General features: G+C 70.1%; 52 protein-coding genes (2 of these 52 running past the window's edge). 30 read left to right on the top strand and 22 right to left on the bottom strand.

What is annotated here, in order from left to right; all coding sequences use genetic code 11:
- Together P3T37_RS17505 and P3T37_RS17510 are read right to left on the bottom strand one after the other, a co-directional pair.
- On the bottom strand, positions 1-610 hold the beginning of the coding sequence (locus tag P3T37_RS17505; protein ID WP_280724611.1) for a site-specific integrase. Its footprint begins 728 nt before the window's first position; only the first 610 of its 1,338 coding nucleotides appear in the window; its start codon is at positions 608-610; the stop codon falls past the left edge of the window.
- 1,088 nt (positions 611-1,698) lie between these two features.
- Positions 1,699-2,577, bottom strand: coding sequence for a peptidoglycan recognition protein (locus P3T37_RS17510; protein WP_280724612.1), 879 nt, complete (start codon positions 2,575-2,577; stop codon positions 1,699-1,701).
- Between the two features lie 248 nt (positions 2,578-2,825).
- On the opposite strand from P3T37_RS17510, the gene P3T37_RS17515 reads away from it, so the two are divergent.
- Entirely contained in the window at positions 2,826-3,185 is a 360-nt protein-coding gene (locus tag P3T37_RS17515) for a zinc ribbon domain-containing protein YjdM (RefSeq protein WP_280724613.1), read from the top strand.
- On the opposite strand, the gene P3T37_RS17520 is transcribed toward P3T37_RS17515, so the two are convergent.
- The gene (locus P3T37_RS17520; protein ID WP_280724787.1) at positions 3,172-3,375 is read right to left on the bottom strand and encodes a hypothetical protein; all 204 of its coding nucleotides are present in this window, start codon (positions 3,373-3,375) and stop codon (positions 3,172-3,174) included. The two genes, P3T37_RS17515 and P3T37_RS17520, sit on opposite strands and share 14 nt — an antisense overlap.
- A gap of 577 nt (positions 3,376-3,952) precedes the next feature.
- Between P3T37_RS17520 and P3T37_RS17525 the strand changes: the two genes are divergently transcribed.
- On the top strand, positions 3,953-4,945 hold the full coding sequence (locus tag P3T37_RS17525; protein WP_280724614.1) for a hypothetical protein: 993 nt from the start codon (positions 3,953-3,955) through the stop codon (positions 4,943-4,945).
- A 234-nt stretch (positions 4,946-5,179) separates the two neighbouring features.
- Here the strand turns inward: P3T37_RS17525 and P3T37_RS17530 are convergent, their stop codons facing one another.
- On the bottom strand, positions 5,180-5,566 hold the full coding sequence (locus tag P3T37_RS17530; RefSeq protein WP_280724615.1) for a hypothetical protein: 387 nt from the start codon (positions 5,564-5,566) through the stop codon (positions 5,180-5,182).
- A gap of 560 nt (positions 5,567-6,126) precedes the next feature.
- Here P3T37_RS17530 and P3T37_RS17535 point away from each other — a divergent pair.
- On the top strand, positions 6,127-7,728 hold the full coding sequence (locus P3T37_RS17535; RefSeq protein ID WP_280724616.1) for an alkaline phosphatase family protein: 1,602 nt from the start codon (positions 6,127-6,129) through the stop codon (positions 7,726-7,728).
- Positions 7,729-8,044: 316 nt separating this feature from the next.
- On the opposite strand, the gene P3T37_RS17540 is transcribed toward P3T37_RS17535, so the two are convergent.
- Entirely contained in the window at positions 8,045-9,157 is a 1,113-nt protein-coding gene (locus P3T37_RS17540; protein WP_280724617.1) for a DUF6183 family protein, read from the bottom strand.
- Between the two features lie 180 nt (positions 9,158-9,337).
- On the opposite strand from P3T37_RS17540, the gene P3T37_RS17545 reads away from it, so the two are divergent.
- The 4 genes from P3T37_RS17545 (at position 9,338) to P3T37_RS17560 (ending at position 11,373) form a co-directional block, all read left to right on the top strand.
- Positions 9,338-9,577, top strand: a complete 240-nt coding sequence (locus P3T37_RS17545) for a hypothetical protein (RefSeq protein WP_280724618.1) — start codon at positions 9,338-9,340, stop codon at positions 9,575-9,577.
- Positions 9,578-9,960: 383 nt separating this feature from the next.
- Positions 9,961-10,635, top strand: coding sequence for an HAD-IA family hydrolase (locus tag P3T37_RS17550; protein WP_280724619.1), 675 nt, complete (start codon positions 9,961-9,963; stop codon positions 10,633-10,635).
- 120 nt (positions 10,636-10,755) lie between these two features.
- The gene (locus P3T37_RS17555; RefSeq protein WP_280724781.1) at positions 10,756-10,992 is read left to right on the top strand and encodes an ABC transporter permease subunit; all 237 of its coding nucleotides are present in this window, start codon (positions 10,756-10,758) and stop codon (positions 10,990-10,992) included.
- A gap of 162 nt (positions 10,993-11,154) precedes the next feature.
- Positions 11,155-11,373: a hypothetical protein gene (locus tag P3T37_RS17560; protein WP_280724620.1), complete on the top strand. Its 219-nt coding sequence runs from the start codon at positions 11,155-11,157 to the stop codon at positions 11,371-11,373.
- An 11-nt stretch (positions 11,374-11,384) separates the two neighbouring features.
- On the opposite strand, the gene P3T37_RS17565 is transcribed toward P3T37_RS17560, so the two are convergent.
- Positions 11,385-12,287: a LysR family transcriptional regulator gene (locus tag P3T37_RS17565; RefSeq protein WP_280724621.1), complete on the bottom strand. Its 903-nt coding sequence runs from the start codon at positions 12,285-12,287 to the stop codon at positions 11,385-11,387.
- 189 nt (positions 12,288-12,476) lie between these two features.
- Here P3T37_RS17565 and P3T37_RS17570 point away from each other — a divergent pair, with 189 nt between their 5' ends.
- The 4 genes from P3T37_RS17570 to P3T37_RS17585 all read left to right on the top strand — a co-directional run bounded on the left by P3T37_RS17570 (position 12,477) and on the right by P3T37_RS17585 (position 16,070).
- Positions 12,477-12,770 carry a DUF1330 domain-containing protein gene (locus P3T37_RS17570; protein WP_280724622.1) on the top strand — a complete coding sequence of 98 codons (294 nt, stop codon included), beginning with the start codon at positions 12,477-12,479 and terminating at the stop codon, positions 12,768-12,770.
- 136 nt (positions 12,771-12,906) lie between these two features.
- Entirely contained in the window at positions 12,907-14,025 is a 1,119-nt protein-coding gene (locus P3T37_RS17575; RefSeq protein ID WP_280724623.1) for a DegT/DnrJ/EryC1/StrS family aminotransferase, read from the top strand.
- A 9-nt stretch (positions 14,026-14,034) separates the two neighbouring features.
- Positions 14,035-14,973 (top strand): NAD-dependent epimerase/dehydratase family protein, encoded by a 939-nt coding sequence (locus P3T37_RS17580; RefSeq protein WP_280724624.1) that lies wholly within the window; start codon positions 14,035-14,037, stop codon positions 14,971-14,973.
- A gap of 11 nt (positions 14,974-14,984) precedes the next feature.
- On the top strand, positions 14,985-16,070 hold the full coding sequence (locus P3T37_RS17585) for a hypothetical protein (protein ID WP_280724625.1): 1,086 nt from the start codon (positions 14,985-14,987) through the stop codon (positions 16,068-16,070).
- Between the two features lie 26 nt (positions 16,071-16,096).
- Here the strand turns inward: P3T37_RS17585 and P3T37_RS17590 are convergent, their stop codons facing one another.
- From P3T37_RS17590 to P3T37_RS17600, 3 genes are read right to left on the bottom strand one after another with little or no spacing between them, the layout of a single operon-like run.
- Positions 16,097-16,822, bottom strand: a complete 726-nt coding sequence (locus P3T37_RS17590) for a polysaccharide deacetylase family protein (protein WP_280724626.1) — start codon at positions 16,820-16,822, stop codon at positions 16,097-16,099.
- Positions 16,822-17,589 carry an SDR family NAD(P)-dependent oxidoreductase gene (locus P3T37_RS17595; RefSeq protein ID WP_280724627.1) on the bottom strand — a complete coding sequence of 256 codons (768 nt, stop codon included), beginning with the start codon at positions 17,587-17,589 and terminating at the stop codon, positions 16,822-16,824. Before P3T37_RS17595 ends, P3T37_RS17590 begins: the two co-directional genes overlap by 1 nt.
- Before the next feature lie 10 nt (positions 17,590-17,599).
- Positions 17,600-18,529 carry a hypothetical protein gene (locus P3T37_RS17600; protein ID WP_280724628.1) on the bottom strand — a complete coding sequence of 310 codons (930 nt, stop codon included), beginning with the start codon at positions 18,527-18,529 and terminating at the stop codon, positions 17,600-17,602.
- A gap of 481 nt (positions 18,530-19,010) precedes the next feature.
- Here P3T37_RS17600 and P3T37_RS17605 point away from each other — a divergent pair, with 481 nt between their 5' ends.
- The 11 genes from P3T37_RS17605 (at position 19,011) to P3T37_RS17655 (ending at position 31,592) form a co-directional block, all read left to right on the top strand.
- Positions 19,011-19,481, top strand: coding sequence for a hypothetical protein (locus P3T37_RS17605; protein WP_280724629.1), 471 nt, complete (start codon positions 19,011-19,013; stop codon positions 19,479-19,481).
- 31 nt (positions 19,482-19,512) lie between these two features.
- A complete protein-coding gene (locus P3T37_RS17610; protein WP_280724630.1) occupies positions 19,513-20,553 on the top strand; it encodes a class I SAM-dependent methyltransferase in 1,041 nt (346 codons plus the stop codon).
- 8 nt (positions 20,554-20,561) lie between these two features.
- On the top strand, positions 20,562-21,707 hold the full coding sequence (locus P3T37_RS17615) for an LLM class flavin-dependent oxidoreductase (RefSeq protein WP_280724631.1): 1,146 nt from the start codon (positions 20,562-20,564) through the stop codon (positions 21,705-21,707).
- Positions 21,708-21,855: 148 nt separating this feature from the next.
- Positions 21,856-23,346 carry an AMP-binding protein gene (locus tag P3T37_RS17620; protein ID WP_280724632.1) on the top strand — a complete coding sequence of 497 codons (1,491 nt, stop codon included), beginning with the start codon at positions 21,856-21,858 and terminating at the stop codon, positions 23,344-23,346.
- A complete protein-coding gene (locus P3T37_RS17625; RefSeq protein WP_280724633.1) occupies positions 23,330-23,836 on the top strand; it encodes a phosphopantetheine-binding protein in 507 nt (168 codons plus the stop codon). Before P3T37_RS17620 ends, P3T37_RS17625 begins: the two co-directional genes overlap by 17 nt.
- Positions 23,837-24,106: 270 nt before the next feature.
- Positions 24,107-25,402 carry a condensation domain-containing protein gene (locus P3T37_RS17630; protein WP_280724634.1) on the top strand — a complete coding sequence of 432 codons (1,296 nt, stop codon included), beginning with the start codon at positions 24,107-24,109 and terminating at the stop codon, positions 25,400-25,402.
- Positions 25,403-25,460: 58 nt separating this feature from the next.
- Positions 25,461-27,836, top strand: coding sequence for a peptidase domain-containing ABC transporter (locus tag P3T37_RS17635; protein WP_280724635.1), 2,376 nt, complete (start codon positions 25,461-25,463; stop codon positions 27,834-27,836).
- A 57-nt stretch (positions 27,837-27,893) separates the two neighbouring features.
- The gene (locus P3T37_RS17640) at positions 27,894-29,246 is read left to right on the top strand and encodes an aromatic ring-hydroxylating dioxygenase subunit alpha (RefSeq protein ID WP_280724636.1); all 1,353 of its coding nucleotides are present in this window, start codon (positions 27,894-27,896) and stop codon (positions 29,244-29,246) included.
- A 19-nt stretch (positions 29,247-29,265) separates the two neighbouring features.
- Positions 29,266-29,931, top strand: a complete 666-nt coding sequence (locus tag P3T37_RS17645; RefSeq protein WP_280724637.1) for a cupin domain-containing protein — start codon at positions 29,266-29,268, stop codon at positions 29,929-29,931.
- Complete coding sequence (locus P3T37_RS17650) at positions 29,932-30,777, top strand: nucleotidyltransferase domain-containing protein (RefSeq protein ID WP_280724638.1); 846 nt, start codon at positions 29,932-29,934, stop codon at positions 30,775-30,777. It abuts the gene before it with no gap.
- A 65-nt stretch (positions 30,778-30,842) separates the two neighbouring features.
- Positions 30,843-31,592: an SDR family oxidoreductase gene (locus P3T37_RS17655; protein ID WP_280724639.1), complete on the top strand. Its 750-nt coding sequence runs from the start codon at positions 30,843-30,845 to the stop codon at positions 31,590-31,592.
- 29 nt (positions 31,593-31,621) lie between these two features.
- On the opposite strand, the gene P3T37_RS17660 is transcribed toward P3T37_RS17655, so the two are convergent.
- Positions 31,622-32,692 carry an Lrp/AsnC family transcriptional regulator gene (locus P3T37_RS17660; protein WP_280724640.1) on the bottom strand — a complete coding sequence of 357 codons (1,071 nt, stop codon included), beginning with the start codon at positions 32,690-32,692 and terminating at the stop codon, positions 31,622-31,624.
- 126 nt (positions 32,693-32,818) lie between these two features.
- On the opposite strand from P3T37_RS17660, the gene P3T37_RS17665 reads away from it, so the two are divergent.
- Together P3T37_RS17665 and P3T37_RS17670 are read left to right on the top strand one after the other, a co-directional pair.
- Positions 32,819-34,006 (top strand): M20 family metallopeptidase, encoded by a 1,188-nt coding sequence (locus P3T37_RS17665; RefSeq protein ID WP_280724641.1) that lies wholly within the window; start codon positions 32,819-32,821, stop codon positions 34,004-34,006.
- A 68-nt stretch (positions 34,007-34,074) separates the two neighbouring features.
- Entirely contained in the window at positions 34,075-34,401 is a 327-nt protein-coding gene (locus tag P3T37_RS17670; RefSeq protein ID WP_280724642.1) for a nuclear transport factor 2 family protein, read from the top strand.
- Between the two features lie 27 nt (positions 34,402-34,428).
- On the opposite strand, the gene P3T37_RS17675 is transcribed toward P3T37_RS17670, so the two are convergent.
- Entirely contained in the window at positions 34,429-35,040 is a 612-nt protein-coding gene (locus tag P3T37_RS17675) for an HAD family acid phosphatase (RefSeq protein ID WP_280724643.1), read from the bottom strand.
- Positions 35,041-35,186: 146 nt separating this feature from the next.
- Positions 35,187-35,783: a TetR/AcrR family transcriptional regulator C-terminal domain-containing protein gene (locus P3T37_RS17680; protein WP_280724644.1), complete on the bottom strand. Its 597-nt coding sequence runs from the start codon at positions 35,781-35,783 to the stop codon at positions 35,187-35,189.
- A gap of 349 nt (positions 35,784-36,132) precedes the next feature.
- Between P3T37_RS17680 and P3T37_RS17685 the strand changes: the two genes are divergently transcribed.
- The gene (locus P3T37_RS17685) at positions 36,133-37,659 is read left to right on the top strand and encodes a hypothetical protein (RefSeq protein ID WP_280724645.1); all 1,527 of its coding nucleotides are present in this window, start codon (positions 36,133-36,135) and stop codon (positions 37,657-37,659) included.
- A gap of 71 nt (positions 37,660-37,730) precedes the next feature.
- Here the strand turns inward: P3T37_RS17685 and P3T37_RS17690 are convergent, their stop codons facing one another.
- On the bottom strand, positions 37,731-39,005 hold the full coding sequence (locus tag P3T37_RS17690; RefSeq protein WP_280724646.1) for an ROK family transcriptional regulator: 1,275 nt from the start codon (positions 39,003-39,005) through the stop codon (positions 37,731-37,733).
- A 146-nt stretch (positions 39,006-39,151) separates the two neighbouring features.
- Between P3T37_RS17690 and P3T37_RS17695 the strand changes: the two genes are divergently transcribed.
- From P3T37_RS17695 to P3T37_RS17715, 5 genes are all read left to right on the top strand, one after another.
- Positions 39,152-40,474, top strand: coding sequence for an extracellular solute-binding protein (locus tag P3T37_RS17695; RefSeq protein ID WP_280724647.1), 1,323 nt, complete (start codon positions 39,152-39,154; stop codon positions 40,472-40,474).
- A 71-nt stretch (positions 40,475-40,545) separates the two neighbouring features.
- Positions 40,546-41,493: a sugar ABC transporter permease gene (locus P3T37_RS17700; RefSeq protein WP_280724648.1), complete on the top strand. Its 948-nt coding sequence runs from the start codon at positions 40,546-40,548 to the stop codon at positions 41,491-41,493.
- Entirely contained in the window at positions 41,490-42,338 is an 849-nt protein-coding gene (locus tag P3T37_RS17705; protein ID WP_280724649.1) for a carbohydrate ABC transporter permease, read from the top strand. Before P3T37_RS17700 ends, P3T37_RS17705 begins: the two co-directional genes overlap by 4 nt.
- 11 nt (positions 42,339-42,349) lie before the next feature.
- Positions 42,350-44,329, top strand: coding sequence for a hypothetical protein (locus tag P3T37_RS17710; RefSeq protein WP_280724650.1), 1,980 nt, complete (start codon positions 42,350-42,352; stop codon positions 44,327-44,329).
- 20 nt (positions 44,330-44,349) lie between these two features.
- A complete protein-coding gene (locus tag P3T37_RS17715) occupies positions 44,350-46,578 on the top strand; it encodes an RICIN domain-containing protein (RefSeq protein WP_280724651.1) in 2,229 nt (742 codons plus the stop codon).
- Positions 46,579-46,691: 113 nt separating this feature from the next.
- On the opposite strand, the gene P3T37_RS17720 is transcribed toward P3T37_RS17715, so the two are convergent.
- The 9 genes from P3T37_RS17720 to P3T37_RS17760 all read right to left on the bottom strand — a co-directional run.
- On the bottom strand, positions 46,692-48,068 hold the full coding sequence (locus tag P3T37_RS17720) for a 3-deoxy-7-phosphoheptulonate synthase class II (protein WP_280724652.1): 1,377 nt from the start codon (positions 48,066-48,068) through the stop codon (positions 46,692-46,694).
- A gap of 40 nt (positions 48,069-48,108) precedes the next feature.
- Complete coding sequence (locus P3T37_RS17725; protein ID WP_280724653.1) at positions 48,109-50,334, bottom strand: anthranilate synthase component I; 2,226 nt, start codon at positions 50,332-50,334, stop codon at positions 48,109-48,111.
- Entirely contained in the window at positions 50,334-52,301 is a 1,968-nt protein-coding gene (locus tag P3T37_RS17730) for an FAD/NAD(P)-binding protein (RefSeq protein ID WP_280724654.1), read from the bottom strand. Before P3T37_RS17730 ends, P3T37_RS17725 begins: the two co-directional genes overlap by 1 nt.
- 39 nt (positions 52,302-52,340) lie before the next feature.
- On the bottom strand, positions 52,341-53,483 hold the full coding sequence (locus P3T37_RS17735) for an acyl-CoA dehydrogenase family protein (protein WP_280724655.1): 1,143 nt from the start codon (positions 53,481-53,483) through the stop codon (positions 52,341-52,343).
- On the bottom strand, positions 53,476-53,928 hold the full coding sequence (locus tag P3T37_RS17740) for a PaaI family thioesterase (RefSeq protein WP_280724656.1): 453 nt from the start codon (positions 53,926-53,928) through the stop codon (positions 53,476-53,478). The genes P3T37_RS17735 and P3T37_RS17740 overlap by 8 nt, the downstream gene beginning before the upstream one ends.
- 103 nt (positions 53,929-54,031) lie before the next feature.
- Positions 54,032-55,144 carry a diiron oxygenase gene (locus tag P3T37_RS17745; RefSeq protein WP_280724657.1) on the bottom strand — a complete coding sequence of 371 codons (1,113 nt, stop codon included), beginning with the start codon at positions 55,142-55,144 and terminating at the stop codon, positions 54,032-54,034.
- On the bottom strand, positions 55,141-56,655 hold the full coding sequence (locus P3T37_RS17750) for an AMP-binding protein (RefSeq protein ID WP_280724658.1): 1,515 nt from the start codon (positions 56,653-56,655) through the stop codon (positions 55,141-55,143). The genes P3T37_RS17745 and P3T37_RS17750 overlap by 4 nt, the downstream gene beginning before the upstream one ends.
- A gap of 1 nt (position 56,656) precedes the next feature.
- The gene (locus tag P3T37_RS17755) at positions 56,657-56,890 is read right to left on the bottom strand and encodes an acyl carrier protein (protein ID WP_280724659.1); all 234 of its coding nucleotides are present in this window, start codon (positions 56,888-56,890) and stop codon (positions 56,657-56,659) included.
- On the bottom strand, positions 56,887-57,364 hold the final stretch of the coding sequence (locus P3T37_RS17760; RefSeq protein WP_280724660.1) for a hypothetical protein. Its footprint extends 539 nt past the window's final position; the window shows 478 of its 1,017 coding nt (coding positions 540-1,017); its start codon lies beyond the right edge, outside the window; it ends in the stop codon at positions 56,887-56,889. The genes P3T37_RS17755 and P3T37_RS17760 overlap by 4 nt, the downstream gene beginning before the upstream one ends.

Consider the following 57,364-nt stretch of genomic DNA (forward strand, 5'->3'; position numbering starts at 1 on the left):
AGGTGGCGGCCTGCTCGGGAGTCCAGCAGGTGCGCTCTTCCGCGCGGGGCTTGGGTGGGACGGAGTGCTTGGCGGGGTTGTAGTGCAGGCGCCAGGAGCGGACGGCGGCGTTGAGGGCGTTGCGCAGGGTGGAGACGGCTCGGTAGACGGCGACGTGGCCACGCTGGGCTGCGAGTTGGGCGGTGATCCACTCGTCGATGTGCTCGGCGCGCAGGTCCAGGAGCCTGCGGTGGCCGAAGGCGGGGATCAGATCCATTTCGACGGCTGCCTGGTAGCCGGCGTAGGTGTTCGGGGCGAGGTTCGGCTTCCTGGTGGTGAGCCATTCGCGGAGGTAGCTGGCGACGGTGGTGCGGCGGTTCTCGTAGACGCCGCGCAGTTCGCCGTCCAGGACTCGGGCCATCTCGCGGGAGGCCTCGGCCTGGGTGGCGAAGCCGCCCCTGCGGCGGGTGCGCCGTCGGCCGTCCTCGGGGGCGAGGTCGACGGCGTAGGTCCACCTTCCGTGCTTCGGGTCCTCCAGTAGTCGCATGCACCAGGGGCCGAGCTGCTTCTTGTTCTCGTCCTGGCAGCCGCATCGACGGTAGACCCTGCCGCGCTTCGTGCGCTGTCGCATGGGGCGGTTCCTCCTTGGACTGGGTGGTTGCGAGTCCAAGGTTCGCCGGGTGGTCGGGTGTGTCGGCAGAGCGTGCGGGGTGGGGCGCGAGGCACGAAAGGGCGGCTGGGGAAGGACACGCTCAAGGCGACACACCGCCCGGATGATCACGACGGGTAGTCGGTGGGTAGGCGACCATGATCCGCCCGCACTGGCCGGTCCGGAGGCCCGTACTGCGCCGTCGCGGTCGCGGCCTCTCGGTGTTCGCGAGGCCCTTCCCTGAAGGATGGTCAGTTTTCTGTTACTGGCCGTAGTCGGGGAGGGGTGGCGGTCCTGGGGACCAGTTTGGGACCAGACGCGATGAGCGCGTATGAGCGCCCCTGGGCCATAACGGGCGTCTATGCATGAAATGAACACTGAAGGTTCGTCAGGTGGCTGAGGAGGCGGTGGGCTGAAGTGTCCGCGGATGTACGCCAACTCTGCTTATCCTAAGGCTTGTTGGTGCAGCAAAAAGCCGGAGCTTCAAGGCTTCGGCTGGCGACACTATTTGAACCCCCTAACTGGGGGTCAGGGGGTCGCAGGTTCAAATCCTGTCGTCCCGACTTGCATTTTCGCAGGTCGGAGGCCGTTTTCGCAGAAATGCGGAGACGGCCTTTTTGTTGTTCCGTCACCCGGTGGTCGCAGCGTAGGTCGCATCATGCCAACACGCCTGTTCTGGGCCGGATGGTGAGGCGTGGGTGGCGGACCGCGCCGGCGGGGGTGGTTGACGCCGCGGTAGGCGTTGCGGTCGGCCCGGTCCAGGAGGCGGGCGATGGCGTCGACGGCGCCGCGGGCGGCTTTGCCGCGCAGGTGGTGGTAGACGTTCGCGGTGGTCGCCAGGGTGGAGTGGCGCGCGGTCTTGGAGACGACGGTGTCCGATTCCCCTTCGTTGTCAGACTCCTCGTCTTCGTCGTGGAGTTCGGTGTACTCGTCGTGGAGGAACCAGCAGTCGTTGATGCCGGTCGGACCGCATCCAATGCCGTTCCGAGGCCAACCTCCAAGACACCACCGCCAACGAGGCGGCCACTGCGCTCACGTCCACCCATCTGTGGGACTGACGGCCGCCACGGTCACGGCGAACGGCCCGGGATGCCTGGTGCCCATTGGTCCTCCCGAGGGGTGGCTGATCTCGCGGCGGTCCAGTGTGGGTCGGCAGGCTGCGGGGTGGTGGTCGCGGTGGTGGTGTCCGAGGTGGTGGCCTGTTGCTGGAGGACGGCTGCCTGTTCGGTGATCTGCGGGAGGAGCGTGTAGAGGGCCTTGCCCGGGCACAGCGTGCGGTAGGCGTCGCGGTGCCCGGACACGGCGCTGAACGTGTGGCGGGTGCCGGCCGGGAAGCGGCTGTCATTGCTGGTGGAGGTCAGCTCGCATTGGGCGCGCGGGTCGCTGCCGGAGAGGCCGAGCTTCCAGGCGATCAGGGCTGCCATGGCGGTGACGACGGGTTCGGGGACTTTTGCGTCGTCGTAGGTGCCGATCGCGGCGATGCCGACGGTCTCCCGGTTGAAGCCGACGGTGTGCGCGCCGACGACGGGGCGGTCGATGCCACCGGCCCGGCCCTCGTAGATGGTGCCGAAGCGGTCGACGAGGAAGTTGTAGCCGATGTCGTTCCAGCCGTGGTTCTCCAGGTGGTCGTGGTGGATCGCCCGGAGGATGTCGGGGACGTCCTGCGGCCCGTAGGAGTTCGGGTTGTCGGTGTGATGGATGAACGCGGCGCGCACCTCGCCGTCGTACTGGATCGCGGGCGCCTGGGGAGGGGGCAGCCATGCCGAGCGCGGCACGATCGGCGGAGCGGCCCGAATGGGGGACGAGGGCTTCGCCGGATGTATCGGCTGGGCTGCGGGAACGGGGTGGGTCACCGGCCGCGGGCGGCCCAGGGCGGGCAGTACGACCAGCCCGCCCACCGAGGTGGCCAGTGCCATACGACGCAGGATCAGACGGCGGTCGATGTCCATGCCACGACGGTAACGACGGCCCGGCACGGCCGCCTGTCGGCCGGACGGCCTGTCAACCGAGCAGCCCGCCTGCCGAGGAGACCGGCCGGAGGCTCGCATCCGCTCACCCCGAAGCGATTCCCAATCCGAGTGACGCGCCGGCCGCCCGGTCATTTGTGCGGATCGGCCTCGACGCGCGCGCGTTCCGCCTCCCTTGATGCGGCACCAGAGCAGAATGGCCTAATCGGAACTCGGGATATTCTGGCCGCATGAGCGAGATCCTGCCCCCGTGCCCGAAGTGCTCCAGCGAGTACACCTATGAGATGAACGCTCTGATGGTCTGCCCGGAGTGCGGCAATGAATGGGTTTCGGCCGGGGCCACGGCGGATGACGCGAGTTTCTCCGGGGAGCGGGTGGTCAAGGACGCTGTCGGCAATGTGCTGAGCGACGGTGACACGGTGACCGTCGTCAAAACCCTCAAGGTCAAGGGCAGCCCCTCGGGAATCAAGGCGGGAACCAAGGTCCGCAACATTCGCCTGGTCGACGGAGTCGACGGCCACGACATCGACTGCAGGATCGACGGCTTCGGCCCCATGCAGCTCAAGTCGAGCGTGGTCAAGAAGGCCTGACCTCGATCTGGCGCTTGCGTCCGACATCGCGGCCCTGCTGCACGAAATTCCGCTTCACGGCGGTGGCGATATTCGCCACCGCGATCTGCTGGTGCCCCTGGGCGGCCTGCTCGGGCGAGCGTCGCTGGACGGCCGACGCCGACCCGGTGGCGCCCAAACGGACGAGGTCGTGCGGGCGTTCGGCGCCCATGGTGATCCCTGCTGACCGGTTGACGGGCAGTCCACGCTGGGGACCGGGGCGACGCGGTGTCAACGCGGCGTGGCAACCTCCACGGAGCCCGACCGGACCGTCCCGAACCTCCGCGAGCCGTACCGCGCGCGCGGAGCGACGGCGGTGTGCGCGGGCGAACTCCCAGCCTGCTCCCAGCAACTGCGCCGGCCGCTACGACCTCGGGCAATACGGATCCGGCCGGGATTGCGGCCCGCCACCGGCCCTGACCAGCGGTTGACCGGCGTAGGTCAATGGTTCGTCAAATCTCCCAACTGTTGCTTCCTGAGAGCTTGTTGGGGATCTGCTTATGCGCTTTGATGAGCCTCGGTCAAGCGGCCCCGACGGCGCCCGGCCCGGCACCCCCAATCGCCGGGCCCGCGTTTCCCCGGCCGCGCCGTGACATTCGCTCGTGCCCGGCACCCGCCGCACCGCGGTCAGCCGGGTGCCGGTGCACGCCCAACACCAGCCCCGGCAGACCCCGATCGACGACCTCGACCGGACCCGGACCGGGCAGCAAGGCCCCTTTTGTCCCCCACAGCACCAAAAGGAGCTCGGGATGCGCAACTCGCGCGAAGACCGTACCCCCACCCCCACCGGCCGCGGCCGGTCCTGGAAGCTGCGCAACACCGCCGCCGTGGCCGCGCTGGCCCTGGCCGGCCTGGTCGGCACCGCCACCAGCAGCACCGCGGCCCCGGCCGCCGCCGACCTCGGCGCCGCGAACCACGTCGTGCTCTCGCACGGCAAGCTCGTCCACGTGCAGACGCACGGCCGGCACGGCGTGGTCCCGATGAAGGGTGCGAAGGGCGCCAAGTGGACCGCGCACACCAGCCACACCGCACCGGCCGCCGCAGGCAACCTGGTCTACAACGGCGGCCCGGTCCAGCACCAGGTGTCGGTCTACCTCGTCTTCTGGGGCAACCAGTGGGACAGCGACTCCAACGGCGTCCAGCAGTACGAGACCAACCTGTTCAACGGCCTGGGCACCTCGCAGGACAACTGGTCCACCGTCACCTCGCAGTACACCGACAACTCCGGCTCCGGCCCGTCCTTCGGCGGCGCGGTGCTCGGCGGCACCTGGGTGGACGACTCCTCGGCGGCGCCCGGCTCGGCAGCCCAGGCCGACATCGCCGCGGAGGCGGACGCGGGCGCCGCGCACTTCGGCGTCTCCGGCCCGGACGTGCAGATCGTCGTCATGAGCCCGAGCGGCACCTCGCCCGACGGCTTCCCGAACTCCGGCTTCTGCGCCTGGCACGACTACGACGGCAACGTCTCGTACACCAACATGCCGTACGTGCTCGACGCGGGCTCCGGCTGCGGCGCGGGCTCGGTGTCGAACCAGCTCGACGGGTTCAGCATCGTCGAGGGCCACGAGTACGCCGAGACGATGACCGACCCGCAACCGTCCAGCGGCTGGGTGGCCTCGGACGGCGAGGAGGATGGCGACCTCTGCGCCTGGCAGAACCTCGCCGCCGTATCGCTGCCCACCGGCTCCTTCGCCATGCAGCCGACCTGGAGCAACGCGGCCGGCGGCTGCGCGATCTCGGGCTGACGGCCACGGGGCGGGCCGTGGTTGACGCTGCGTCAGTTCGGCCCGCCCAATCCACGCCAGCAGCCGGTCCACCTCCCAGGTCGTCATCACCCGCTCCGGTGGCACCCCCGCCTGAACCCCGCGCACGCACCCGAACTCCTGCCGGCTCAGCTGTCCGGGCGCGTGCGCTTCGGTGTCCAGCGCAAACAGGCAGCAGGCCTGCTCGGCCTGTCTTGGAGACGACGCACGGACGGGCTAGCAGCTCTCGGTGCCAGCTGCCATGGCTCGGCTCACTGCCTTTCGCAGCGCGGCCGCTGTCTGTTGCGGGTCTTCGCAGGTGGCGCTGATGCGAGCGAAGGGTGAGGGCCGGTGCAGGTCGACGCTGACGACTCCGTGTCGCTTGGGGCGGATGGCGGCGAAGTCCCGGCCGCCTGCATGTTGCCAGACTCCCAGCCACAATGCGCCGGGGATCAGCACGCCGCTCTCCCGCACGCCGCGCAGGGCTCGCCACGCATCGGGCTGGACGGCGACCTTGTCCACGGCGGCCAGGGGCACCCGGATGTCTGCCTGCCCCGTCGCGACCTTCTCCCAGCGGGCCAGCCGGACGACCAGCTCGTCGTCGTCGATGGTCATCTTCGTCATCGTTTCATCCTCCCTGTCCTGCCGGATGTCGCCCGCTGAGGGCGGCATCCGTGAGCTCCCCGCCTGTGTGCAGGAGCCGGATTCGGGTGCTCACGGAATCCACCAGGCGTGTCGATCCGGCCGGGCGGGACCCGCCGATTCCGATGTCGAGCTCGCCCTCGACGTGGACGACGGTCCAGCCGTTCTCCCGGCGCGAGGAAATGTCCAGGCTCATGGGACGCCGCCAGGTGCGCCGGGCCCCCGCCGGTCCTCCCGCGCGGGAGGCGGGCGGCGGCGCACTGTGCGGCGATGACGGCACGAAGGGCTGGGGGATGGGGGAGCCCTTCACGCTGCTGCCCGGTCCGGAGTGGCGCTGCCGAGTGGGTGCTGCCTCGCTGCCGAATTCGAGGGATGATCCAACTCGCGCTCTGGGCAAGGAAATTCACGAGAAAGTCGGAAACCGCATCTTGTCTGGACATGCTCAACAGCTGAAGTATGGCCACCTCGACCCAGCACCCCTGCGTTCCCCGAACGAGGAGACAACCGTGCGCGCGAAACGCCTGACCTCAGCCTTTGCCACTTTGGGACTCCTGACCGGTCTGACCGCCCTGACCGGGCTCGTTGCCGGCCCGGCGACCGCCCAGCCGACCGTCGTCGCGGCTGCCGCCACCGCCTCGGTACCGCAACCCGACCACGTAGTGGTGGTGATCTTCGAGAACACCGCCGAAGGCTCCATCATCGGTAACTCCAACGCGCCCTACTTCAACCAACTCGCCAATTCCGGGGCGCTCTTCACCAACGCCTTCGCGATCGAGCACCCCAGCGAGCCGAACTACCTCGACCTGTTCTCCGGCTCCAACCAGGGCGTGACGGACGACTCCTGTCCGCATACCTTCAGCACGGCGAATGAGGGCGCCCAGCTGATCGCCAAGGGCCTCACCTTCACCGGGTACTCGGAGGACCTCCCGTCCGCCGGTTCCACGGTCTGCACCGCCGGCACCAGCAGCTATGCCCGCAAGCACAACCCGTGGGTGAACTTCAGCAACGTCCCGGCCGCCGACAACCAGCCATTCTCGGCGTTCCCGACCGACTTCACCAAGCTCCCCACGGTCTCCTGGGTCGTGCCGAACCTGTGCAACGACATGCACGACTGCTCCACCGCCACCGGTGACACCTGGCTCAAGGCGCACCTCGACAGCTACGTCCAGTGGGCCAAGGCGCACAACAGCGTCCTGATCACCACCTTCGACGAGGACGACAGCGCGGGGAACAACCAGATCGCCACCATCTTCAACGGCCAGCCCGTCAAGACCGGTACCTACAACGAGCACGTCGACCACTTCGGCGTGCTGCGGACCATCGAGGACATGTACGGCCTGCCTTACGCCGGTGCCGCCGCCAACGCCACCTCGATCACCGACGCCTGGAACACCGGTACCACCGGCAGCGTCACGGTCACCAACCCGGGCAGCCAGACCGGCACCGTCGGCACCGCGGCTTCCCTCCAGATCAACGCGACGGACACCGCCACCGGAACCCTGAGCTACTCGGCGACGGGCCTCCCGGCCGGCCTGTCGATCAACTCCGCCACCGGCCTGATCTCCGGCACACCGACCACCGCGGGCAGCTCCTCGGTTACCGTGACCGCCACCGACACCACTGGCCCCACAGGAACCACCAGCTTCAGTTGGACGGTCAACCCGGTGAGCACCGGCTGCACGGCGGCCCAACTGCTCGGCAACCCCGGCTTCGAGACCGGCACCGCCTCCCCGTGGACCTCCACCAGCGGCGTGATCGACAACTCCAGCAGCGAGCCGGCCCACTCGGGCAGCTGGAAGGCCTGGCTGGACGGCTACGGCAGCACCCACACCGACACCCTCGCCCAGACGGTGACCATCCCGGCGAACTGCGTCAACGCGACCTTCACGTACTGGCTGCACATCGACACCGCCGAGACCGGCACCACCGCCTACGACACCCTGAAGCTCCAGGCGATCAACGGCAGCACCACCACCACGCTGTCCACCTACTCCAACGTGGACGCCAACACCGGCTACACCCAGCGCTCGGTCAACCTGGCCCAGTTCGCAGGCAAGACCATCACGCTGAAGTTCACCGGCACCGAGGACTCCTCCAACCAGACCAGCTTCGTCATCGACGACACCGCGCTCAACGTCTCCTGACCCTGCGGGCACGCCTGCTGCCCGGCCGCAAGACCACGTGTCCCGGCCGGGCAGCGATTGCGTTCTGGCTGCGGTGAGATGTCCTGTCCTTGGTGCCGGCAACGCCCACGCCAGCCCCACAACACTCGGCGGCCCTCGGCCCTCCGCCCTCGGCCCCCGGGCGGAGGGCCGCCGCTGTTTAACGGGTTCCACCTGTTCCGGGGGTTTCGTCCCGGTAGCGGGTCGCCTGAGAACGTAGAACGGCTACCGGTTGATCCTTCCAGTCGCCGCCTCGTCCAACTGAATCGCGCGGTTGACTCAGTCGGGTCGCCCCTTGCTAGTCGGTGTCTGTTCCCGCCAGTACGGCGATCCGGCGGCCGTCCGGGGAGAGGGCGGCGATGCCGTAGTCGTAGATCTCGTTGTGGAACCAGCTTGCGTCGCAATCGAAGTGGAACCACGTGCTCCGCCGGGCTTGGTGCTCCACCTCGTCCGGGCTCGCGTCCGCCGGGGCACCGCTGAGGCCCGCCATCGACTGCCAGGCCGCGAGTCGGCCGTAGGCACCGCACGCGGCCGAGCCGTACATGCCGCCCATCGACGCAGTAGCGAAGAGCAGGCGCCAGATCTCGTTGAGCGGGCGGACGGCGATCTCGAATCGGCCGGTGGGGTCGAGCCCGTCGACGCAGGCCATTGGGAGGGTGGGCAGCAGAGCTGGCACCCGCCACGGTTCGACGGCATCGTCCAGGAGGAAGACCCACGCCCCGGCACGCCCCCAGCCGCCCGCCGCCACGGCGGACACGATCGCCCTGTGCACGTCGGCGGTGGCGACGTCGCGTAGTGCGGCCCGCTCCACCGTGCGTGGTGTCGGCGGGTCCGCGCGACCTTCGGCGGGGAACCCGATTGCCACCCCGCCCGCCTCGCTGCGTAGCGAGCGGTTTGGGAAGTCCACACCGGCCTCGAAGTCCCGGCGGTGCACCGGCAGCCAGCCCAGGTCGTGCGGACTGGGCCGCCCGAGCGGCCGGTAGCGCCGCTGCCGGAACGCGTCGGTGTCCACGCCGCGGAGCAGCAACTCATGGAAGAGGCAGGAGCGCAGTTCGTCGAGCCGGTCCCGCCCGCTGCGGTCGAAGACGGTCGCCAGGTCGCCGGCGGAGTGGCCCTCGGCGAGGAGGGAGGCGACGAAGCGGGGCCGCAGGCCCGAGTGTTCGGCGCCAGTGCGTTGTTCGTTGAGGAGCTGGACCAGTTGCACCACGTTCTCGCGGCCTGGGGTGAGGGCGAGCACCCGCACCACATGAGCCAGGCCGCGCTCGTACTCACGCACCTGCTCTACTGCGGCCGCGTGCCGGTCGGAGAGCAGCGAGCCCAAGTCGCCTATGTACGAAGCATCGCCCTGCGCGGCGCGCTTTTCAGCGGACTCCCAGTCGAGCCGTAGGAGATCGTCCTCCGTGTCCTTCACGGTCTGCCACCTTAGTGCGGCGCAACTCCGCGTCCGGAGCAGGGGCGTAGGCCGGGGTACGGCAGGCAGCGGGAACCGGTGGTAGCCCGAGCCGGGCATGTCGATCTCCAGAGGTTTCCTTGAGGTAGCGGGGAGCTTCGGCGTGCCAGGCTGTGCGCACCGACTACATGGGGGTGCGGGATGGACGGCGGAGGGCACAGCGGCGGGGACTTCGGGAGCCACCACTTCAGCGGATTTGGTGGCCATCAACACGGGGGCGATCACCCGGGCGGGGACAACCTCGGCTGGCTCGACGCCAACGACAGTGGCCGACAGCCCAGTGGGCGCAGCTCCGCGCAGGGACTCGCCGGCCGACGGGGGTGGCTGGGTGCGGCCGGCCTGGTGGTGGTGCTCTACGCGTTCGCGCTGTGGGTCCGCTGACAGGGGCCATGAGGGCGTCGGCTGGCGGAGTTCGGAACCGCCACCGCCGGTCGCCGGGCGTCACCCCGGCGACCGGTGTGCGGCGCTGCAGCCGATCGGCCGGGGTCGCGCGCGGCTCGGGGGCCTCGGCATGGTTGAGGTGGCGGCGGCCTGCCGTACTCGGACTGGAGCCGGTTCCGGCAAGTCTGAAGGAGTTCGGTCGAAGATGAAGCGGCTGGCCGACCGGGGCTGGGCCGACGAGCCCACCCCGGGACGGTTCACGCTCGCCGCCGGGCCAGCCGGCGGCTCATGAGCGTCGTCATCGACCACAGCACCATCTGCTCATGCACGGCGGGGCAGCGAATCGTCTCGTCCTCGCGTGATCGCCAACGAAAGAGCAACCGATGCAACCGATTGTCCTGTTCGACCTAGACGGCCTTTTGATCGACTCCGAGCCGATCTGGGACGCGGCAAAGCGTGAAGTGTTCGGTCCGCTTGGCCTGCACCTCACAACGGAGATGCAGGCGGCGACGCGCGGGCTGCGGCAAAGGGACATGGTGGCCTATTGGTTCGATCGGGCCACCATTCAAGCCGACCCCGACGACGTCGAGCAGCAGATCGTGGCCGCCGTGTGCCGTAGGTTGGAGGGAGTGGCGCTGAAACCCGGCGCCGAACACGCCGTCGCGGCGTGCGCGCGTGCATCGAGGGCGATGGCCGTCGTGTCATCTTCGCCGGAGTCGGTGATTCGGCATGCGCTCGCGAGCACCGGCCTTGACCGATCTTTCGATGCCGTGTTTTCGGCCGAAGACGACGAACACGGCAAGCCCCACCCGGGCGCCTATCTCCGCGCAGCCGCCGCCCTCGGCGCGTCACCCGACGAATGCATTGTGATCGAGGACTCGCTCAACGGCGTCCTCGCTGGCGTGTCAGCCCAGATGACGGTCGTCGCCGTTCCCGATGCCGCTGATCGCTGCGATCCTTGCTTTGCGATTGCCACTCTGGTACTGGAGTCCCTCAAGGATCTCGATACCTCTGTATTCGGCGCGTATGTGTCCAGGGGGAGCCGGAACGCCACGTGAGCGTCGCGTGCTGCGGATCCTCAACCGTTCCGCCGGAACTTCGGTGAACCCAAACCGCGGGTCGCGGCCAAGGTGCGCGGCACATCCGCGGGTCTTGTCGGCGCTGCTCGATCGCGTGAGGTGCGATCCCGACCTGTTCGCCATGGCGGAGCACTTCGACAACATTGCACCATCGCGGCGAACTCGGTGGTCGGCGAACGGGAGCAGGGGACGCTGGAGCCGGTGCTGACCACGCCGATCCGCCGCGAGGAACTGCTGATCGGCAAGGCGGTGGCGAACCTCATCCCCGCGGTCGGTCGTCCTACCTCGTCTTCGGCGTCTTCCTGGCGATTGTCGGCATCGGCGCGGATCCGGTGATCGCCACGGCGGTCTCCACGCGCCGCAGTTGCTCGCCGAGGTCTTCTACATCCCGTTGCTGGCTGGCTGGGCGGTCTGGGTCGGCCTGGCCCTGGTCGTCGCGGGCGCGGTACCGGCCGCGAACTCCACCGGCGGTGCCGGAAGTTCGCGGCGGCCTTGATCGTGCTCGGGGCACTGGCGCCGGCCGGGATGACCGCCGTCTCACCGGGCCAGACCCGGGTGCTCTCCCCGTTCGGCCGCTACACAGGAACCATGCGGGACACGGGGCTGCGCAACTACCCCTACGACGCCCACCACGTCGCCGCCGTCGTCGTCATCACTGCGAAGTCCGCCGGGCGCAGGGTCTTCGGCCTCGCCACCGCAGGCGTCCGTCTCGCTTGACCTCTTGCGCGTCAGTCCGGCAGCCAGTGCAGCTCGTGCGCCAGGGTTTTGGCGACGGCACGGATGCGGCGGTGTAGTGGCGACTGCTCGCGTGGGAGGACCAGGTGGATCGTCAGGCTGGGCGCGCCTCGCAGTGGTCGCCAGGTAAGACCGGCCGGTGATGCCGTGACCGCGGCTTCTCCGGCCGGGGCGAGGGTGACCCCGTCGCGCAGGTCGCGCTGTGACATGTCGAAAGAGACTGCGGGCGTGTGGAATCGGGGGTGTGGTCGGGTGTCTCGGAACAGTGCGGACAGCTGATCGTGGATCACGGGGTTGGCCGCACGGTCCGGGAGCCGCAGCGGATACGCGGCCGCGTCGGCGATCTCGATCTCCGGGTGTTGGGCCAGCGGATGGTGCTGCGCCAGCTGGACCCCGATGCGCGCACGCCGCAGCAGGAACCGGCGCACGCCACGGCCCGGCTGTTCACCGCGGGTGATCCCGGCATCGATGCGGCCGTCGGCGACCGCGGGGGAGATCTCCGGTGTCGCCATCGGGACCGCGCCGACCTCGAGTCCGCTGTTGCCGCGAATCAGCCTGTCCACCAGGGCCGGTGCCGTCTCGGCCCCGGTGCTGAGGCTGTATCCGATGCGCAGCGTGCCCAGTTCACCGGCCGCCGCGCTCCGGGCGGTGTCCCATGCCCGGTCCAGCGCCGCCAGCGCGGGCGGCGCGGACTCCGCCAAAGCCGCACCGGCCGTGGTCAATACGACGCTACGCGTGTTGCGGACCAGCAGGGCCGTACCGAGTTCCGCCTCCAATCGGCGCATCCGGGCGCTGAGTGCGGGCTGTGCGATACCGATCCGTGCGGCCGCGCGGGTGAAGTTCAACTCCTGCGCCAGCACCAGGAAGTACCGCAGGCTCACCGTATCCGGCGCCACGTGCCCCTCCCTGCCGATTGATAACGATCCGTTCTGACTCTATCCCGTACCGGTCTTTCCCTCGGCCGCACATCAAGTCCTAACCTGCGCATATGGCGATTCCACCGGCCGCAGTACCCGTCGCCGGGATCGATCGATCTGAGTGTCAATTCGAAGTCGGACGTGTCCGGCCGAACACAGGAGGGTTCCATGGCCAAGGGCTACTGGGCCAGTGTCTACCCCGCCATTTCCGACCCTGAGAGGCTGACTGCCTACGAGAAGCTGGCCGGTCCGGCTGTCCGGGCTGGGGGCGGGCGCCTCCTGTCCCGTGGCGGTCGAGTCGTCGCCCACGAGGCCGGAATCACGCAACGCGTCGTTCTGATCGAGTTCGACAGCTTTGAACAGGCCGTCGCGGCGTACGAGAGCGAGGCATACCAGAAGGCGCTGGTGGCCCTCCCCGTCGGCGTCGAGCGCGACTTCCGCATCATCGAAGGCATCGACTGACCGGCGGGCCCAGCCATCGCTGAGGCCTCGATGGGGACCCTATTGGGGGTATATCGCATGCTTGGTCCGATATGTCGAGTAACGTAATGCCCTGGGCTATGACCGATCCACCGAGCGTGGGAGGTGCCGCGTGGACGTGCCTGCCGCGCGAGTCGTGTTCGCGGAGGACGACCGGTCGGCGGTTGCCGACGCAGTCGTGGAGATACTGGCCGACGGGATGCTGACCCTGGGGCCCCGGACCGAGCGGTTCGAGACCGCGTTCGCGTCCGTGCACGAGGTCCCGCACGCGATCGCCGTCAACAGCGGCACTGCGGCGCTGGAGATCGCCCTGCGGATCGCGGGCGTCGCGGACCGGGAGGTGGTGGTTCCCGCCAACACCTTCTACGCCACGGCGGCGGCGGTGCTCCACACGGGAGGCCGGCCGGTCTTCGCCGACGTCGAGGCCGCGACCTTCGCGCTGAGCGCGGCTACCGTCGAGGCGGCCCTCACCCCCGCGACCGCCGCCGTCCTGCTCGTCCACATCGGTGGGCTGATCACACCGGAGGTGGACGCGATCCGGCAGCTCTGCGACGACCGCGGCATCCCGCTGATCGAGGACGCGGCGCACGCCCACGGCTGCACCTACGACGGCCGCTTCGCCGGCTCGTTCGGCCTCGCCGGGGCCTTCTCGTTCTACGCCACCAAGGTCACCACCAGCGGTGAGGGCGGCATGCTGGTCACCTCGTCCGACCGGCTTCGCGACGAGGCGCGGGTCTACCGGGACCAGGGCAAGGGCTCCTTCAACGCCAACCACCACGTCCGTGAGGGCTACTCGTGGCGGCTGAGCGAGGTGCACGCGGCGATCGGTGAGATCCACCTGCGCCGGCTCAAGGAGTTCATCGAGACCCGTCGCGAGGTCGCGGACCGCTACACCGCCGCGCTGGCCGACCTGCCCGGTCTCGTACCACTGGTCGAGCCGCCGGGCTGCCGGAGCAACTTCTACAAGTACGTGGTGCTGCTGCCGGAGGGCGTGGACCGCGCGCGGTTCAAACGTGAGACCGCCGAGCGGTTCGGAGTGCGCCTGCCCGGCGAGGTGTACGACCTGCCGCTGCACCACCAGCCGGTGCTGGCCGAGTACGCGGACGGACCGCTGCCGGTGGCCGAGGACATCTGCGCCCGCCACATCTGCCTGCCGGTCCACTCGGACATGCGGGACGACGAGGTCGACCAGGTGCTCACCGCACTGTCCGCCGTGCACACCGACCTGATCGGCTGAGGAGGCGTCATGAGAGCGGTGGTCACCGGCGGGTGCGGATTCATCGGATCCCATGTGGTCGACCGGCTGCTGTCGGCGGGCCACGAGGTGACCGTCGTCGACAGCGCGCCGGCTGGAAGCGCGGCGGCCCGGACCAACCCGGCCGCCACGTACGTCCAGGCCGACGTCCTCGACGCGCGCGGGCTGACCGCCGCGCTGGACGGCGCCGAGACGGTGTTCCACCTCGCTGCGGCGGCCAACGTCGACCAGGTCGCCGCCGATCCCGTCCGCACCACCCGGCTGAACGTCGAGGGCACGGTGTGCGTCCTGGAGGCGGCCCGCCGCAGCGGCTGCGCACGCGTGGTCCTGGCCAGTACCGTCTGGGTGTACGGCGCGGCACACAGCGAACCCGGGGCGTCGGACGTCGAGCTCACCGAGGACGTCCCGTTCGACCTCCGCCGCACCGGGCACCTCTACGTGGCGGGCAAACTCGCCTCCGAGCTCGCGGTGCACAGCTACCACGACCTCTACGGCCAGCACTACACGATCCTGCGGTACGGCATCCCGTACGGGCCGCGGATGCGGGACGAGCTGGTCATCGCCCGATTCGTGCGGGCCGCGCTGGCCGGAGACCCGATCACCATCGCCGGGGACGGCGGCCAGACCCGCAACTGGGTCTACGTCGAGGATCTCGCCGAGGCCCACGTGCGGGCTCTGTCCCCGGCGGCGCAGGACCAGACCATCGCGCTGGAGGGCGACACGGCGGTGTCGATCAGGGAGGTCGCCGACACGGTGGGCGAGCTGCTCGGCCCGCTCACCATCGAACACGTCCCGGCCCGCGCCGCCGACTACAGCGGCCGGCCGATCTCCAACGCGAAGGCGAAGCGGCTGCTGGAATGGTCGCCGAGCACCCGGTTCGCCGACGGGGTCAGCCGCTACATCGACTGGTACCGGTCGACCCAGGCCTGAGCGGAGGCACCGTGCCACATGCGCTGCTGCTCTCCGGCTCCCTCGGGCAGGGCCACGACGTGATGGCCGAGGCCTGCGCCGACACCCTGCGTGGCCGGGGGTGGAGCACCGAGACGGTGGATGCGATGGGACTGCTCGGACCGGCCGGTGCCACCGCCGGGGAGGCCGTCTTCCGCCGGATGCTCGCCCTGCCAGGCCTCTACGACGCCTTCCACTTCTCCGCGCTGCGGCCCGGCACCCGGCTCGCGTTGCTGGCCGAGTCGGCCGCCCGCTCCCGGCTGGTCCCCGAGGTGCGCAGGCTGCTGGAGCACCGGCCGGCCGAGCTGGTGGTCTCGGTCTTCCCGACCGCGGCGTCCGCCGTCAACCGGCTCCGCGACCGGTGGCCGGGGATGGTCCATGTGGTCTTCTGCACCGACGTGACGCCGCACCGGCTGTGGGTGCAGGACGGTACGGACCTCTTCCTGGTCACTTCCGAGGTCGCGGCCTGCGCGGTGCGCCGCTACCGACCGGAGGCCAGGATCGCGGTGGTCCCCCCGCCGCTGCGGGCCGGCTTCTACACCCCGCCCACCCGAGCCGGGGCGCGGGCCGAACTCGGGATCCCGCAGGAGGCGCGGTGCGTTCTGCTGATGTCGGGCGCCTGGGGGCTCGGCCCGGTCGCCGAGACCGCCCGCGCGCTGGCTGCGGCCGGGCCGCACGTGCTGGCTGTGGCGGGCCGCAACCAGCGGCTCGAAACCCGGCTCCGCGAGGCCGCACGCCACGAGCCCCGCCTGCACTCCTTCGGCTACACCGAGCGCATCCCCGCCCTGATGACGGCCGCCGACCTGGTGGTCACCAGTTCGGGCGACACCTGCAGCGAGGCCCGCGGCCTCGGCCGTCGACTGCTCCTGCTGGACGTGGTCCAGGGCCACGGCCGCGACAACCTCCAACACGAACTGGAACTCGGCCGGGCCGATGTCACCTCGGCCCGCCCGCACGAGGTTGTCCGCAACGCCCTAGCCGTCCTGGCCGACACCGCGCCGGTGCCCCCCAGCCAACCGCCGTCCCGGGCTCCCTGGGAGAACGCCTTCGCCGCAGCCCTCGCCCCCTTCTTCGGGTGAGGCGAGCTTCTTCGGGTGAGGCGGGCTCAGAGCCCGTGGTCGCGGAGCGGGCCGACCTCCAGGCCGCGATTTCGGCAGTGCTCCACCGCCAAGGGCAGTGCGCCGAGCGCCGAGCGCCACGCACCCTGCGCCGAGGTGCAGTCGGAGTCGTGCAGCAGCAGCGTGGCCCTGCCCCGCAGTTCGGGGCGGAGCGTCTCGTACACCGAGGCCGGCGAGGCGCGGGCCGTCCAGTCCCGGCCCCAGCCCGTCCACAGCACCGGCCGCAGCCCCGATCGCCGGGCGGCCCCGAGCAACCCGCTGGTCAGCACGCCGTACGGAGGGCGGAACCAGCGCGGCCGGGCCCCGCAGTACGCGGTGACGGCCTCGGCGGTGCGACGGAGTTCGGCGAGGTCGCGGGCGGGGTGCGGCCACCACGGCTGTCGGTGGTACCAGCCGTGCACGGCGACCTCGTGGCCGCGCTCGACCAGCTCGCGCCCGAGACCGGGGGCCCGCTCGAGCATGCTGCCGAGCAGGAAGAAGGTGGCCCGCACGTCCAGTTCGTCCAGCGCCGCCAGGAAGTACGGCGTGCTCCGCGGATCGGGCCCGTCGTCGAAGGTGAGCGCCACGTGCGTCGCAGTGCCGTACCCGGCGAGCCCCCGGCAGACGCTGCGCCGGACCACCCCGAGCCGGCCGGCGGCGGGGGCCAGCTGGAGCACCTCCACCGCGGCGGCGGCGCCGGCCCCGGCGAGCAGGGCCCGGCCCGCGCCGGGCATCAGTCGAACCGGCCGGCGAGGCGGCGGAACAGCGCGGGCGCGGTGCCGTGCAGCCGCTCGGGCACCCTCAGCCAACCGGGCACCACCAGCTCCTCCCGGCGCCCGGTCAGCAGGGCGAGCACGGCTTCGGCGATCCGCTCCGGGGGCACCGGGCGCGGCCGATCCCGGTGGTAGGGGGTGCCGCGTCGGCTGAAGTACGGCGTGTCGACCACACCGGGAAGCAGCAGCCGGACCCGGACGCCGGTGCCCCGCAGTTCGTAGCGCAGGCTCTCCGCGAACATGCCCAGCGCCGCCTTGGTCGCCGAGTACACGGCCTCCTCACGGACGCCGAGGCGGCCGACGATCGAGCCGGTCAGGACGAGGCACCCGCTGCCGCGCTCCACCATCTCGGGCAGCAGGACCCGGGCCAGCCGCAGCGGCGCGGTCAGGTTGAGCGTCACCATGTGGTTGAGCCGATCGAGTGGCATTCCGGTGAACGGTCCGCGCCAGCCGACGCCCGCGTTGGCGATCAGCGCGTCGACGCGCCCGGACACCGCGAGCGCACGGCGGGCCAGCTCCTCCGGTCCGTCGGACTCCGAGAGGTCGACGGGCAGCGCGGTGCCACCCGTCCGGCGCGCGATCTCGGCCAGCCGGACGGTGTCGGTACCGGAGAGCAGCGGGTACCAGCCCGCCCTGGCCAGCCGTGCGCAGGTGGCCGCCCCGATGCCGGAGGACGCACCGGTCACCAGCGCGACCGGTCGCCCGTCGGCCGCCGAGTCCTTCGTCATGCCCTCCACCTCACCCGTCCTGGCCCATGCCGTCCCCGGCATCCGTACCAAGCCACCGTCGCACGGAGGCTGATCGTCCGCCCGGCCGCGAGCCGGTGGCCGCCGGCCGCGGCCGAGCCGGTTCGATCTCGCCGAACCGGGACAGTACGAGCGCGCCGCCGACCGCGACGGCGAAGCCGATCACCGCCGACCAGCCGAACCCCGGGCGCGCCCGGTCCCCCAGCAGGGCCACCCCGATCAGCCCCGGCACCAGGGTCTCGCCGACGACCACGGCGGCCGTCGCGATGGTCACCGAGCCCCGCTGCAGGGCGAGGGCGAAGCAGAGGTACCCGCCGAGGCCGCCGATCATCAGCGCGTACGTCGCGGCGTCCGTGGCCATGGCCACCAGGGAGGAGTGGTCCAGCACCCGCACAGCCAGGTTGACCGCGCCGAAGCCCAGCCCGGCGAGCAGCCCGAGGGCCGCCGCCACGGCGTTGCCGCGCCGGTGCCCCAGCGGGAGGCTGAACAGCAGCACGGCGGCGGTCGCGGCCAGCAGGGTGAGTTTGAACTCCGTCCCGACGTGTCTGCTGCCCTCGGGCCCCGAGCTGAGCGCCAGCATCGCCAGGCCCGCGACCACGGCCGCGATGCCGACCAGGTCGCGCCGGGCCAGCCTGCCCCCGAGCAGCCAGACGGCCGCCCCCGCGGTCACCGCCAGGCTCGCGCTGGTCACCGCTTGGACGACGAACAGCGGGAGCCGGTGCAGGGCGACCACGACCAGTCCGAAGCCGAGGATGTCCAGGCCCGTCCCCAGCAGGAACAGCCGGGACCGGGCCACCCGGGCCAGCAGGCGCAGGCCGGGCCGGTTCTCCTCGGGCATCGTGTGCGCGCCACGGGCCTGGAGGACGGACCCGAAGCCGTAGCAGAGGGTGGCGATCAGGGCGGTGACAAGTCCGAGAAGCATGGTCCCTTTCGGCGTTCAGGGAGGCGGTCCACCTGAGAACCAGTCTTCACCCGGCACCGGCGCCGCGCAGCCCCGAGTCCTTGCCGACACGATCAGCCGGGCTCGGCCGAGCCCGGCTGGAAGGCCGAGAGCAGAGGCCGTCACTGCCGCCTCACGCAGCAGCGACTCTGCGGATGACAGGTCCTTACGGACCTTTGCCATTGCCCTTTTGGACACTTGACCGCCTACGAAAGGCCATGAGAAGGTCAAGATCTCGAAGGGAAAATCAGAAAGGCAGGGCCTGTGCTATTCAGGATAGGCGCCACGCCGATTCCTGTAGGGATTCTCAGTGTTGGCGATTGAAACCTCGAATCTTAACTCCACGCCTGAAATGAGGTCTTTCCCGTCCCCGAACATCGACGTCCGGCGCCCGGTGGCCACGCTGGGGCCTGCGGGGACGGACTCGGCACATGAGGCATGCAGGTATTTCTCTGATGTGATCATGTTGCCGACGGTTTCGGCGGTCATGGAATACGCCGAGCGGGAGTCCGTCCTCGCCCTCGTGCCGGCCGGCCACCTGGCTATTTCGGACAATGTCCTGCGTGACAGCTGGGTGAGCCTGCATTTCCGCTTCCAGGGGCGTATGAGCCTGGTCGGTCTCTGGGAGAGCCCCACCAAGACGATGTCTGCTGCCCTCAACGTCGACCGTGTGGGCGCCGCCTCCGAGGTCCGCAGCGTCGCCTTGCATCCGGCCACCATGGCCTTCGCCCAGAAGGTCTTTCCAGCAGACGCGGAGCTCCGGTTCTGCGATTCCAAGCCGATCGCGGTGCGGTTGGCGGAGGAAGGCCACGTCGATGCCTGTGTCGGATCGCTGGACGTCGTCCAGCGGACGGCCAGGCTCCGTCCCGTTGGAGAGTTCGAGCCGACCATGATCTGGTGTCTCTACTCCGGCTCCGGGCACCTGAAATCTTAGTGCAGAATCATGAAAGTTGGTTGAGTCAAAAGTGAGTGACGCGAAGGCGAACCGTTCGAACATCCGGTTCATCGACACCCGGTCGGCTCCCGAGGCGTTCGGTCCGGCCCCGGATCTGGCTGCCGTGAGCGCCCTGCTCGAGATAGGACAGCGTCTCGGAATCCTGCCCTATTTCGAACGCGATGAGGTGGTGGAGGCCGCTGCGCTGGCCGCTGACGTGAATCTTCCCGTCGCCGGCGTGGAGATGTTGCTGACGACCTACGAGGCCGCCGCCATCATCAACAAGGTTCCCGGCCGCGAAGGTGCCTTCCGCGCCGCGCCCTCGTTCCCGACGCTCTGCTACCAGGCCGGCTACCTCTCGTGGGCGCTCAACGCGAACCGGCCGTTCATCGAGCACGCCCGCGAGTTCCTTGAGGACGCCGAGTCGGCTCGCAAGAAATACCACCGGGACATGGAGCAGGTGGCGGTCTCTTCCGAGTGGCAGGGATCGATGGCGTTTTATCCGTCGCTGGTCTCGTTCGTTCTGGAGGCCAAGCCCACTCGGATCGTCGACTTGGGCGCGGGTACGGCCAGGATGCTCGTCGACGTCCTCCAGCAGTTGCCGGACGCCACCGGGGTGGCCCTGGATCTGGCGCACGACGCCTGTGCGGCCGCCGAGGTTCTCGCCGAATCCGGCGGTGTCGCCGACCGGCTGACGGTCGTGGAGAGGTCCATCCAGTCCCTCGCCACGGATGACGCCATCCTGGCGGGAGCCGACATGATCACGGCGGGATTCGTTTTCCACGACATGCTGCCCGAAGAGGAAGCCACCGCGGACGCGGTGCTGCGGAACTGCCGGGCCGCACTGCCCGAAGGCGGCATCCTGGCCATCACCGACGCCGTCCCGTACGCGGTGACCGGCTGGGAGCGACGTTTCAGCGCCCTGGTCACCTACATGCACCAGCAGTTCATGGGACGGAAGCTCCTCACGGAGTCGGAGTGGGGCGACAAGCTGTCGAACGCCGGCTTCTCCGACGTTCAGTGCATACGGCAGTCCTCCCCGACAGGGCGTCTCTTCATAGCCACTGCCTGAGACGAACGATGACAGCGAGGTTCCACTGGTTCCTGCCGACGGCCGGAGACAGCCGGTCACTGGCCGTCGGCACGCACGGTACCCACGGGCCCGGCGAGCGGGCGGAGCGAGCCCACGAGGGCGGCGCGGACCGGTTCCGGGCACCGGACATCGGTTATCTCGGGCTGGTCGCCCGGGCGGTGGAGCAGCTCGGATTCGACGCGGTGCTCACTCCCACGGGCACATGGTTCGAAGACGCCTGGCTGACCACCGCGACACTGCTCCACCAGACCGAGCGGTTGAAGTTCCTGGTCGCCTTCCGGCCGGGTCTGGTGTCACCTACGCTCACCGCCCAGATGGCGGCGACTTTCCAGCGGCTTTCCAAGGGAAGGCTGCTGCTGAACGTGGTCGCGGGCGGGGAGAGCGCGGAGCAGGCCCGGTTCGGCGATTATCTGTCCAAGGATCAGAGATATGCCCAGACCGGAGAGTTCCTGACCGTCCTTCGAGGCGCGTGGAGCGGCACGCCGTTCGACTTCAAGGGCGAGTACTACGACGTGCGGGGGGCGACGGTTTCCGAACCGCCGAACCCGCTGCCCACGGTGTACTTCGGCGGGTCCTCCGACCCGGCGGGGGTGGTCGCGGCTCGTCATGCAGACGTGTACCTGACCTGGGGCGAGCCGCCCGACCAGGTAGCGCAGAAGATCGCGTGGATCCGCAGGCTCGCCGATGAGGAGGGGCGTCGCGTACGTTTCGGGATCCGGTTCCACGTGATTTCCCGGGACAGCTCCGCAGAGGCGCGGACAGTCGCGCAGCGCCTGCTGAACAAGATGGACCCCGCTCAGGTGGGAAAGGTGCAGAGCGTCCTGGCCGGCATCGAATCGACCGGCCAGGCCCGGCAGCGGGCGCTGACAGAGAGGTTTCTGTCCAGTCGGGACTCCACAGACCTGGAGATCTATCCGAACATCTGGGCGGGAGTCGGGCTGCTCCGCGGGGGAGTGGGCACCGCACTGGTGGGCAGCCACGTCGAGGTGGCCGACCGGATCGAGGAGTACGCCGCGCTGGGCATCGAGGAGTTCATCCTCTCCGGATTTCCGCATTTGGAAGAAGCGTACTGGGTCGGCGAAGGGGTACTGCCTGAGCTGCGGCGCCGCGGGTTGGCCTCGGCTCTGCAGTAGGGCCTGGGCCCCCATTGCCTCAAAGGGCATGCGGGAATCGTGTACTGCCCTTTTGGACATTGACGGTCCAGGATGATCATGGAACTATCTTCATCAGAAAGACCGAGTACCTGATGGGAGGGAAGTCGTGCGGCGTTCCGTGAATGTGATGTCGACATCGGAGAGGCTGGCCGAGTTGGCAGTCGAAGCTCCGGATTTCCCGGCAATCATCGAGGTCGCCGCCGGCGGATCGTCCCGGGAAATCACCTACCGACGTCTGGCCGATGATGTCTCGGGGATCGCGGATCTCCTCCGGTCCTGGAACCGGGAGATGGACGGTGACGCCGTCGTCTGCCATCCCGCGACGGTCTCTCTCGAAACGACGAAGATTATTCTGGCTGCCCTGTGCGCGGGGGTGACCGTACTCCCGTATGCGCCGCAGCTCGACACCGAAGTGCTGTCCAGCGTGCTGGGCAACGCGGGGCTGAGTACTCGGACGCGGTATGTTCAGGTGCCCGGCTCGTCGGAAATCGGTCAAGAATCCGCCATCGCCGTTCATCTCACGCGCTGGGAGCGCACGGCCGAACGCCGGCGTCCGCGGTATCTCCTGACCACGAGCGGATCGACCGGGATTCCGAAGGTCGTGCCCTTCTGGAATTTGGGCGAATACGATCCCAGGGTCATCCCGGACATCGTGTTCCGATCGTGTGGCTGGCAGACCGGACAGCGACAGCTCGTCACTCTTCCGATCTATCACATCGGAACCGTTGCCGCGCTCGTGCAAGGCGTGCTGGACCGGAATCAGATTGTCCTGGCGAAGCTGATGGAGCCCGAGGATCTGCTGGACACGATCGCGGACCATCGCATTGACTGGCTCATGGTCACCCCGAACTACATGAAAACCCTGCTCCCCGCGGCGACGCGTGATCCAGGGCGGTTGACGAGCCTGAACGGGATTCTGCACACGGCCCTGCCATGTCCTGCGCCGCTCAAGCAGGCGTGGATAGACCTCCTCGGAGGCGAACGCGTTTTCGAGATGTACGGCGGTACCGAAGGCGTCGGCGTCACGGTGATCAACGGCTCCGAGTGGATGGCGAAGCCCGGCTCGGTGGGTCGCGGACTGCTGACGCACCTGCGGATCGGGGACGCCCAGGGGCAGGAGCGGGGGGCGGACGGCATAGGCCGTATCTATCTCCGCCGGCTGGGGGTGGCCGACCGTGCCCGCTCGGCCACCCCCTGGCTCCAGCACACCACCGACGGTTTCGTGAGCCTGGGTGACATGGGGTGGGTCGACCAGGACGGATACCTCTACGTCTTCGATCGTGCCGCGAACCAGGCCGCCACTGCCAGCGGGGTCACGTGGCTCGGCCGGCTGTCGCTGATCCTGCGTACCCATCCGGACGTCCTGGACGCGGAATGCGTCGCTCTCACGGGGGCGGAGGGGGTCGAGATAGGAGCGCTGCTGGTGCTGCACGACTCCGTGGCCGATCTCGATCCGTCGGCGATCCGAGATTTCTGCGCCTCCCGGATCAACGACCACGAGTTTCCCCAGATCTGTCTCCGAGTGGCCGAGATCCCCCGGTCGGAGATTGGCAAGCCCGATGCCGTCGCCATCACGAGGATATTCGACCGGGAGGTGCTTCGTGACACGCGAGCTTGACGCTGCACTGTTTCGCGGAATCTGTGAGGATGTCCTGGGCGCTGCCTTCCAGGAGACTCCAGAATTCACGGTCTACGCGTCCACCGACGTGTTCAATTCTGGTGTCGGCATTCGCCTGGCGTTCCGCAAGTGCTACGGTGTCGACGTCCGGCGGGTACGATTCATCGACGGACTCCGATGGGCACCGACCGGCTGGTGCGACTCTGAAGCCGACGGATCATCTCCCAGAATCCTGGCGGAGTATGTTCATGCGCCTCCGTCCGATCCTGTGGAACAGGCGATCACGGCATTCTGGGAAGAGATTCTCGAAGTCCAGGGCCTGGGCACCTCCGATGACTTCTGGGAATGCGGCGGAGACTCTCTCGGCTTCATCGAGACCATCGACTTCATAGGCCAGGAGTACGGTGTCCAACTGGGTTTCTTCGACATCGGCGCCAGCCTCACCGTAGCCCGCCTGGCGACCCTGGTGCGCGAGCGGTCGCCGCGCTGAAGACTTCATCCTCGCCTGAGGCGAGAGCCCCCGGGCAGCTCGGGCAGGGGATGAATTGATAAATATCCACTCTCATATTGGAGGTGAACCATGGAGTACTTCAACACCGAGGTCACGGACATCGAGTCCCTGTCTGACGAGGCCCTCGCCGACATCGTCGGCGGCGCTGTGATCAACCGCGGCTGCGTCAGCTAAGCAGCAACTGAATCTTGGCTGGTACCCGGGATTCCGGGTACCAGCCAAGATTTTCGGCAATCTGGAGACGAGAAAATGCACCACCAGGGTCGGGAAGTGGTACCGCTGACGCTTCCGCAGCTTTCTGTCCTCCGGGCTCTGCGGGATGGCATAACCGCCGGGCCGACCCTGGAGCTGTCGTACCGCATCGAAGGACCTCTGGACATCCCGGCATTCATCGCCAGTGTTGGCGACGTCGTCGACAGTCACGACGCGTTGCGGTTGGCGATGTGCGAGTGCGGGGACTCCGGGCCCCATCAGTGGGAGAGGGCGACACCTCCGCCGGCCGATCTGGTCACGTGCCAGAGAGTCAAAGCCGGGTCCGAGGAGCGCTTCTCCCGCTATGTCGCCCACCTGGCGACGACGGATGTCGGCGAGCCCTGGGACCTGCGGACGGAGTTTCCGTTCCGGCTGCGGCTGATCCAGCACTCGCCTGAGCTCCACGCGTTCATCGCGACCTTTTCCCAGCTCGCGGTCGACGGCAGCGTCCGGGCGGTCTTCGGTGGGGACCTGTGGCAGGCATACCGTCGACGCCTGGGCGATCACGATGCTGTCACCGCACCGAGCAGGCGATTCCTGAGCACGGCCGCGGAGAGCGGCTCTCCGGCTGCCGACAGCGGGGCCATCGCCGATTTCTGGCGGCGTCAGTACGCCCGGATACCTGGGGAATGGGGATTTCGAGCTTCCTCCGTTCCGGATGCCGGCACGGCGGAGGCCGGCAGCCTGGAGACGGGCTTCGTCCTCGAAGGCGAGCGGCTTCGCACGATGCGCCAGGCGGTGCGGTCGAACAACACCACTGAGGCCATCTGGGTTCAACATGCCCTGGCCTCGGCGGTGTTCGAGCACACGGATGCGGCCTCCACCGCGATCTGGATGCCGGTCGACACCCGGAGCACCGGAGAACGGCGACTGCTCGGCATGCTCACGCTGAGCCTGCCGATGGTCGTCGACCGCCGCGCCGCGTCATCCGACCTCCTCCGAACGCTCACCGGGGACTGGCTCGACATGCTGAGGCACCGTCGGGTCACCCGGGAGATCGTCGAGGCCGGCGAGATCGCCGCTCTGGGGGATCTGGCGGGTGGACCGGAGCGCAGTGTGCGCCTCGCCTACATAAGCCACCCCCGCCAGCAGCGCAGGACCGCGGTAGGCGATCTCACCGTGGACTACGGCGCCTATGCCCCTTTGATCGAGCGAGTGGTCAGCGGAGTGCATCTGAGGGTCGGGAGCTGGGGCGATCGTGTTCGCTTCGACTTCACCGTCAACCGGGCCCGCCTCACCGAGGCCGCAGCGCGGCAGATGACGAACGATGTCGAACGGATCCTGCTGGGTTGACTTCCGCTGTCCGTCGACGTCCCGCCAAAACCACTACCTCCGAAGGGAGTCGCTGTTCATGATCGAATCCGATGAAGTGACTGATCCCGGGCAGTCTGCGCCCTCGGCTCCAGGTCCTGTCGGCCAGGCCAGGTTCAGCCGCCAAGCGGCTGAGAAGAACGGCGCCAACCGGCGTCTGGGCAGCGCACTCACGCTGCCCGGACTGATGGAGGCGCGGCAGCCGGGAGGCCTGCGCAAAATCGTCGCGGCCGTCGCGGGAGTGATCCCGAGGCGGCGTCGGCAGCGGGTGCCGGTCTACTACCAGACGGAGAGCGCCGACTGCGGGCCCACCTGCCTGGCGATGGTGCTGGCCTTCCTGGGCATCGACGTGGACATCGCAACCGTGCGCCGCCGCCTCAACGGCGGACAGGTGGGGGTCTCGGCGCAGGCGCTCCTTCGGACAGCCAGGCACTTCGGGGCGCTCGGGCGTGGTGTGCGCGTCGGCGTCGGGGGGCTCAGCCGCCTGAAGAGTGGCAGCATCCTGTTCTGGAACTTCAACCACTTCGTCGTGTTCGAACACGCGACTGCCACGCACGCCTTCATCGTCGATCCCGCGGTGGGACGTCGGCGCCTCAAACTGAGCGAGGTCGCAGACGCTTTCACCGGCGTGGCTCTCGAATTCGAGGCACCGCTGATCGACGGTCGCGCGCCGGTGCGCCGGCGTGGACCCGGTGTCGCGCAGAGCTCCTGGCAGTACCTCAAGTTGTTCGTCACCCGGGATCGCCGCTGGATACGCCTGACAGCCGCGTCGCTCCTGCTGATCGTCTTCAACTTCGCGACCCCGTTCGCCTCCTCCTATGTGGTCGCCCACACCGGTGTCGGAAACCGGTCGAGCCAGGCGATCGTGATCCTGTGCCTCGCGCTCGCGGGGGGCGTGTCCTTCGCGCTGCTCCAGATAGTCCGCGGCCTGGCGCTCGTGGCGCTCCAGGCGATCGCGGACCGCCGCGTCACGCTCGGCGTGTTCGGCCATCTGCTCTCCCTGCCGTACGAGTACTTCACCAGGCGCAACCCGGGTGACCTCGCGATGCGGGTGCGGACCAGCTCGGCGGTTCGGCAGGTCCTGACCGGTGCGGCTCTCTCCACGATGTTCGACGGCACGCTGGTGCTGGTCTACCTGGCCCTGCTGCTGGTGGTCGACGTTCAGTTCGCCCTGATCAGCATGGTGTTGGCCGCCGTGATGGTGGCGGTCCTCTTCGTGTTCTGGAAGAAGCAGCGCTACCTGTCCGCGGAGGAGCTGGAGCGGCAGTCGATCTCCGAGGGCGCACTGCTCGAACTGCTGGACGGACTGCAGACGATCAAGGCCTGCGGCCTGGAGGACACCGCGCACGCCCGCTGGAGCCACAGCCTCATCGACGAGATCAACCAGCGCGGTGTGAGCCGCAGGAACCAGGTCATCGGCTCGGCGATGAGTGCGACGATCCAGTTCCTCGCCCCGCTCGCGGTGCTCGACCTGGGGTACTTCAGGATTTCCAGCGGTACGGAGTCGCTGAGTTCAGTGGTGGGGTTCACCTCGCTCGCCGTCGGGATGTTCGTGCCGTTGGCGAGCGTCGTCCAGAGCGCGCTCCAGGTCGCAGGCCTCGGCGCGACGCTCTCCAGGCTGACCGACATCCTGGGCACCGAGCCGGAGGAACGCCCCACGGACGCTGTGCAGTTGGAGGACGTGAGCGGCCCCGTCGAGGTCCGGGACGTGTCGTTCGCCTATGCGGGGGGCACCGACCCGGTCCTGAGCGAGATCGACGTCCGCTTCGAAGGCGGGAAGTTCACGGCGATCCTGGGGAGGTCGGGCTCCGGCAAGTCGACGCTGGCGTCCATCATCGCCGGCCTCCAGACCCCCACCAGCGGGTCGGTCCTCATCGACGGCGTTCCCATGGCCGAACTCGACCGCGTGCTGCTGAGGCGCTCGATCTCCTACGTCGCGCAGGACTCCAGGCTCTTCGCCGGCACCATCCGGGAGAACATCACCTACGCCCAGCCCGGGACGCCGCTGGAGGACGTCCAGCAGGTGGCGAAGCTGGCGTGCATCCATGACGACATCATGGCGCTTCCCATGCGCTACGACACGATGCTCGGTCCCGGCGGACTGGGCCTGTCGGGCGGCCAACGCCAGCGCATCGCCCTCGCCCGCGGCCTGGTCCGCAAGCCGCAGCTGCTGGTCCTCGACGAGGCGACGAGCGCGCTGGACAGTGCGACCGAGCAGGCGATCTTCAGAGGACTGGCCGCCTTCGACCAGACCCTGATCGTCATCGCCCACCGGTTGTCGGTGCTGGAGTCCGCAGACCAGGTGATCATCGTCGAGGCCGGCCGGGTGGTCGCCCAGGGCCGCTACGAAGACCTGCTGTCCCATTCCCAGCATCTGCACACGCTCATGGCAGGCCACGGCGAGCCGCAAGCCTGAGGCCGCGAGAAGGAGGTTCCTCCTCTCGATGCACGCCATAGTCCGAAGGAAGTGAAAGTGCTCTCCGAAGCGAAGAACCACATGCTGACCCGGGTGGGCCCCGGGACTCCGATGGGCGAGCTGCTGCGCCGGTACTGGCACCCGATCGCCGCTGTCTCGGAGCTCGCCGAGAAGAGGGTGAAACCCGTCCGGCTGATGGGCGAGGATCTGGTCCTGTACCGGACCGACACGGACGAGTACGGCCTGGTACAGCGCCGTTGCCCGCACCGGGGCGTGGACCTGGGGCAGGGGTGGGTGGAGGGCGAGAGCCTGCGCTGCTCGTACCACGGCTGGATGTTCGACAGGTCCGGAAGCTGTGTCGAGCAGCCTTATGAGGACATGGTCGGGTCATCGGCGCCGTTTCGGGACAAGGTCAGGGTCGACGCCTATCAGGCCGTGGCCTTCGCCGGCATGGTCTGGGCCTACCTCGGCCCGGCGCCGGCCCCGCTCATCCCCATGTTCGAGCCGTTCACCTGGCGCCGCGGATTCGTGCAGATCATCCTGTCCGAGCTTCCGTGCAACTGGCTGCAATGCCACGAGAACGCCGTGGACCCGGTGCACTTCGAGTGGCGGCACACCAACTACATCGTGCGGGAGACCGACCCCGGGAGCCCGGACCGCGGTCCCCAGCACTCCGGCATCGAGTTCCAGGAGTTCGAGTTCGGCCTGGCCGTGGCCCGGTCCGCCGAACTGACCACGGTGCTGGCCGCCCCGGTCGCCCCGACCAGCCGACTGGAGACCAGCGGGATCGCGTGCCTGTGGCCCAACGTCCTCTACACCGGAAGCAACCTCGAGTGGCGCGTCCCGGTCGACGACACCACCACGCTCAACATCGTCTGGAACTACTCGCCGACCCCGACGGACGTCCCCGCGGTCGAGCAGGACTCGATTCCCTACTGGTACGGCCCGGTGGCCGATGACGACGGCGAGATGCTGACCAGCCACATCCTGAACCAGGATTTCGCGGCCTGGGTCGGACAGGGGGCGATAGCGGACCGCACCAGTGAGCGCCTGGGCCGCAGCGACGAAGGGGTCATCCTGCTGCGCAAGCGGCTCTTCGCGGACGTGGAGCGTGTCTCCCGCGGCGAGGATCCGCAGGGCGTCGTTCGCGATCCCGAGTCGAACGAGTGCATTGTGCTCCCGTTGGACAAGCGCCAGATGTACCGCGACGGCGTTGAGCGTGCCTTCTTCGAGGAACGGCTCGAAAGGGTGTTCAACTGGCGACTCAACGACGATCCGTCCTATGCCGTGCAATTCGGACAGCCGGAGTCCGTGCGGCGCGAATTCGAGAGAGCCATGGGAATCGGCCCGGACTTCCTGAACCTCCGGGGCCAGTTGCCTGATTCAGCGAGTGGAGAGTGTGATGTCTGAGTACTTCCCGGTTGGACGCGTGGTGGACCTCGCTCCCCAGGTCAATTCCCGGTCGTATCGCCTGGGTGACATGGAACTGATCGTCTCGGAAATCCTTCCGGGCGCCGAGATCCCCATGCACTCGCATCCCGAGCTGCAGGCCGGGATGTGTCTTCGCGGCTCTTTCACCTTCGGTATCGAGGGGCAGGGCGAGCGACTCCTGACGGAGCTCCAGACCGGCTACGGAGTGACCTCGGGCGTCGGGCACTGGGCCCGCAACGAAGGGACCGAAGTGGCGATCGGCCTGGACCTGAAGCGGGCCGCCGATGCTCAGGGCCCGACGGGGTCGGGGTTCCTGGACCTCGTGCCGGGCCGTCCGAGCAAGCAGGGGATGACGGTCTCCTTCATCGTCGGCGACTGGTTCGAACTCATGGTCGCGGACCTTACGGTCGGCGGTTCGATGGTCAGGCACAAGCACCGGCACGAGCAGTTCGGGGTGTCGATCTCCGGGAGCTACTCCATGCAGATCGGTGCCGAGGAGCGAGTGTTCGGCGCCTCCGACGTCTACTACACGCCGCCCGCGATCGAGCACAGCGCCTTCAACGACGGGCCCGAGGGCGGGCTCGCGGTGGTCGGTTTCGTGCCCCCTCGCTACCACCGGCCGGCGGTGCTGGACGCCCCGGCGGCGACACGGAGCGGAAGCTGAATGTCAACCAACGATCATGACCCCATGGGGTCCGCCCAGCAGTTCCTGACCGATCTCTCGAGCAGTGAGATCTACCGCGAGATATTTCCGGGGTCGGCGGTGGTCCTCGGCGGTTCGTACTCCACCGGGCGGGCGGACACGTACTCGGATGTCGATCTCTTCCTTTTCGTCGATGACGAGCGCTTTCCGGAGGCCCAGCAGAGGGCGATTGCCCGGGGACTGGCCCGGACCGGCGGCGACTGGTCGGCTCGCCGGGTGACCTCCTGCGAGATATTCGTGAAGGTGAGGTCGTACGAAGAGCTCTGCGAGGAGCTCGACGGTGACCTTGCCGTGGCTTACAGAATCTATTCCCGCGCCCAGATCTGGGCCGACCCGTCGGGGAAGTTCTCGGCGGCCATGGCCAAATATGCGGAGCGATTCGCCTCCGAAGTGCCAGCTCTGGTCAGGCAGACGAGCCTGGCGCTGCGTCGCTGTATCAAGTTCGGCCGTGACTCCCATCTCCGGGGCAATGCCGTCGCTTTCGACCTCCTGCGACACGACTACCTGACCGCCCTGCTGCAGATGTTCTTCCTCCTTGAGGGAGAACCGTTCCCCTACAGCAAATGGCTGCACCCGGTGGCCATGGACGAAACGGAAGCCGGGCGGGCGATCGGCGACCTGGTGGAATCCATCTCCGGCACCGGAGACCGCGCGGAGCACCTGAAAGCCATGCGCAGCGCGTACCTGTACATCAAGTCCGAAGCGGCGAGAAGGAACCTCGACGACCCCGGCATGATAAGCCCTGAGGTCGATGGCACCACGCGGTTCTTCGAAGAGGAGATCCTCAGCGAGATCGCGAAGCTGTAGCGCGGAGCAGCTCGGTCCGGGGCCGTCCCCAGGGCAGCGGCCGCACTAGGGAAAGTGGGTATCCGATGGATCTGGGCCTGCGCGAGAGTGTCCATGTGGTGACCGGTGGAAGCCGGGGCCTGGGCTTCGCTTCGGCGAGCCAGCTGGTAGCCGAGGGCGCTCAGGTGGTGATCAGCGGCCGCGACGCGGATGTGATCGACAAGGCGGTCGAGAGGCTCGGCCGGGACCGGGCTCTGGGCGTCGTGGCGGACAACGGGCATCCGGACACCCCGGATCGGTTGACGTCCGCGGCCCTGAGCAGATTCGGACGGCTCGACGGGATGATCCTCAGCACCGGCGGCCCACCGACGGGGAAGGCCTTCCAGGTTGGCGACCAGGTATGGCGTGACTCGTTCGAGTCCGTGTTCCTCGGCGCCCTGAGAATGGCCAAGGCCGGTGCAGAGAACTTCCATGACGGCGGGGCGGTTCTCTTCGTGCTGTCCACGAGCGCCCGCGTGCCGATCCAGGAACTCGATATATCCAACGGACTGCGGCCCGGACTCGCGATGGTGGCCAAGGCGCTCGCCGAAGAACTCGGCCCCCGCGGTATCCGAGTGAACGGTGTGCTACCCGGGAAGATAGCGACCGACCGGATGCGCCACTTCGACGCATCCGTGACGGATGGCGGGAGAAGGCTTCTGGACGGTGTTCCTCTCGGCAGGCCGGGATTGCCGGAGGAATTCGGCCGGGTGGCGGCCTTCCTGCAATCACCGGCTGCTTCGTATCTCACGGGGGCGATGATCCCGGTGGATGGTGGCATGCTGCGTGCGCTGTGAAGAGCCGCCAGGGCCTGTCTGAACGGCCGTCAGGAGACCGGGGCCGGGTCTCGCCAGATATCCATCGGGACGGCGCGGACCGCGCGTCCGTCCGCGTCGAGGATTCGGCCCATCCGTTTCACGGTGCGCAGCGACACGCGGCGCTCGGCCACCCGTAGGTCCGGGAACCTGCGGGCGAGTGCGGCTTCCAGGCGCTGGACGTCGGCGAGGGAGCGCTGCCAGACGGAGAGGATGAGGTTGTGCGGGCCGGTGACGGCTACGCACAGCCGGATCTCGGGGAGTCTGGCGAGTTGGGGGCCGACCTCGTCGAGCCGGTCCGGGGGGAGGTCGGCGCGGAAGGTCGCCAGGATCGGTCGGCCGGCGTCGCGGGCGGCGATCTCGCAGCGGAAGCGGATCGCGTCGGAGGCGGCCAGCCGGTCCAGGCGGCGGCGCAGCGTGGAGGGGCTGAGTCCGGTGGCGGCGGCCAGCTCGGCTTGGTCGAGGCGACCGTCGACGCTCAGTCTGATGAGCAACTCCCGGTCTTCTTCGCGGACTTCGGCTCGTACGTTGGACGGCGGCCCGTTGCCCGCCGGGTGCTGGTCGTGCAGTTCCACGCGCTGGGCGGGGTCCAGTGAGTCCAGTCGCCAGCGGATCCCCTCGGCGTAGAAGGCGGTCGCCAGGTGGACGCGGACGGCGTCGACGCCGGGGAGCCGGCCGAGCCGTTCGGTGGTGTACCGGGAGACCGTCGCCAGGTCGGTGAAGGCCGCGGTGACGACGAGGTCGCAGCCCTGGGAGAGGTGTTCGATGCTCATCACGTGCGGGTCCTCGGCCAGCTCGTCGGCGATCTGCCGGAGCCGGTCGGGTGCGCAGTCGAGGTCGAGGTAGGCGACGCACCCGCGGTCCTCGGGGTGCGGCACACCGTAGGCGGTCACCCAGGCGATCCCGGCCTGCGAGAGCCGGCGCCAGCGGCGGGCAGCGGTGACCGGGCTGATCCCGAGGGTCTGGCCGAGCAGCGACCAGGGTGCCCGGGGCCGCAGCTGCATCGCGTTCACCAGGGCGAGGTCCAGCTCGTCCACCGTCACGGGCTGGTCACCCCGTCGACTGACGGTGGATTCGTTCATCGAAGGGCCCTCTCGTGGCGCGATCCTGCGAAATCGCGGGAAACTCCCGCCGCGAGATCCAGAATCACCGAACAAGATCGCTCTGCACAAGTTCCCGCCCCACGCGGGCTCGATGGAGGTAAACCGGTGTCCCTGCACGACGACGCTCTCGCCCTGGCCCCGGACCTGGTCCGGCTCCGCCACGACCTCCACCGGTACCCCGAGCTGGGCCTCGCGCTCCCGCGCACCCAGGAGCGGGTGTTGCAGGCCCTCGACGGACTGCCGTTGGAGGTGAGCCAGGGCTCCGCGCTGAGTTCGGTCACCGCGGTGCTGCGTGGCGGGCGACCGGGGCCGGCGGTGCTGCTGCGCGGCGACATGGACGGTCTGCCGGTCACCGAGAAGGCCCCGCTGCCGTTCGCCGCCGCCAACGGCGCCATGCACGGCTGCGGACACGATCTGCACACCGCCATGCTCGCGGGCGCCGCACACCTGCTGGCCGCACGGCGCGAGCAGCTCCACGGCGACGTGGTCTTCATGTTCCAGCCCGGCGAGGAGGGTTGGGACGGCGCCGGCGCGATGCTGGCCGAGGGCGTACTGGACGCGGCAGGCAGCCGCCCGGTCGCCGCCTACGCCCTGCACGTGGCCTCGGCCATGCCGCACGGCGAGTTCAGCTCGCGGCGCGGACCGATCCTCGCCGCCTCCGATGCGCTGAACGTCACCGTCCACGGTGCGGGCGGCCACGGCTCGGCACCGCATCGGGCCAAGGACCCCATACCCGCTGCCTGCGAGATGGTCACCGCCCTGCAGACCATGGTGACCCGCCAGTTCGACGTGTTCGATCCGGTGGTGATCACCGTCGGGCTCCTCCAGGCCGGCACCCAGCGCAACGTGATCCCCGAGACCGCCCGCTTCGAGGCGACCGTGCGCAGCTTCTCCGCCGAGGCGCGGTCCAAGGTCGCCGACACCGTGGTGGAACTCGTCCGGGCCATCGCGGTCGCGCACGGACTGCGGGCGGAGGTCGAGTACGTTCCCGGCTACCCGGTGACCGTGACTGACGGGCCCGAGACCGACTTCCTGGCGGACACCGTCCGGGAGGTCTTCGGCGAGGAGCGCTTCCGGACGATGGCGAACCCGATGACCGGGGCGGAGGACTTCTCCCGGGTACTCGACGCCGTTCCCGGCTCGTTCGTATGGCTCGGCGCCGCCCCGAAGGGCGCGGCCGACCTCGACAACCTGCCGATCAACCACTCGCCCTACGCGGAGTTCGACGACGCGGTGCTCCCCGACGGAGCCGCGCTCTACGCCGAACTCGCCACCCGCCGTCTCGCAGCCTGAACCCGTACCCCGTACCCCGTACCCCGTATCCCGTATCCCGTTATACCGAGGAAGGAACGATCAAGCACATGACCGAACCGCGCGACGTGGTCGAGCAGCAGATCACCGCCTACAACAGCCACGACATCGACGCCTTCGTGGCCACCTACGCCGAGGACGTCACGATCCACCGGGCCGACGGCAGCCAACTGCACGGCCGGCCGGCTCTGCGTGACAGGTACGCCGGACAGTTCGCCGAAGGCCGCTGCCGGGCGGAGATCGTAGGGCGGCTCAGCGAGGGCGACTGGGTGGTCGACCACGAAATCGCCCACGGCCTGGCCGAGGAGCCGATCCGCGTCCTGGTGGCCTACCGGGTGCGCGACGACCTGATCGACCGCGTCGACTTCCTCGGCTGAACAGCCCGTTCGAGCTGGGGGTCCGCGTCAGGAGAGCAGGCCGTTGTAGTCCGGGAGCTTGAAGGTCTGCTCGGCGTGGCCGCCGTCCAGGTCCGTCCAGTTGTTGCCGACGTTGGCGATGATCGTGTAGCCCTCGTTCTCCACCATGATCCGCTCGTTCGTCTTGAACTGCTGGACCGGCTCGAAGAGATCGCTGAAGTCGCGCCCGCGCAGCTCGTCCACGGTGTAGCCCGCCTCGCTCAGGCTGTGGCGGGTGATCGGGTCGATGAAGTCCACGCGCGCGGTGACGAAGATGATCGCGACTCCGCGTGAGTGGGCGTACTGCGCCAGCCGAACGACCGGTGCGATGCCCGGCATCGTGAACGGGTGGAAGTGCGTGGCGAGTGTGGTGTTGTCGATGTCGAACACGATGGCGTCGTGCCGGCCCGTGGGCTCGGCCGTGCGCTGCTCGACGTAGGCGCGGGCCGGTGCGATCGCGGTGCTCACGTCCGTCAGCCACTGCGCCTCGGTCACGGTGTCGGCGCTCGCCGGGGCGGCGGCCGTCGGGTGGGCCGGGGCAGCGAGCGCGGGGGTGGCGAGACCGGTGGTGATTGCGAGGGTCAGGGCCGCGGTGGTGACGAACTTCGCCTTGATGCTCATGTCTGGGGCTCGGCCTTCCTGCTGATGAGGAGTCAATGGGGGCGGTGTCCGTAAAACTAGAGTCAGTAGTTTTAACTCGGCATGAACGTACACCAGCCCGCGTGCGCGGTCCGAGGTGGGGGCAGGAGCGGGCGGCGGGTGCTGCGTCAGCTCTGCGGCTGAGGCCGCAGGCTGTCCAGGAGCTCCTCGAAGCCGCGGATCAGGATGGTGAGGCCGGTTTCGAAGGCCAGGTCACTGAGGCGGACCGGATCGGGCGCCAGGCCCTCGTTCTGCACCTGGCGCGGCAGGCCGAAGTCGAGGGCCGCGCCGACGAGGAAGTACTCGAGGCACTGCACGATCGGCGCCAGGCGGTCCTCCGGCCAGCCGGCCTCGCGCAGGACCGCGAAGGTGTCGGCGTAGCTCTGGAAGGCGGCGATGGACTGCGTCGGCCGTGCCACCAGCAGGGGAACCATGTGCGGGTGGGCGGCGAAGGTGGCGCGGTAGGCGCGTGCCCAGCTGTCGAGCGCGGCGGTCCAGGGGCGGATGGTCGGGTCGAGATCCATCTCGGCGACGATGAGCTCGCTGATCCCGTCGACGATCTCGGCGCGGCTGGAGACGTAGTTGTAGAGGGACGGGCCCTTGACGCCCAGTCGGGCCGCGAGCCGAGTGGTCGACAGGGCCTCGGTGCCCTCCTCGTCGACCAGGGCGAGAGCGGCTTCCATGATCCCGCTGCGGGTCAGCAGTGGCCGCGGTGGTCTGCCCATCTCGCCCTCCTCTCGGTGTCCGGGGTTCGTCCGCCCCGGTGTTGGGCTGCGAACGAGGACTAGTGTACGTTCTCGCCAGGCGAAACTACTGGCTCTAGTTTTACGGGCGCCAGGTGGATCCCGCCTGCCGGCACCCCGGTGCGGTGGGCACGGCCGCGGAGCACGACACGTCTCCGCGGGCTCGGCCGACGGCGGACTTCGGCCACCACCCACGCGCTCCCTCGACCAGCCGGTAGGCACCGCGTTCTCCCGCGGTGGACCTCGTCGACGCAGTATCCGGCACGCCCCTGGCAGTTCATCGGCATGCCAACAATCCCCTGTCCGCCTTTCGCCGAAGGTGACCCTCCGCATGTCCATGCGCACCCTCGTGCTGCCCGCGCTCGCCGCATCCGTTGTGCTCTCGCTCAGCGCCTGTGATCCGACCGCGCCGGCCGCCCAGTCCGCCAACCCTTCCAGCGCGGCCGCCCTGGCCGCACCCACCACGACCGACGGGAACCCGTCGGACGCGCCGACCCCGACGGGAAGCCAGCCGGTGACCCTGGTGACCCCGGCCGCCGACCGGGCGCAGCCCGCCCCGAGCGCTGCTACCCCGAGCGCTGCCGGCACCAAGGGCCCCGCCGGCGTCGCCGGCACGCCCGCGCCGACCGCGGCCCCGGCCGCACCGGCCCCGGCCGGGAGTCCCGCCGCGGCCACCACCCCGGCGCTCACGCTGCACTCCTACGACCAGAAGAGCGGCAAGGCCGTCCTCGCCGTCGCCGACACCGGTGGCGGCCCGGGAACCCCCAGCCCGGCCGCCTCGGCCGCGGCCACCGCTGCCGTCCGGCCCGGCCAGCTGATCGACAGCCCGCCGACGGCCGCCGCTCCGCACGGAGCGCTGCTCGCGATCACCGACGTCAAGCCGGCCGCCGGCGGCACGGTGACGGCCAGCACCCGCCCGGCCACCATCTCCGAACTGCTCGGCCAGACCTGGGCCGACATCAAGAGCGCCCTCGACCCGCACAAGATCCAGGTCACCCCGAAGCTCAAGGACCTCAAGGCCTCCTACGTCCCGAACCCCGACGGCGGTGACGGCTCCGCCTCGGGCGCCCTGGAGTTGGACGCGAACGACACCGTCCCGCTGCCCGGCGGCGCCAGCGCCACGCTCAGCGGCTCGCTGGAACTCGACCCCAGCGTCATGTTCTCCTACCACGGCACCACGGGCATCATCGGCGCAGACCGGGCCAAGGTCGGCTTCGACCTCGGCGCGCACGCCAACTGGCACCTCACCGCGAGCCTCTCCGGCTCCACCGGCCAGGTGAAGATACCGATCGCCACCCTCACCGCGACCCCGACGGTGATGGTCGGCTCGGTGCCCGTCGTGATCACCCTCAACCTGACCGTCTACGCCGAGGTCAGTGCCGACGGCACCGTCACCGTCGACACCACGCAGCAGGTCGACGGCGACTGGGGCATCCACGCCGACTACACCAAGGCGGGCGGCTGGACCTCGGCGACCGAACCGGTCACCACCAAGGTCTCCCCGGTCAAGGCGACCTTCACCGGCACCGCCGACGTGCGCAGCGGCCTGGTCGCGGACGGGTCCGTCGCGCTCTACGACAGCCTGGGCGTGAAGGCGACCATCGAGCCGTACCTGCGGGCAGCCGTGGACGGCCGGGTCAGTATCGACAGCAGCGCCGGCAAGCCCGCCGTCACCGGCACGGCCGGCCTCTACGGCGGCCTCGACGTGACCGGAGCCGTGCTGGCACGCATCGCCATCCTCGGCACCCCGTTGCTCGAGAAGGACCTGCCGTTCGCGCAGTACCACAACGAGTGGCCCATCATCACCCGCACGGTGGGCACCGCGACACCCAACGCCATGCCCTCACCCACCAGCTGACGATCCGTCAGCCATGTCGCGCCCGGGCCGGTCACCGCGCCCGGGCGCGACTGCTGGGGGCCGGACAGGCCCTAGGTGCCCGTCATCGCCGCCGTCGGGTCCTGGTACACGGCGTCCAGTGCCAGCAGCGCGCCGCCCCGCGCCGTGCTCGCCAGGCCGAGCCGGGAGAGGACGATCTCGCTGCCGCCGGCGTCGGGGGCCATCACCAGCTGGTGCACCTGGGCGGTCACCGCGTCGATCAGGTGCTCGCCGAAGTAGGCGAAGTGCCCGCCCAGGACGAGGAGTCGGGGGTTGAGGATGTCCGCCAGCAGAGCCAGGCCGGGCGCCAGGTGGTCGGCGATCCGGCTGAGCGCCTCCAGGGTGCGCGGGTCACCGGCGTGCGCGCGGTTGTGCAGCTCGGCGAGGCGCCGGTCGAGGTCGATCGTCGGGTCGCGGACCAGGTCTGCCGGGTCGGCGGCGTAGCGCAGCAGCGCGTCCCGTCCCACCATGGTCTCCCAACAGCCGCGCCGCCCGCAGGCGCAGGGCTCGTCCGAGGGGACCAGCCGCAGGTGTCCGACCTCGCCCGCGTATCCGCCGGTGCCGCGCAGGAGTTGGCCGCCGGCGATGATGCCGACGCCCACGCCGGTCTGGCCGGTGACGTAGACCAGGTCGCGCACGTTGTCGGCCGAGGCCGACACGTACTCGGCCAGGGCGCCGAGCTTGGCGTCGTTCTCCAGGTGCAGCTGCGGGGTGTCGGGGCCGAGCCGCGCGTGCAGGCCGGCCAGCGCCGGGACTTCTCGCCAGCCGATGTTGGACGCGTACTTGACGACTCCTGCGTCCATGTCGACGGCGCCGGGGGTGGCCAGCGTGATGCCGACGATGTGGCCGCCCGCGCCGCGTACGGCGGCCATCCCTTCGGCGGTCAGCCGGGCCACCGCGTCCAGTGCCGCCTCGGGGCCGAGCGCCCGTACGTCCAGCGGTGTGCGGCGCTCGAAGGTGACCTCGCCGCGCAGGTTGAGGGCGAGCAGGCTGATGTAGTCCACGTTGATCTCGGCGCCCAGGCCGTGGACGCCGCTGCCGTCCACGTCAACCGCTTGGCCGGGTCGGCCCACGGCGCTTCGGTCGCGTTCGGCCTCGCCCTCCCGGACCAGGCCGCCGTCGAGCAGTTCGGCGATCAGGTGGGAGACCGTGGCTTTGGGCAGGCCGGTGTCCTCGGCGATCCGGGCCCGGGAGCGCGGGCCGTCGTCGCGCAGCAGCCGCAGCACCATGCTCAGGTTCGCCCGCCTGGACGCGGACCGGTCCCGCGCGACGGCCGGGCGTGCCATGGCCAGCTCGCGTACGCCGGTGCCCTGCAGCGCCTGTTTCACAAGGACTCCTCTCCTCTGTGCGGACCAGCCTATTGACTTGGCCAGGGTTAGTTCAAACAATAGCCGAACGAATCGACCGTGCTCGGTTTTTGATTGAACCTGATCGAAACAGTGCTGTTCCCCCCATGAAACTCCAGGAGACGTCCGTGAAGGCAAGATCCCGCTCCCTGGCCGCCGCCACCGTGGCCCTCACCGCTGTGATGCTCTCCAGCGGCTGTTCCTCCAGCGGCTCCAGCACGAAGGACTCCTCGGCCGACTCCTCCGGCGGCGTGGTGAAGCTGGACTTCTGGGGCTGGGCGCCGGGCTACGACCAGTCGGTGGCCGCGTTCAACCGGACCCACCCGAACATCCAGGTCACCTTCGACAAGACCGCCTCCGGCTCCAAGGGCGGCTACACGAAGATGCTCACCGCCGCCAAGGCCGGCAATGCCCCCTGCCTGGCGCAGGTCGGCTACGAGACGCTGCCCAGCTTCGCCGCCGCCGGCGCGCTGACGGACGTGACCAAGTTCGCCGCCACCGCCCAGGCGCAGTTCGCCGACTGGACCTGGAAGCAGGTGACGATCGGCGGCCAGACCTACGGCATCCCGGTCGACACCGCGCCGATGGCGCTGATGTACCGCAAGGACCTGTTCGCCAAGTACGGCATCACCACCCCGCCCGCCACCTGGGACGAGTACGCGGCCGACGCCGCCAAGGTGCACGCCGCCGACCCGAGCGTCTACCTCGGCGACTTCGGCAACGACGCCTACAACTACGCGGGCCTGGCCTGGCAGGCCGGCGCGGGCTGGTTCGGCACGTCCGGTGACCAGTGGCAGGTGAGCGTCGACAGCGCCGCCAACCAGAAGGTGGCCGGCTACTGGCAGGGCCTGCTGGACAAGAAGCTGCTCAAGACCGACCCGAGCTACGACCCCTCGCTCTACAGCGACATGGCCGGCGGCAAGGTGCTGTCGGACGTCAACGCGGTCTGGGACGCGCCGATCATCGCCAGCAGCGTCAAGGACGGCGCGGGCCAGTGGGCCGTCGCGCCGATGCCGGTGTGGGACGCCGCCAATCCGGTGTACGGCAACGACGGCGGCTCGGCCACCGCGATCCTCAAGGGCTGCGGCCACGCCAAGGAGGCCACCGAGTTCGCCACCTGGATGAGCACCGACGCGGACAGCGTCAGCAACCTGATCAAGGTCACCGGCATCTACCCGGCCGCCACCTCCGGCCTGTCCAACGCGACGCTCTCCGCGCCGGACGCCTTCTACGGCGGACAGACCATCTTCGACGTGTTCAAGGCCGAGACGGCACACATCAACACCGCCTGGCAGTGGGGCCCGACCATGACCCAGACCTCCACGGACCTCGGTGACGGTCTCGGCCAGGCCGGCACCGGCGGCACCACGCTCCCCGGCATGCTCGCCGCCGTGCAGACCAAGACGGTGGCCGGCATGAAGCAGCAGGGCCTGAGCGTCTCGGGCAACTGACCGGCCGTCGAACCACCGCGCCCGACCCCGCGTCCGCCCCGCGCTCGCCCCCCCGGAAAGGCAGTACATCCATGACCACCGCTCTGCGCGAGCGGGCAGCCGGCAGGACCAGGGCCACCGGCGCCGCCCGCCCCGGCCGCCGCAGGCGAGGGCGTCCCGTCGCCCTCTTCCTCGCCCCGTTCCTGGTGCCGTTCGCGGCGCTCTACCTGGCCCCGATCGGCTACACGATCTACCAGAGCCTGTTCCGGATGCACCGCTCGGGCCTGGGGCTGACCGCTCCCACCCAGGTCTTCGCCGGGCTGTCCAACTACGCCACCGCGCTGGGCGACGCGGACTTCCGCGGCTCGCTGCTGCGGGTGCTGCTGATCGGCCTGGTGCAGGTGCCGCTGATGCTGCTGTTCGCACTCGGCCTGGCCCTGCTGCTGGACGCCAGGACCACGCTCTTCAAACGCTTCTTCCGACTGGCCTTCTTCCTGCCCTACGCGCTGCCCGGCGTGGTCGGCGCCATCATGTGGTCCTACCTCGTCGCACCCGGACTGAGCCCGATCAGCGCCGCCGCCCGCCACCTCGGCCTGCACCTCGCCCTGACCTCGAACGCCATGCTGGCGCCCACCATCGGCAACATGCTGACCTGGGGCTGGACCGGCTACAACATGCTGATCATCTACTCCGCCCTACAGGCCATCCCCGCCGAACTCAGCGAGGCCGCCACCATGGACGGCTGCTCGGCCTTCGGCATCGCCTGGCGGATCAAGGTGCCGCTGGTCCGCCCGGCCCTGGTGCTGACCACGGTCTTCTCCATCATCGGCACCGCCCAGCTCTACAACGAGCCCGCCATCCTGCACAACGTCGCCCCCAACCTGCCCAGCACCTACACCCCCATCTACGCCGCCTACGACGCCGTGAACGCCAACAACTTCAACGCCGCCGCGGCCGAATCGGTGATCCTCGCGCTGCTGGCCTTCGTCCTGTCCTTCGGCTTCCTCAAGCTGGTCCAGCGCCGTGGAGGTGCCCTGTGACCACCCGTCAATCACTGTCCCGCTGGCTCGTGCTCGGTGTCCTGCTGGTCACCTCGGTCTACTTCCTGGCCCCGGTCTGGTGGCTGCTGGTCTCCTCCACCAAGACCAACGCCGACCTGTTCAGCGGCAACGGATTCTGGTTCTCCCGCTTCGCGCTCCTCGACAACGTCCACCAGGTCTTCGCCCAGCAGGGCGGCATCTACTGGCAGTGGCTGGCCAACAGCGCGCTCTACGCCGTCGGCGGCGCGACGGTCAGCACCCTGATCGCCGCGATGGCCGGCTACGCCCTGGCCAAGTACCGGTTCCGCGGCCGGGAGTTGACCTTCAACTCGATCCTCGCGGCGGTGCTGGTCCCGCAGCCGCTGCTCGCCGTGCCGCTCTACCTGATGTTCTCGCAGATCCACCTGGTCAACACCTACTGGGCGGTGCTACTGCCCAGCATGGTCAGCCCGTTCGGGGTCTACCTGGCCCGGATCTACGCCGGCTCCTCGGTCCCCGACGAGATCATCGAGGCCGGACGGATCGACGGCGCCGGCGAGTTCCGGATCTTCGCCACCATCGCGCTGCGGGTGATGTCCCCGGCCCTGGTGACCATCTTCCTCTTCCAGTTCGTCGCGATCTGGACCAACTACCTGCTGCCGGTGCTGATGCTGGCCAACGACCACCTCCAGCCGGTCACCGTCGGCATCGTCGGCTGGCAGGCCCAGCGCGGGATCGGCGCCAGCGCCGTGCCGTTCAACATCGTGATCACCGCGGCGGCGATCTCCGCGATCCCGCTGGTCGTCCTCTTCCTGTCCCTGCAACGCTTCTGGCGCTCCGGCCTGACGGCCGGCAGCACCAAGTGAGGAGCCCCCGCGTGTCCGCGAGGTACCACCTGCGCTTCCAGCTCCACCCCACCCCGGAAGCCGCCCAACACGCGAGGGAGCTGGCCAAGTTCTGCGGCGAGGCCGGCGTCGACGAGGTGGTGCTGCTGCTCGGCGCCGAGGAGCTCTACACGGGCCACCCGACCGGCCCGACCGAGGACCTGCTGTTCGAGACCGCGGCGACCGCGACCACGATCCTGCGCGAGGCCGGCCTCGACGTCAGCCTGAACCCCTGGGTCACCGCCGGCCATGCCGACCGCGGCCGCGCCGACCGGCTCGGCTTCGCCCCCATGGTCGACCCCGAGGGCACCGCCGCCACCGCCCAGGCCTCCTTCGCCTGCCCGCGCTGGCGCAGCTGGCTGGCCGGCCAGTACGCCCGCTACGCCACCCTGGACCTGCGGGTCCTGTGGCTGGAGGACGACTTCCGCTACCACAACCACGCCCCATTGCACTGGGGCGGCGGCTTCGAGCCCCTGATGCTGGAGCGGTTCGCGGCGGTGGTCGGAAGACCGGTCACCCGCGAGCGACTGGTGACCGCGATCACCTCGCCGGGGGAGCCCCACCCCTGGCGCGCGCTGCTGCAACAGGTCTGGCGCACCGCCCAGTTGGAGACCGCCGAGCTGGTGGCCGCGGCGGTCGGCACACAGTCCGGCGGACGCGTCCAGCTCGGTCTGATGAGCTCCGAACCCGGTGTCCACTCGGTCGAGGGCCGCGACTGGCCGGCCCTCTTCCAGGCGCTGAGCATCGACGGGCGGGTCGCCCACCGCCCGCACTTCGCCCGCTACGGTGACGCGCCCGGACGCGAACTCAGCTTCTCCGTCTGGATGCTGGAGGCTCAGCGGGCCCTGCGACCGGCGCACGCCGGCAGCGAACCCGAGATCGAGAACTGGCCGCACACCGCCTGGTCCAAGTCCGACACCCAGACCTGGTCCGAGCTGGTCGCCGCCCAACTCGCCGGATCCGACGCGATGTTCCTCAACGTCCACCCGATGCAGTCCGGCCGGGCCCAGCGCTTCCCGCGCGTCGCCGACCTGCTGCGCCGCGCCCGCCCAGCCCTCGACTGGGTCGCGGAGCGCCAGCCGCGCTCACCGCGCACGTACGGGGTCGGCCTGCCGGTCCCGCGGCACGCGGCCGCGCACGTGCGCACCAGGACCGGTGGCGAACTCGCCGAACTCGCCGTCGACGCCGGCCCCGCCGCCGACCACCTGCTGCGCTACGGCGTCCCGGTCACCGCCGACCACGCCCCCGTGCAGGCGGTCTTCGGCCAACTCGCCTGGGCCTTCGAGGACTCCGAGCTGAGGCGGATGCTGGCGGGCGGACTGCTGCTGGACGGAACGGCCGCCGAGGTGCTCACCCGGCGAGGCTTCGGCCACCTGCTCGGGATCACCGGATGCGAGCTCGTCGAGCGCGACTGCGCCGACCCGGCCGGTCCGTACGCCCTGGAGCACGTGCGGAACGAGGACGCGTACCTGAGCGTCAACCTCCAGCCGGCACTGGCCCTGCTGACCCTCGCCCCCGGGGCCGAGCCCTGGACCAGCGTGCTGACGGCAAGTCAGGAGTACTGGGGTCCTGGCAGGTTCGTCTTCCGCAACGAACTCGGCGGCCGTGTCGCGGTGCTGGCCGCGACCGCACCCCAGCTGCTGCCCTACGACGACGACGGCCAGCGCCTGCTGCACGCCACGGTCCGCTTCCTGGAGGGCGAGCGGCCCGCCCTGCCCCTGGTGAGCGGCGGCCCCCACCTGATCCCGCACCTGTCCCACTCCGAGCGCGGCTGGCTGCTCGCCGTGGCCAACGGCAGCGCCGACCCGGCCCGGCCGCGGATCGAGCTCCCAGCGCTCCCCGAGGCCCCCGGCGCCACCCTGCTGGCTCCGCTCGCCCCACCGACCTCGGCCCGCCTCATCGAGCACCGCAGCGGGCTGAGCCTCGACCAGGACCTGCCGCACCGCGGCTGGCTGGTCGTGGACTGGCACTGACTCCACCCTAAGGAGAATCCGTGTTTCCCCCACCCCGCACGACCCTGGTCGCGCTCCTCACCAGCGCGGTCCTGAGCCTGGCCGGCCTCGCCGCCGGCCCGGCGGACGCCGCTCTTACCGGCGTGCCCAGCACCGGGTACGGCGTCAGCGTCGGCACGCCCGTCCCGTTCGGCAACATCTCCGACAGCCCGGCCGCACCCTTCGTCGACAAGGACGGCAGCTTCCACTACCAGGAGTCCGACGCCCTCTACGGCGCCACCGACAACCGCTCCTGGGGATTCTTCACCGGCAGCGACTTCGACTCCGCTACCTCGGACACGGCGCTGGACAACGCGGTCAACCCCGCCAACGCCAACGACAAGAACAACGACACCACCTGGCGCTGCAACAACAGCCCCACCGGCCTTGCCGCGACCTACTCGGTGGGCAACACCAGCTACGCCCAGAAGAACTACTGCGACCTGGTCGGCACCTGGGTCGACCCCGACACCGGCGACTGGTACGGCCTGGTGCACAACGAGTTCACCCCCTCGCCGTTCAACGACGGCCTGCACTACGACGCCATCGACTACGCGGTCTCCACCGACCAGGGCCACACCTGGACCATCAAGGACCACGCCATCACCTCGCCGTACAGCACCCAGCGCGGCGACACCACGCAGTTCCCCGGCCAGACCTACTACTACGGCGACGGTGACCAGCGGCTCTTCACCGACACCGCCTCCGGCTACTTCTACGTCTTCTACGGCTCCCGTGTGATCGACAAGAGCGGCGGCTGGAAGGCCTTCTACGAGCACGCGGCGCGCGCGCCGATCGCCTCGAAGATGGCTCCCGGCTCCTGGCAGAAGTGGTACAACGGCTCCTGGTCCCAGCCCGGCCAGGGCGGCCAGGAAAGCAACATGGTGCCCGTCGACTCGTCCAACACCACCGGCTACACGCCGGCCTCGGGCGAGTACCGGCCGACCAACACCGGGACCGCCGAGCAGCAGATCGCGGCCGGCCAGATGCCCGCCACCTCGCCGCTGTTCGTCATGGACGTCACCTACGACGCCTACCTGGGCCTGTACATCGGCGAACCGCAGGGCGTCGACCAGAGCGGCTCGGCACCGCAGCAGTTCTACGCCACCGCCGACCTCGCCACCCAGAAATGGTCCCTGCTCGGCGACACCGGCGGCTACCACACCGCCTCCTGGTACCGCTGGTTCCTGGACGGCGCCAACCGGACGAACAACACCGTCGTCGGCAAGACCTTCCGTTCCTACTGCGCCTGGTCCTGCGCGAACGGCTCCAACGGCGAGTACACCGACATCACCATCGACTCCCCGTCCCCGGCCGCGCCGGTGGACACCGGCAAGACCTACCAGATCGCCAACGCGGACGGCCGAGTCCTCGCCCAGGCCACCGGCGGCTCCGCCACCACCTCGCTGGCCGCGCCCACTGGCTCGGCCCTGGAGGGCTGGAACTTCACAGCGAACGGTGACGGCTCCTATCAGGTCGTCAACTCCGGTACGGGGAAGCTGCTCGGCGTCGACTCAGCCCACACCGCCGGCCGCGCCTGGGGCGCCGAGCCGACCGTCACGGCGGCGGGTTCGGGCGGCCCGTCGGTGGGCCAGCAGTGGTTCCTGCTGCCCGGAAGCTCGACGGCCGGCAGCTCGACGGCCGGCGGCTTCCACCTGGTCAACCGGTACAGCGGCCTGGTGCTCGGACTCTCCTCGGACAGCAGCCGCCTCGCCGAGACCACCCCCACCCGCAGCTGGACCGACACCACGGGCAGCGCGGTCGGCGGCGGGCGCACAGCCGCCGAGCAGACCCTGACGCTGACCCAGACGTCGGTCACCCCCGCCCTGAACGGCACCCATACCCTGACCATCGCCGGCCAGGCGCTGGACGACCCCAACCACTCCGTCACCGCCGGCACCCAGCTCATCAGCTGGGCCGCCAACGGCGGCAGCAACCAGAACTGGGTCTTCACCCAGCAGTCCGACGGCTCCTACCAGATCACCAACGGCCAGTCGGGGCTCTGCATGGACGTCAGCGGCGGCTCGACCTCCGCCGGCGCCCAGGTGATCCAGTGGACCTGCACCGGCGGCACCAACCAGCGCTGGCTGGTGACCGCGGTGAGCGGCGGCTACACCCTCGCCTCCCAGAAGAGCGGTCTGCTGCTGACCACCGCCTCCACCTCCAACGGCGCGCTGGTCACCCAGCGGGCCGACACCGGCTCGGCACTCCAGCACTGGAGCATCAACTGACGGTATTCCCGCTGTAGTTGAGAAAGCCGAGCGCCCCGGCGGGATCCACCCCCGCCGGGGCGCGCGACGATCGACGGCCGAGCGGTGGGCGCCGCATCGGCTACCGGAGTGGCTCAGACGGTCCGGTACAGCTCTGCGATCAGGAAGGCCAGGTCCAGTGACTGGTTCCGGTTGAGCCGGGGGTCGCAGGCGGTCTCGTAGTGCTGGTGCAGGTCGTGCAGGGAGATCTCGTCTGCGCCTCCGACGCACTCGGTGACGTGGTCTCCGGTCAGCTCGATGTGGATGCCGCCGGGGTGGGTGCCGAGGGTCCGGTGGACCTCGAAGAAGCCCTTGAGCTCGTCGAGGACGGTGTCCAGGCTCCGGGTCTTGTGGCCGCTGGGCGCCTCGAAGGTGTTGCCGTGCATGGGGTCGCAGACCCAGAGCACCTGCGCGCCGGAGTCCGTCACCCGCTCCACCAGCCCGGGCAGTACGTCGCGGATCCGGTCCGCCCCCATCCGGGTGATGAAGGTCAGCCGGCCGGGCTCCCGGTCCGGGTCCAGCCGGTCGATCAGCGCCAGGGCCTCGTCCGGGGTGGTCGTCGGTCCCAGCTTCACCCCGATCGGGTTGCGGATGCCGGCGGCGAACTCCAGGTGGGCGCCGTCCAGTCGGCGAGTCCGCTCACCGATCCAGACCATGTGCCCGGAGACGTCGTACCGTCCGCCGGTGCGGGCGTCCGTGCGGGTCAGCGCCTGCTCGTAGTCGAGCAGCAGGGCCTCGTGACTGGTGAAGAACTCGGTGGAACGCAGCGAGCCGGCGTCCACCCCGCAGGCGTCGATGAAGCGCAGCGCGCGGTCGGTCTCTGCGGCCAGCCACTCGTAGCGCTCGCCGGCCGGCGAGGCGGCGATGAACTCACGGTTCCAGTCGTGTACTTGGCGCAGGTCGGCGGTGCCGCCCGCGATGGCGGCGCGGACCAGGTTCGCGGTGGCCGCAGAGGCGTGGTACATCCGCTTCAACCGCTCCGGGTCCGGGGTGCGGGCGGCTGCGGTGAACTCCCTGCCGTTGACCGAGTCGCCCCGGTAGACGGGCAGGGTCACGCCGTCGCGCTCCTCGGTCGGGCGGGATCTCGGCTTGGAGTACTGGCCCGCCAGTCGGCCCACCTTGATCACCGGGAGCGAGCCGGCGCAGGTCAGCACGGCGGCCATCTGCAGCAGCGTCCTGACCTTGCCGAGGACCTGGTCGGCCGAGACACCGTCGAAGGTCTCCGCGCAGTCGCCGCCCTGGAGCAGGAAGGCCTCGCCCCGGGCGGCGGCGGCCAGCCGGGTGCGCAGTCGGTCGCACTCGGCCGCGAAGACCAGCGGTGGGTAGCTCGCCAGCTCGGCGGTGACCGCGCGGAGCGCCGCCCGGTCGGGCCAGTCCGGCTGCTGCTGCGCGGGGAGGACGTGCGGCGGATCGAGGAGTGGAGCGAGTGCTGGTGTGAGTACCGGGTCAGGAAGGAGATCGGTGACGGTCATGGCTGGGGTACGCGGTGGCGGGTAGGCCACCGCCCTCCTATCAGGTCAGCGCTGCGGTGCGGTGGCGGGTCAGGGCGGCGACCGCGTTGTCGACGATCCGGCGGCCGGTGCCGTCACCGGCGGTCATGATCGATTCGGGGTGGAACTGCACGGCCGCGAGCGGCCGGCTGCGGTGCTCCACGGCCATCACCACGCCGTCGTCGGTGACGGCGGTGACCACCAGCTCGTCCGGCAGGGTGGCGGGGTCGGCGTACAGCGAGTGGTACCGACCGACCTCGAACGTCGGCGGGAGCCCGGCCAGCAGACGGGAGTCCGGGACGGTGACCCGCGCCCGCGACGGCTTGCCGTGCACCGGCCGGTCGAGGACCCCGAGGGTGCCGCCGAAGTACTCGGCCAGCCCCTGGAGCCCGAGGCAGACACCGAAGACCGGCAGGTCCAGCCGGTCCGCCTCGGCCAGGGTCGCGGCGAGGTCGAAGTCGGCGGGGCGTCCGGGGCCGGGCGAGAGCACCAGCAGATCGGGCATCTCCCGCTCCAGCATCGGCAGATGGCGATCGCTGCGGTAGGTGACCACCTCGGCCCCGGTCTGCCGCAGATAGTCCGCGAGGCAGTGCACGAAGGAGTCCCGGTGGTCCACCAGCAGGATGCGCAGACCCAGACCCGGCTGCTCCGCGCGGGGCTCGGCCGGCTCGGCGGGCTCGGTCGGGCCGTTCCGGTCGCCGTCCTGGTCGAGGACCCGGAGCAGTGCCATGGCCTTGAGCTCGGTCTCGGCCTCCTCCGCTGCGGGCACCGAGTCGTGCAGCAGGGTCGCGCCGGCCCGCACGGTGGCGACGCCGTCCCGCACCTGGATGGTGCGCAGCGTCAGGACGGTGTCCAGGCCGCCGTCGAAGCCGATCCGGCCGACCGCTCCGCCGTACCAGCGCCGGGGCGAGCGCTCCTCGTGCTCGATGAACCGAAGGGCCGCGAGCTTGGGCGCGCCGGTGACGGTGACGGCCCAGAGGTGCGCCAGGAAGGCGTCCAACGCGTCCCGGTCCGCGCGGAGTTCGCCCTCGACCCGGTCGACGGTGTGGATCAGGGTCGAGTACATCTCGATCCGCCGCCGGGCGGTCACCCGGACCGAGCCCGGGACGCACACCCGGGCCTTGTCGTTGCGGTCCACGTCGGTGCACATGGTCAGCTCGGACTCCTCCTTCACCGACCCGAGCAGCTCCCGGACCCGGGCGGCGTCCTCCAGCGCGTCCCGGCCCCGGGCGATGGTCCCGCTGATCGGCGCGGACTCGACCAGCGTCCGCCGGGCACCGCGCGAGAGGTCGGGACGGACCCGGACGAACATCTCCGGCGAGGCGCCGACCAGGTACTCCCCGGATCCGAGGTTCATCAGCAGGCTGTGCGGGGCCGGGTTGCGCTCGCGCAGCCGCTGGAACAGCACGGAGGGCGGCTGCTCGCACGGGCGGCGGAAGACCTGGCCGGGCACCACTTCGAACAGGTCGCCGGAACGGAACAGCGGCATGGCCCGTTCCACCGTCCCGGCGTAACCGCCCGGCGCGTGGTCGCGCGACTCGGACGGCGTGCCGGGCACGAAGGGCTCCGCCGCGGTGCCCCGGGGCAGGCCGGCGGTGTCGCCGCCGGCGTAGCCGAACTCGTAGCGGTGGAGCAGTACTTCGTCCTGCTCCAGGTCGAACTCCATGATCTCGTCCGGGAGGTGCAGGACCAGGTCGCGGTCATCGCTCCCGCGCTGCTGGTGGAGCTCGATCGGGTCCAGCTGGAACACCAGGTCGTAGCCGAACGCGCCGTAGAGACCGAGCAGCCGGTCGTCGGGCGTGCTCAGCGCGGCGACGAGCGCGCGGACCGCGGTGAACACCCCGGCGTGGCGCGTGCGGTCCTCCTCGGCGAAGTGCTCCGGCTGCGGCGGCACCCGGCCGTGGATCTCTCCACCCCGGTCGGACACCTCCTGAAGCACGCCCTCCAGCACCCGGCAGAGCGGGGCGAGCAGGACCAGGCCGCGACTGTTCAGCGCGCGCAGCACCACCTCGCGGCCGGAGAGCGTGAGTTCCCACGGAGGATCGACGTAGCCGATCGCCCGTCGGGGGCCGCGGAAGAGCAGCATGCCGCGGCGCTGGTCCAGGGACGCCTCCAGGCCCGCCCTGGCGGCGTGGGCGCCGGGAAGCCGTTCGGTCGTCCGGGCAACCGTCACCTCGCTGGGCGTGGTCCAGTGCCCGTCCGGGGCGGAGCGGGCCGCGTGCGGGGCCGCCGTCTGCAGCAGTGGCATCAGTAACTCCCTTGGAGTGGAGGTGTCGTCAGGCCGATCGGGTCGGACAGGGCCAGTGCGTGGTCCGCGGCGCCGATCGCCAGCACGGCGAGTGAGATGGCGTCCGAGTCGGCGAGGGTCACCGAGTCGACCCCCGGTCTGGCGCCGGCGGCGGTGACCCAGTGCACGCCTTCGGTGGGCACTCCGAAGGCGAAGCGGCGCGGGTGCGCGGCGCCGGCGGCGTCGAGCAGCCGGTACGGCCGCTCGGCCACGTCGAGGCCGCCGGTCTCGTAGCGGCCGAGCTCGCAGTCCGCGACCGAGAACGGACGGCACTGGCCGGTGGCCAGCAGATGGCCCAGCAGCGGATCGGCGGTCCGGCGCAGGTCGGGCTCGGGCAGCCTGGCCTCGATCAGGGCGGTGGCCCTGACCAGCGTGCCGGGCACGGCGGACTCGGCCCGGAAGCCGCCGTTCTCCCGGTCGCAGACGATCCGGGTGCCGGGCCCGAGGACATCCAGTACGCCCGCCTCGATCAGCGCCGTCATCTCCTCGATCCGGCCGGCCGGCGGCCCGATGGAGAGGAAGGCGTTGAGCGGGGTGTACCAGCCGTCGAGGTCGTCGCGGTGCGAGCGGCCGGTCAGGCCGCCGTGGTCGACCAGCAGCCGGATCTCGTTGCGCAGGTCGCGCATGGCGTCGAGGGCGGCCTTCACCGGGCCGTCGACGTTCCCCTCGGCGGCCTGCGCGCAGTCGTCCCGGAGCAGGTCGAGCAGCCAGTCGCGGAAGTCCGCCGGGCTGCGGAAGGTGGTCCCGGCGTCGGGCCGGGCGACCGCCTCCCAGTCCCAGTGCGCGGCCGGCGGGACGGCGAACTCCGCGAGCAGCTCCGCCTCCTGCGGGCTTCCCCAGGGCAGCGGCAGGTAGCGGGTACGGAAGGCCTCCGCCGTCGTGGTGCACCCGCGCCGCGCGAGCAGGGCCGTGTAGTAGACGGCCTCCACCTCCTTGGCGATCAGCGGCCAGAGCTCGGCGCGGAAGTCCAGGCCGCCGTGCGCCGCTGCGGCGCGCAGCCGGTCCAGTACGGCGGGCACCAGGACCTGCGGCAGGTGGCGGCCGTGCGCGCCCTTCTGGTTCCTGCCGCGCGAGACGTGCGGCACGCCGCGCCTCGATCCGGCGTACAACCTCGGCTCCTGGCCGGACGGGCGGTACACCAACCGGCCGTCCCGGCGCTCGAAGAGCCCGCCCCGGCCGCTGGTGAGCAGGGTCAGGTGGTCGAAGAAGTTGAGGCCGAGTCCGCGCAGCAGTACCGGCTGCCCCGGCAGCAGGGCCGACAGGTCGAGGTCGGCCGGGTTGCCGGGAGGCAGGTAGGTCAGCCCGTGCTGCTCGGCGAACTCCGTGAACTCCCGTTGCCCGGCGTCCGGTCGGGACGGCAGGTGGCCCTGGGCCAGGACCACGGCGTCGAGCCCGGAGAGCCGGGTCCCGTTGGCGAGGGCGAGGCACTGCCGGCCGTCCGGCTCGTCGTCCAGCCGTACGGCGCGCATCGGGTGCACGTGGACGGAGACCGCGTCCGCAGCCGTGGCGAGGACTCGGCGCAGCACCCACTCCAGGTACTGGCCGTACAGCGCCCGCGTCGGGTACGAGTCCGGGGTCAGGTCCCGGATCTCCGCCATGACCTGGTCGTCGTACTCGCCGAACGCCCCCGTCGGGACCAGGCCGCGGGCCCACTCGTACAGGCTCGGCCCCGGCGCGATCACGCCCTCGGCGCAGACGCTGTCGTCGGTGAACAGGGTCACCTGGCCGGCCACGGTGTTCATCAGCAGGTGCCGCGACTGGTCGGTGCGCCACACGTTCCCCGCGCCCGGCCGGTGCGGGTCCACCAGGTGCACGGTGATCCGCCGCCCGTCGGTGCGCGAGCGGGCATTGGCGCAGATTCTCTCCAGTACCGAGAGGCCGCGCGGCCCGGCTCCGACGACGCACACCTGAAACTGATTGGCAGTCATACTGCTCGCGTCTCCGTCCCCATCGGACTGCGGACTCCGTCAGATGCCCAGAGAGCGGCCGATGATCTCTTTCATGATTTCGTTGGTGCCGCCGTAGATCGGGTGCACCCTGGTGTCCACATAGGCCCGGGCGACCGGGTACTCGCGCATGAAGCCGTAGCCGCCGTGGAGTTGGACGCAGCGGTCGAGGACGCGCCGCTGGAGGTCGGTGGCCCACCACTTGGCCTGGGCGGCCCGGACCTCGTCCAGCTCACCGGTGTTGAGCTGCTCTACGCACCGGTCGACGTAGGTGCGCGCGATGTCCAGCTCGGTGGCGATCTCGGCGAGCACGAAGCGGTTGTGCTGGAAGCTCCCGATCGGCTGTCCGAAGGCCGTTCGGCTCTTGCAGTGCGCAAGGGTGTGGGCGAACGCGGTCTCGGCGCCGGCCACGGCGTACGCGGCGATGCCCAGGCGCTCCTGCGGCAGGTTGTCCGCGAGGTACAGGAAGGCGCGGCCGGGACGGCCGAGCAGATTGGCGGCCGGCACCCGGACGTTGTCGAAGAACAGTTCGGCGGTGTCCTGGGCCCGCATGCCGATCTTGTCGAGCTTGCGCCCGCGTTCGAAGCCGGGCATCCCGCGCTCGACCACCAGCAGGCTCAACCCCCGGGAACCGCTGCCCGGTTCGGTCCTGGCCACGACCAGTACGAGATCCGCGTGGATGCCGTTGGTGATGAAGGTCTTGGCGCCGTTCAGGACGTAGTCCTCGCCGTCGCGGCGGGCCGTGGTGCGGATCGCCTGCAGGTCGCTGCCGGCCTCCGGCTCGGTCATCGCGATCGCCGACACCAGCTCGCCGGAGCAGAACCCCGGTAGCCAGCGCTGCCGTTGCTCCTCGTTGGCGAGCTTCAGCAGGTACGGGGCGACCACGTCGTTGTGCAGGGCGAAGCCGAGGCCGTACGCGCCGACCCGGACGATCTCCTCGCTGAGGGCGGCCCGGAAGCGGAAGTCCGCCACCCCTGCGCCGCCGTACTCCTCGGGGACGTCCAGGCCGAGCAGTCCGTGCTTCCCGGCGGCCCGCCACACCTCGCGGTCCACCAGCCCGGCCTCCTCCCAGCCGGCGTGGTACGGCACCACCTCGCGTTCCAGGAAGGTGCGCACCATGGCGCGGAACTCGCCGAGTTCGGAGGTGAGTTCGTCCTCAGGCATGCTGTCCGCCCGCCCGGCTGATGATCTGCTCGACGGTGGCCACCGCGGCGAGGCGGCCGGACTGGCTGAACCGGATCTCGACCATCGCGTGCCGGGTCGAGCAGCGGGTCACCTCCGCCTCGATGTCGGCGGGGCCCGGGACGAGCGGTGCGCGGTAGTCCACCGCCAGCGCGGCGGTCAGGAAGCCGGTGCCGTCCGGCAGTGCGGAGAGCATCGCCAGGCCGGCGAAGTGGTCCACCAGGCAGGCGATCCAGCCGCCGAAGACGACGCCGGGGGTAAGGGTCAGCTCCTCGGGGAAGACCGTGGCCGAGGTGATCAGTCCGGGCGACCAGGATGTGGCCCTGGGGAGGTTGAGCAGCTCGGCGCACGGCGGGTTGGCGCCCGTGCCGTCGATCAGACCGGTCAGCATGCGCCGGCCCTGGGTGTCGGTGTCGTTCGGTGCCACTCCGTGGCGTCTGGACTGGGTGGAAGTGGGCTGCACAGTCGCTCCCGTGGGTAGGGAGGTCCGGCGCCCGGGGGCGGCACCGGACCTCGACGGAGGGATGGGGTCACTTCGCGCTCTCGGTGCGGCCGAGCGCGATCATCTGCTGGATGTTGCGGTGGCGGTCCGCCATCTCACGCTGGGTCATCGCGTCCACCGCGGCCTTGTCGTCGAGCTCGCGCAGCGCCGCCTCGTCCACCTCGCTGAAACCGAGGACGCCCATCTTCTGCAGCCCGTCCTGGACTCGCGGGCCGAACAGGCCGATCTCCTTGAGCCCCGGCACGATCCGCATGAAGACCAGGCGGCGGAACTCGCGCTTGGCGGGGGAGCGCCGGGAGGCCTTGACGGCCTCCTCGCCGTAGCCGAGCCGGTTCCAGATGTCGTCGTCCACGTACCGGTCGCGCAGCGCCCAGCAGCCCTCGATGACGAAGTCCTCGCGCTCGCGCAGCTCCGCCTCGGTCAGCTGCGGGTAGTACTGGCGCAGCAGCAGTCGGCCGAACGCGACGTGCCGGGCCTCGTCCCGCGCGACGTAGGCGCTGAAGGCGCGGGCGAGCGGGTCCTTCAGCCGCTCGCGGTGCACCCCGAAGGTCGCCAGGCCCATGTTCTCGACCAGGATGTGTGCGGCCAGCACGCCGAAGTCCCAGCGGGGTTCGCGCATCGCGTGCTCGAACATGGCACTGAGCGAGGGGGAGAGGCCGTAGCGGAGGCCGATCTTGGTGCTGATGAACCGGTTGAAGCCCTCGACGTGCCGGGCCTCGTCCATCAGCTGGGTCGCCGCGTACATCTTGGAGTCGAGGTCGGAGACGGCCTGGCAGATCTTGCCGACGCCGATCAGGGCGAACTGCTCGGAGTGCAGGAACTGCGAGTAGAGCCAGCCGCTGGTGTGCCGGCGGACGGTCCGCCGCTCCTCCTCCGGGAGGCGGTCCCAGAGCGCGGACCCGGCGATGGAGATGAAGTCGTCCGGAAGGCCCAGCGGGTCGTCCGGGTCCACCTCGTGGTCCCAGTCGAGTCTGTCGTCCATGTCCCACTGGCGCTGCTTGCCCTGGACGTAGAGCCGGAGCATCTTCTCGTTGCGGGTGTCGTAGTCCCACTGGAAGACGGCGGTGCCGTTGACCGGGATCGCCTTGCCGCCCGCGAGCCCGGTCAGCACAGCCTGGTCGGTGTAGTCGATCTGGGTCACTGGGCCTGCTCCGGTTCGTTCTCGGCGGTGGATGTGGTTGCCAGCGTGCGCAGTTCGGTGCGCAGGGCCTTGCCGGCGGGATTGCGGGGCACTCGGTCGATACGGAGGAAGCGGCTCGGCCGCTTGTACGCGGCGAGGCCCGCGATGCACAGGTCGAGCAGTTCCGCCTCGTCGAACGCCTCCGGCGCGGTCGGCTGGACGAAGGCCACCGGGGACTGCCCCCAGGTGGCGTCCGGTGCCGGGACGACGACGACGTCCGCGACGTTCGGCGACTGGCGCAGTACGTGCTCGATCTCGGCGGGGTAGACGTTCTGGCCGCCGCGCAGGATCAGGTCGTTGCGGCGGTCGACGATCCAGATCCGGCCCTCGGGGTCGGCGTAGCCGAGGTCCTTGGTGATCAGCCAACCGTCGTGCAGCGCCTCGCCGGTGGCTTCGGGGTTCTTCCAGTAGCCCTGCATGAGCCCGTCGCCGCGGATCTCCAGCTCACCGATCGTCCCGGGCGGCACGGGCCGGCCCCGCTCGTCGACCAGCCGGGCGTCGGTGCCGAGCATCGGGCGTCCGACGCAGACCGCGCCGGGGACCAGCGGTTCGCCCACCGGGTTGTCGGACGCCAAGGACAGCACAGGGCCCCCGCCCTCGGTGATGCCGAAGATGGTCTGCGTCCTGACCGAGAGCCGGAGTTCGGCCTCGGCGGCGAGTTCGGCCGGCATCGGGGCCGCACCGTGCAGCAGGAGCCGGAGCGTGGAGAGGTCGGCGCCCGCCAGGCCCCGGGCGTCCAGCAGCAGCCGGACCATGGACGGCACCAGGAAGGCGTGTTCGACCTGCCAGCGCTCGATGGCCGCCAGGCAGCCCTGCGGCGTGAAGCGGTCCAGGACGCACACCGTGCCGCCGGCCGCCAGGTAGTCCAGGGCGATCACCATGCTGCCGTGGAAGAGCGGCCCGGCGTTGAGGAAGACGGTGCCGGGCGCGGGAGCCACGTCGGCGAGCCAGGACAGTGCGTTCAGCTTGAGGGAGCGCTGGTCGACGACAACTCCCTTGGCACGCCCGGTTGTTGCCGACGTGTGCAGGATCGCCACCGGATCGCCCAGCGCTGCCCGGGCGCCGATGCGGCCGGTGGCCTCGGGGAGGCTCTCGACGGTGCTGATGTCCAGCAGCGGGAGCCGGGGCCGGAGCCCGCCGAGCCGGTCCGCGTGGCCGGGCTCGGCGAGCACGGCGGAGGGTTCCACCGAGTCGAGGATGTCGGTGATCTCCCGGTCGGTCAGCGCCGGATTGACCGGCACCGCGACCACCCCGGCCGCCGCGCAGGCCAGATAGGCCTCCAGCACCTCGACCCGGTTGCCGCTGAGCACCGCCAGCCGCCCGCCGGGCGGGACGTGCCCGGCCAGCAGCTCGGCCAGCGCGCCCACCTCACGGTGGAGTCGGCGCCAGCTGACGTCCCGGCGGGCGTCGCGCAGGGCGAGCGCGTCGGGCCGGCGGTCGAGACCGCGCTGGACCACGTGTCCGAGCCACACGTCAGTTCTCCTTCCCGGCAGCCGAGATCAGCTCGGCCACGGCGTTGATCGAGGTCAGGTCCGCCAGTTCCTCGTCGTCCAGAGCCCGGCCGAGGTACTCCTCGCAGGCGAGCGCCAGCTTGATCAGCTCGCCGGAGTTGACCCCGGCGCGCGCGAAGTCGCTGTCGTCGGTGAGCCGGTCGAGGAAGGCCGCGGTGTCCAGGCTGGCCCCGACCAGCGTGCGGGCGGTGCTCATGCGGTCCTCCTCGGGCGGGCGCCGACGCCGGCCATCGCCCAGTAGGGGGCGGGCGCGTCGGCGAAGTAGACCAGCGGCTGCGCGCTCTCGGTGCGGCACGGCAGCAGCCGGTTGAAGCGGCCGCCGAAGCAGGCCTCGGCGAACTCGGGGGACTCGGCGACGCCCCTGGTCCGGTCGCCGAGCTTGGAGACGAAGCCGAAGACCGGGTCGAGCGACTTGTACACGCCGTCCTCGAAGACCTCGCACCAGGCGTGGTCGCTGCCGAAGAGCCCGAGCAGGTAGCCGCGCCGGGCGCGGGCCTGGTACCCGCGCTCCAGCAGCATGTCGGTGAGCAGCCGGGAGGCGACCACGCAGTCCGCCACACCCAGGCCCCAGGCCCGGTGGTGGTCCTCGCGCAGTGCCTCGGGGACGGTCTGGTAGAGCACGTCCCGGGCGGCCAGCGTGTTGACCACCTCGTCCCAGACGGCCCGGACG

Source organism: Kitasatospora sp. MAA4 (assembly GCF_029893355.1).
Lineage (GTDB): Bacteria > Actinomycetota > Actinomycetes > Streptomycetales > Streptomycetaceae > Kitasatospora.

Excerpts from the sequence above, each read along its gene's own strand:
- P3T37_RS17725 (WP_280724653.1), bottom strand. The coding sequence starts at position 50,334 with ATGCCACTGCTGCAGACGGCGGCCCCGCACGCGGCCCGCTCCGCCCCG.
- P3T37_RS17615 (WP_280724631.1), top strand. The coding sequence starts at position 20,562 with ATGACAGCGAGGTTCCACTGGTTCCTGCCGACGGCCGGAGACAGCCGG.
- P3T37_RS17755 (WP_280724659.1), bottom strand. The coding sequence starts at position 56,890 with ATGAGCACCGCCCGCACGCTGGTCGGGGCCAGCCTGGACACCGCGGCC.
- P3T37_RS17580 (WP_280724624.1), top strand. The coding sequence starts at position 14,035 with ATGAGAGCGGTGGTCACCGGCGGGTGCGGATTCATCGGATCCCATGTG.
- P3T37_RS17590 (WP_280724626.1), bottom strand. The coding sequence starts at position 16,822 with ATGCCCGGCGCGGGCCGGGCCCTGCTCGCCGGGGCCGGCGCCGCCGCC.
- P3T37_RS17570 (WP_280724622.1), top strand. The coding sequence starts at position 12,477 with ATGGCCAAGGGCTACTGGGCCAGTGTCTACCCCGCCATTTCCGACCCT.
- P3T37_RS17630 (WP_280724634.1), top strand. The coding sequence starts at position 24,107 with ATGCACCACCAGGGTCGGGAAGTGGTACCGCTGACGCTTCCGCAGCTT.
- P3T37_RS17735 (WP_280724655.1), bottom strand. The coding sequence starts at position 53,483 with ATGCCTGAGGACGAACTCACCTCCGAACTCGGCGAGTTCCGCGCCATG.
- P3T37_RS17650 (WP_280724638.1), top strand. The coding sequence starts at position 29,932 with ATGTCAACCAACGATCATGACCCCATGGGGTCCGCCCAGCAGTTCCTG.
- P3T37_RS17675 (WP_280724643.1), bottom strand. The coding sequence starts at position 35,040 with ATGAGCATCAAGGCGAAGTTCGTCACCACCGCGGCCCTGACCCTCGCA.
- P3T37_RS17545 (WP_280724618.1), top strand. The coding sequence starts at position 9,338 with ATGGACGGCGGAGGGCACAGCGGCGGGGACTTCGGGAGCCACCACTTC.
- P3T37_RS17520 (WP_280724787.1), bottom strand. The coding sequence starts at position 3,375 with ATGGGCGCCGAACGCCCGCACGACCTCGTCCGTTTGGGCGCCACCGGG.
- P3T37_RS17680 (WP_280724644.1), bottom strand. The coding sequence starts at position 35,783 with ATGGGCAGACCACCGCGGCCACTGCTGACCCGCAGCGGGATCATGGAA.
- P3T37_RS17600 (WP_280724628.1), bottom strand. The coding sequence starts at position 18,529 with ATGCTTCTCGGACTTGTCACCGCCCTGATCGCCACCCTCTGCTACGGC.
- P3T37_RS17515 (WP_280724613.1), top strand. The coding sequence starts at position 2,826 with ATGAGCGAGATCCTGCCCCCGTGCCCGAAGTGCTCCAGCGAGTACACC.
- P3T37_RS17635 (WP_280724635.1), top strand. The coding sequence starts at position 25,461 with ATGATCGAATCCGATGAAGTGACTGATCCCGGGCAGTCTGCGCCCTCG.
- P3T37_RS17700 (WP_280724648.1), top strand. The coding sequence starts at position 40,546 with ATGACCACCGCTCTGCGCGAGCGGGCAGCCGGCAGGACCAGGGCCACC.
- P3T37_RS17670 (WP_280724642.1), top strand. The coding sequence starts at position 34,075 with ATGACCGAACCGCGCGACGTGGTCGAGCAGCAGATCACCGCCTACAAC.
- P3T37_RS17605 (WP_280724629.1), top strand. The coding sequence starts at position 19,011 with ATGTTGCCGACGGTTTCGGCGGTCATGGAATACGCCGAGCGGGAGTCC.
- P3T37_RS17660 (WP_280724640.1), bottom strand. The coding sequence starts at position 32,692 with ATGAACGAATCCACCGTCAGTCGACGGGGTGACCAGCCCGTGACGGTG.
- P3T37_RS17720 (WP_280724652.1), bottom strand. The coding sequence starts at position 48,068 with ATGACCGTCACCGATCTCCTTCCTGACCCGGTACTCACACCAGCACTC.
- P3T37_RS17685 (WP_280724645.1), top strand. The coding sequence starts at position 36,133 with ATGTCCATGCGCACCCTCGTGCTGCCCGCGCTCGCCGCATCCGTTGTG.
- P3T37_RS17595 (WP_280724627.1), bottom strand. The coding sequence starts at position 17,589 with ATGACGAAGGACTCGGCGGCCGACGGGCGACCGGTCGCGCTGGTGACC.
- P3T37_RS17730 (WP_280724654.1), bottom strand. The coding sequence starts at position 52,301 with ATGACTGCCAATCAGTTTCAGGTGTGCGTCGTCGGAGCCGGGCCGCGC.
- P3T37_RS17655 (WP_280724639.1), top strand. The coding sequence starts at position 30,843 with ATGGATCTGGGCCTGCGCGAGAGTGTCCATGTGGTGACCGGTGGAAGC.
- P3T37_RS17550 (WP_280724619.1), top strand. The coding sequence starts at position 9,961 with ATGCAACCGATTGTCCTGTTCGACCTAGACGGCCTTTTGATCGACTCC.
- P3T37_RS17510 (WP_280724612.1), bottom strand. The coding sequence starts at position 2,577 with ATGGACATCGACCGCCGTCTGATCCTGCGTCGTATGGCACTGGCCACC.
- P3T37_RS17530 (WP_280724615.1), bottom strand. The coding sequence starts at position 5,566 with ATGACGAAGATGACCATCGACGACGACGAGCTGGTCGTCCGGCTGGCC.
- P3T37_RS17525 (WP_280724614.1), top strand. The coding sequence starts at position 3,953 with ATGCGCAACTCGCGCGAAGACCGTACCCCCACCCCCACCGGCCGCGGC.
- P3T37_RS17620 (WP_280724632.1), top strand. The coding sequence starts at position 21,856 with ATGTCGACATCGGAGAGGCTGGCCGAGTTGGCAGTCGAAGCTCCGGAT.